General features: G+C 65.2%; 56 protein-coding genes and 8 pseudogenes (2 of these 64 running past the window's edge). 32 read left to right on the forward strand and 32 right to left on the reverse strand.

The window, feature by feature from the left end:
* The 3 genes and pseudogenes from DC31_RS02320 to DC31_RS20440 all read right to left on the reverse strand — a co-directional run.
* Nucleotides 1-2,045 (reverse strand): annotated as a pseudogene (locus DC31_RS02320) (ABC transporter ATP-binding protein); it reaches 62 nt to the left of the window's first position.
* Entirely contained in the window at nt 2,042-3,769 is a 1,728-nt protein-coding gene (locus DC31_RS02325) for an ABC transporter ATP-binding protein (protein WP_036276509.1), read from the reverse strand. Before DC31_RS02325 ends, DC31_RS02320 begins: the two are co-directional and overlap by 4 nt.
* A gap of 161 nt (nt 3,770-3,930) precedes the next feature.
* Nucleotides 3,931-5,084, reverse strand: a pseudogene (locus DC31_RS20440) (enoyl-CoA hydratase/isomerase family protein).
* A 16-nt stretch (nt 5,085-5,100) separates the two neighbouring features.
* Between DC31_RS20440 and DC31_RS02335 the strand changes: the two are divergent.
* On the forward strand, nt 5,101-6,366 hold the full coding sequence (locus DC31_RS02335) for an ABC transporter ATP-binding protein (protein ID WP_051606331.1): 1,266 nt from the start codon (nt 5,101-5,103) through the stop codon (nt 6,364-6,366).
* Between the two features lie 2 nt (nt 6,367-6,368).
* On the opposite strand, the gene DC31_RS02340 is transcribed toward DC31_RS02335, so the two are convergent.
* The 12 genes and pseudogenes from DC31_RS02340 to hemE all read right to left on the reverse strand — a co-directional run bounded on the left by DC31_RS02340 (nt 6,369) and on the right by hemE (nt 15,619).
* On the reverse strand, nt 6,369-6,818 hold the full coding sequence (locus tag DC31_RS02340) for a hypothetical protein (RefSeq protein ID WP_036276512.1): 450 nt from the start codon (nt 6,816-6,818) through the stop codon (nt 6,369-6,371).
* 144 nt (nt 6,819-6,962) lie between these two features.
* A pseudogene (locus DC31_RS02345) lies at nt 6,963-8,287 on the reverse strand (glutamate-1-semialdehyde 2,1-aminomutase).
* Nucleotides 8,288-8,313: 26 nt separating this feature from the next.
* Nucleotides 8,314-9,294, reverse strand: coding sequence for a porphobilinogen synthase (hemB, locus tag DC31_RS02350; protein ID WP_081813686.1), 981 nt, complete (start codon nt 9,292-9,294; stop codon nt 8,314-8,316).
* Nucleotides 9,291-10,088 carry a uroporphyrinogen-III synthase gene (locus DC31_RS02355; protein WP_036276515.1) on the reverse strand — a complete coding sequence of 266 codons (798 nt, stop codon included), beginning with the start codon at nt 10,086-10,088 and terminating at the stop codon, nt 9,291-9,293. Before DC31_RS02355 ends, hemB begins: the two co-directional genes overlap by 4 nt.
* Nucleotides 10,088-10,348: a hypothetical protein gene (locus tag DC31_RS18995; protein ID WP_235201275.1), complete on the reverse strand. Its 261-nt coding sequence runs from the start codon at nt 10,346-10,348 to the stop codon at nt 10,088-10,090. The genes DC31_RS02355 and DC31_RS18995 overlap by 1 nt, the downstream gene beginning before the upstream one ends.
* Nucleotides 10,330-11,079 carry a hydroxymethylbilane synthase gene (gene hemC, locus DC31_RS02360; RefSeq protein WP_235201276.1) on the reverse strand — a complete coding sequence of 250 codons (750 nt, stop codon included), beginning with the start codon at nt 11,077-11,079 and terminating at the stop codon, nt 10,330-10,332. Before hemC ends, DC31_RS18995 begins: the two co-directional genes overlap by 19 nt.
* Nucleotides 11,080-11,085: 6 nt before the next feature.
* Nucleotides 11,086-11,763 (reverse strand): hydrogen peroxide-dependent heme synthase, encoded by a 678-nt coding sequence (hemQ, locus tag DC31_RS02365; RefSeq protein WP_036276517.1) that lies wholly within the window; start codon nt 11,761-11,763, stop codon nt 11,086-11,088.
* 95 nt (nt 11,764-11,858) lie between these two features.
* Complete coding sequence (locus DC31_RS02370; protein WP_036276518.1) at nt 11,859-12,134, reverse strand: hypothetical protein; 276 nt, start codon at nt 12,132-12,134, stop codon at nt 11,859-11,861.
* Complete coding sequence (locus DC31_RS02375; RefSeq protein ID WP_327036795.1) at nt 12,121-12,471, reverse strand: phage holin family protein; 351 nt, start codon at nt 12,469-12,471, stop codon at nt 12,121-12,123. Before DC31_RS02375 ends, DC31_RS02370 begins: the two co-directional genes overlap by 14 nt.
* A gap of 57 nt (nt 12,472-12,528) precedes the next feature.
* Complete coding sequence (locus DC31_RS02380; protein ID WP_036276521.1) at nt 12,529-12,915, reverse strand: hypothetical protein; 387 nt, start codon at nt 12,913-12,915, stop codon at nt 12,529-12,531.
* A 139-nt stretch (nt 12,916-13,054) separates the two neighbouring features.
* Nucleotides 13,055-14,584 (reverse strand): protoporphyrinogen oxidase, encoded by a 1,530-nt coding sequence (gene hemG, locus DC31_RS02385; RefSeq protein ID WP_235201277.1) that lies wholly within the window; start codon nt 14,582-14,584, stop codon nt 13,055-13,057.
* A pseudogene (gene hemE / locus DC31_RS02390) lies at nt 14,581-15,619 on the reverse strand (uroporphyrinogen decarboxylase). The gene hemG and the pseudogene hemE overlap by 4 nt, the downstream one beginning before the upstream one ends.
* A gap of 99 nt (nt 15,620-15,718) precedes the next feature.
* Here hemE and DC31_RS02395 point away from each other — a divergent pair.
* A complete protein-coding gene (locus tag DC31_RS02395; protein WP_036276523.1) occupies nt 15,719-17,026 on the forward strand; it encodes a glutamyl-tRNA reductase in 1,308 nt (435 codons plus the stop codon).
* 93 nt (nt 17,027-17,119) lie between these two features.
* Here the strand turns inward: DC31_RS02395 and DC31_RS02400 are convergent, their stop codons facing one another.
* Nucleotides 17,120-18,343 (reverse strand): MFS transporter, encoded by a 1,224-nt coding sequence (locus tag DC31_RS02400; RefSeq protein WP_036276526.1) that lies wholly within the window; start codon nt 18,341-18,343, stop codon nt 17,120-17,122.
* 200 nt (nt 18,344-18,543) lie between these two features.
* Between DC31_RS02400 and DC31_RS02405 the strand changes: the two genes are divergently transcribed.
* The 4 genes from DC31_RS02405 to DC31_RS02420 are packed head-to-tail and all read left to right on the forward strand — an operon-like array spanning nt 18,544 to nt 20,441.
* Nucleotides 18,544-19,065: a PadR family transcriptional regulator gene (locus DC31_RS02405; RefSeq protein WP_051606332.1), complete on the forward strand. Its 522-nt coding sequence runs from the start codon at nt 18,544-18,546 to the stop codon at nt 19,063-19,065.
* Nucleotides 19,062-19,442: a hypothetical protein gene (locus tag DC31_RS02410; protein WP_036276528.1), complete on the forward strand. Its 381-nt coding sequence runs from the start codon at nt 19,062-19,064 to the stop codon at nt 19,440-19,442. Before DC31_RS02405 ends, DC31_RS02410 begins: the two co-directional genes overlap by 4 nt.
* A 4-nt stretch (nt 19,443-19,446) precedes the next feature.
* Nucleotides 19,447-20,022: an HhH-GPD-type base excision DNA repair protein gene (locus DC31_RS02415; protein WP_036276532.1), complete on the forward strand. Its 576-nt coding sequence runs from the start codon at nt 19,447-19,449 to the stop codon at nt 20,020-20,022.
* The gene (locus DC31_RS02420; RefSeq protein WP_036276535.1) at nt 20,019-20,441 is read left to right on the forward strand and encodes a DUF1801 domain-containing protein; all 423 of its coding nucleotides are present in this window, start codon (nt 20,019-20,021) and stop codon (nt 20,439-20,441) included. Before DC31_RS02415 ends, DC31_RS02420 begins: the two co-directional genes overlap by 4 nt.
* Before the next feature lie 7 nt (nt 20,442-20,448).
* Here the strand turns inward: DC31_RS02420 and DC31_RS02425 are convergent, their stop codons facing one another.
* The 3 genes from DC31_RS02425 to DC31_RS02435 all read right to left on the reverse strand — a co-directional run bounded on the left by DC31_RS02425 (nt 20,449) and on the right by DC31_RS02435 (nt 23,598).
* Nucleotides 20,449-21,267 carry a serine hydrolase domain-containing protein gene (locus DC31_RS02425; protein WP_036276538.1) on the reverse strand — a complete coding sequence of 273 codons (819 nt, stop codon included), beginning with the start codon at nt 21,265-21,267 and terminating at the stop codon, nt 20,449-20,451.
* A 129-nt stretch (nt 21,268-21,396) separates the two neighbouring features.
* A complete protein-coding gene (locus tag DC31_RS02430; protein WP_036276543.1) occupies nt 21,397-22,782 on the reverse strand; it encodes a glycine--tRNA ligase in 1,386 nt (461 codons plus the stop codon).
* A 126-nt stretch (nt 22,783-22,908) separates the two neighbouring features.
* Entirely contained in the window at nt 22,909-23,598 is a 690-nt protein-coding gene (locus tag DC31_RS02435; RefSeq protein ID WP_036276897.1) for a GNAT family N-acetyltransferase, read from the reverse strand.
* Between the two features lie 93 nt (nt 23,599-23,691).
* On the opposite strand from DC31_RS02435, the pseudogene DC31_RS02440 reads away from it, so the two are divergent.
* Nucleotides 23,692-25,133 (forward strand): annotated as a pseudogene (locus DC31_RS02440) (MFS transporter).
* A gap of 147 nt (nt 25,134-25,280) precedes the next feature.
* Here DC31_RS02440 and DC31_RS02445 read toward each other — a convergent pair.
* On the reverse strand, nt 25,281-25,904 hold the full coding sequence (locus DC31_RS02445; RefSeq protein WP_036276546.1) for an NADPH-dependent F420 reductase: 624 nt from the start codon (nt 25,902-25,904) through the stop codon (nt 25,281-25,283).
* Between the two features lie 100 nt (nt 25,905-26,004).
* Here DC31_RS02445 and DC31_RS02450 point away from each other — a divergent pair, with 100 nt between their 5' ends.
* Nucleotides 26,005-26,493, forward strand: coding sequence for a MarR family winged helix-turn-helix transcriptional regulator (locus DC31_RS02450; protein WP_036276549.1), 489 nt, complete (start codon nt 26,005-26,007; stop codon nt 26,491-26,493).
* Here the strand turns inward: DC31_RS02450 and DC31_RS02455 are convergent.
* The gene (locus DC31_RS02455) at nt 26,474-27,289 is read right to left on the reverse strand and encodes a serine hydrolase (RefSeq protein WP_235201278.1); all 816 of its coding nucleotides are present in this window, start codon (nt 27,287-27,289) and stop codon (nt 26,474-26,476) included. The genes DC31_RS02450 and DC31_RS02455 overlap by 20 nt on opposite strands.
* 221 nt (nt 27,290-27,510) lie before the next feature.
* Nucleotides 27,511-29,475: a M13 family metallopeptidase gene (locus tag DC31_RS02460; RefSeq protein ID WP_036276552.1), complete on the reverse strand. Its 1,965-nt coding sequence runs from the start codon at nt 29,473-29,475 to the stop codon at nt 27,511-27,513.
* 82 nt (nt 29,476-29,557) lie between these two features.
* On the opposite strand from DC31_RS02460, the gene DC31_RS02465 reads away from it, so the two are divergent.
* A complete protein-coding gene (locus DC31_RS02465) occupies nt 29,558-30,883 on the forward strand; it encodes an MATE family efflux transporter (protein ID WP_036276556.1) in 1,326 nt (441 codons plus the stop codon).
* 94 nt (nt 30,884-30,977) lie between these two features.
* On the opposite strand, the gene DC31_RS02470 is transcribed toward DC31_RS02465, so the two are convergent.
* Nucleotides 30,978-31,595 carry a TrmH family RNA methyltransferase gene (locus DC31_RS02470; protein ID WP_036276557.1) on the reverse strand — a complete coding sequence of 206 codons (618 nt, stop codon included), beginning with the start codon at nt 31,593-31,595 and terminating at the stop codon, nt 30,978-30,980.
* A gap of 37 nt (nt 31,596-31,632) precedes the next feature.
* Between DC31_RS02470 and DC31_RS02475 the strand changes: the two genes are divergently transcribed.
* From DC31_RS02475 to DC31_RS18615, 4 genes and pseudogenes are all read left to right on the forward strand, one after another.
* Nucleotides 31,633-32,265 carry a metal-dependent transcriptional regulator gene (locus DC31_RS02475; RefSeq protein ID WP_036276560.1) on the forward strand — a complete coding sequence of 211 codons (633 nt, stop codon included), beginning with the start codon at nt 31,633-31,635 and terminating at the stop codon, nt 32,263-32,265.
* 39 nt (nt 32,266-32,304) lie between these two features.
* Nucleotides 32,305-33,098, forward strand: a pseudogene (locus DC31_RS02480) (HAD-IIA family hydrolase).
* A gap of 2 nt (nt 33,099-33,100) precedes the next feature.
* Nucleotides 33,101-33,673: a YdeI/OmpD-associated family protein gene (locus DC31_RS02485; protein ID WP_036276563.1), complete on the forward strand. Its 573-nt coding sequence runs from the start codon at nt 33,101-33,103 to the stop codon at nt 33,671-33,673.
* Nucleotides 33,670-33,834, forward strand: a complete 165-nt coding sequence (locus DC31_RS18615) for a hypothetical protein (protein ID WP_200872854.1) — start codon at nt 33,670-33,672, stop codon at nt 33,832-33,834. Before DC31_RS02485 ends, DC31_RS18615 begins: the two co-directional genes overlap by 4 nt.
* 22 nt (nt 33,835-33,856) lie before the next feature.
* On the opposite strand, the gene DC31_RS02490 is transcribed toward DC31_RS18615, so the two are convergent.
* Nucleotides 33,857-34,759 (reverse strand): ROK family protein, encoded by a 903-nt coding sequence (locus tag DC31_RS02490; RefSeq protein WP_036276565.1) that lies wholly within the window; start codon nt 34,757-34,759, stop codon nt 33,857-33,859.
* Complete coding sequence (pyrE, locus tag DC31_RS02495) at nt 34,756-35,316, reverse strand: orotate phosphoribosyltransferase (protein ID WP_036276568.1); 561 nt, start codon at nt 35,314-35,316, stop codon at nt 34,756-34,758. The genes DC31_RS02490 and pyrE overlap by 4 nt, the downstream gene beginning before the upstream one ends.
* Before the next feature lie 162 nt (nt 35,317-35,478).
* On the opposite strand from pyrE, the gene DC31_RS02500 reads away from it, so the two are divergent.
* The 5 genes and pseudogenes from DC31_RS02500 to DC31_RS02520 all read left to right on the forward strand — a co-directional run bounded on the left by DC31_RS02500 (nt 35,479) and on the right by DC31_RS02520 (nt 39,598).
* Nucleotides 35,479-36,024, forward strand: a complete 546-nt coding sequence (locus DC31_RS02500) for a YbhB/YbcL family Raf kinase inhibitor-like protein (RefSeq protein WP_051606335.1) — start codon at nt 35,479-35,481, stop codon at nt 36,022-36,024.
* Nucleotides 36,025-36,080: 56 nt separating this feature from the next.
* Nucleotides 36,081-36,629 carry a hypothetical protein gene (locus tag DC31_RS02505; RefSeq protein WP_036276571.1) on the forward strand — a complete coding sequence of 183 codons (549 nt, stop codon included), beginning with the start codon at nt 36,081-36,083 and terminating at the stop codon, nt 36,627-36,629.
* 56 nt (nt 36,630-36,685) lie between these two features.
* A pseudogene (locus DC31_RS02510) lies at nt 36,686-37,530 on the forward strand (exodeoxyribonuclease III).
* Nucleotides 37,531-37,664: 134 nt separating this feature from the next.
* A complete protein-coding gene (locus tag DC31_RS02515; RefSeq protein ID WP_036276574.1) occupies nt 37,665-38,927 on the forward strand; it encodes a sensor histidine kinase in 1,263 nt (420 codons plus the stop codon).
* Nucleotides 38,924-39,598 (forward strand): response regulator, encoded by a 675-nt coding sequence (locus tag DC31_RS02520; RefSeq protein ID WP_036276577.1) that lies wholly within the window; start codon nt 38,924-38,926, stop codon nt 39,596-39,598. Before DC31_RS02515 ends, DC31_RS02520 begins: the two co-directional genes overlap by 4 nt.
* A gap of 118 nt (nt 39,599-39,716) precedes the next feature.
* On the opposite strand, the gene DC31_RS02525 is transcribed toward DC31_RS02520, so the two are convergent.
* A complete protein-coding gene (locus tag DC31_RS02525; protein WP_036276580.1) occupies nt 39,717-40,289 on the reverse strand; it encodes an NADPH-dependent FMN reductase in 573 nt (190 codons plus the stop codon).
* Between the two features lie 220 nt (nt 40,290-40,509).
* Between DC31_RS02525 and DC31_RS02530 the strand changes: the two genes are divergently transcribed.
* The 3 genes from DC31_RS02530 to DC31_RS02540 all read left to right on the forward strand — a co-directional run bounded on the left by DC31_RS02530 (nt 40,510) and on the right by DC31_RS02540 (nt 43,217).
* Nucleotides 40,510-41,406 carry an ABC transporter ATP-binding protein gene (locus DC31_RS02530; RefSeq protein ID WP_036276583.1) on the forward strand — a complete coding sequence of 299 codons (897 nt, stop codon included), beginning with the start codon at nt 40,510-40,512 and terminating at the stop codon, nt 41,404-41,406.
* Nucleotides 41,403-42,509 carry an ABC transporter permease gene (locus tag DC31_RS02535; RefSeq protein WP_036276585.1) on the forward strand — a complete coding sequence of 369 codons (1,107 nt, stop codon included), beginning with the start codon at nt 41,403-41,405 and terminating at the stop codon, nt 42,507-42,509. The genes DC31_RS02530 and DC31_RS02535 overlap by 4 nt, the downstream gene beginning before the upstream one ends.
* A gap of 120 nt (nt 42,510-42,629) precedes the next feature.
* Nucleotides 42,630-43,217, forward strand: a complete 588-nt coding sequence (locus DC31_RS02540) for a nitroreductase family protein (protein ID WP_036276587.1) — start codon at nt 42,630-42,632, stop codon at nt 43,215-43,217.
* A gap of 6 nt (nt 43,218-43,223) precedes the next feature.
* On the opposite strand, the gene DC31_RS02545 is transcribed toward DC31_RS02540, so the two are convergent.
* Both DC31_RS02545 and DC31_RS02550 read right to left on the reverse strand, forming a co-directional pair.
* Entirely contained in the window at nt 43,224-43,847 is a 624-nt protein-coding gene (locus DC31_RS02545) for a TetR/AcrR family transcriptional regulator (RefSeq protein ID WP_036276905.1), read from the reverse strand.
* 64 nt (nt 43,848-43,911) lie between these two features.
* Nucleotides 43,912-45,050 (reverse strand): annotated as a pseudogene (locus DC31_RS02550) (glycerate kinase).
* A gap of 137 nt (nt 45,051-45,187) precedes the next feature.
* Between DC31_RS02550 and DC31_RS02555 the strand changes: the two are divergent.
* Genes DC31_RS02555 through moaA form a run of 7 tightly spaced genes read left to right on the forward strand, consistent with a single transcriptional unit; the run spans nt 45,188 to nt 49,455 of the window.
* Nucleotides 45,188-45,595, forward strand: coding sequence for a TOBE domain-containing protein (locus DC31_RS02555; protein ID WP_036276590.1), 408 nt, complete (start codon nt 45,188-45,190; stop codon nt 45,593-45,595).
* Entirely contained in the window at nt 45,592-45,909 is a 318-nt protein-coding gene (locus tag DC31_RS20105) for a molybdate ABC transporter substrate-binding protein (RefSeq protein ID WP_327036789.1), read from the forward strand. The genes DC31_RS02555 and DC31_RS20105 overlap by 4 nt, the downstream gene beginning before the upstream one ends.
* A gap of 7 nt (nt 45,910-45,916) precedes the next feature.
* The gene (modA, locus tag DC31_RS20110) at nt 45,917-46,402 is read left to right on the forward strand and encodes a molybdate ABC transporter substrate-binding protein (RefSeq protein WP_327036790.1); all 486 of its coding nucleotides are present in this window, start codon (nt 45,917-45,919) and stop codon (nt 46,400-46,402) included.
* The gene (locus tag DC31_RS02565) at nt 46,399-47,238 is read left to right on the forward strand and encodes an ABC transporter permease (RefSeq protein WP_081813689.1); all 840 of its coding nucleotides are present in this window, start codon (nt 46,399-46,401) and stop codon (nt 47,236-47,238) included. Before modA ends, DC31_RS02565 begins: the two co-directional genes overlap by 4 nt.
* Entirely contained in the window at nt 47,235-48,026 is a 792-nt protein-coding gene (locus DC31_RS02570; protein WP_051606336.1) for a sulfate/molybdate ABC transporter ATP-binding protein, read from the forward strand. Before DC31_RS02565 ends, DC31_RS02570 begins: the two co-directional genes overlap by 4 nt.
* Nucleotides 48,027-48,049: 23 nt before the next feature.
* A complete protein-coding gene (locus tag DC31_RS18620; protein ID WP_200872855.1) occupies nt 48,050-48,328 on the forward strand; it encodes a hypothetical protein in 279 nt (92 codons plus the stop codon).
* 35 nt (nt 48,329-48,363) lie between these two features.
* Nucleotides 48,364-49,455 carry a GTP 3',8-cyclase MoaA gene (moaA, locus tag DC31_RS02575; RefSeq protein ID WP_036276593.1) on the forward strand — a complete coding sequence of 364 codons (1,092 nt, stop codon included), beginning with the start codon at nt 48,364-48,366 and terminating at the stop codon, nt 49,453-49,455.
* Between the two features lie 7 nt (nt 49,456-49,462).
* Here moaA and DC31_RS02580 read toward each other — a convergent pair whose 3' ends face one another.
* Both DC31_RS02580 and DC31_RS02585 read right to left on the reverse strand, forming a co-directional pair.
* Entirely contained in the window at nt 49,463-49,876 is a 414-nt protein-coding gene (locus tag DC31_RS02580) for a molybdenum cofactor biosynthesis protein MoaE (protein ID WP_036276596.1), read from the reverse strand.
* The gene (locus tag DC31_RS02585; protein ID WP_036276599.1) at nt 49,873-51,030 is read right to left on the reverse strand and encodes a ThiF family adenylyltransferase; all 1,158 of its coding nucleotides are present in this window, start codon (nt 51,028-51,030) and stop codon (nt 49,873-49,875) included. Before DC31_RS02585 ends, DC31_RS02580 begins: the two co-directional genes overlap by 4 nt.
* A 90-nt stretch (nt 51,031-51,120) precedes the next feature.
* Between DC31_RS02585 and DC31_RS02590 the strand changes: the two genes are divergently transcribed.
* The 4 genes from DC31_RS02590 to DC31_RS02605 are packed head-to-tail and all read left to right on the forward strand — an operon-like array spanning nt 51,121 to nt 53,641.
* Nucleotides 51,121-51,369, forward strand: coding sequence for a MoaD/ThiS family protein (locus tag DC31_RS02590; protein WP_036276601.1), 249 nt, complete (start codon nt 51,121-51,123; stop codon nt 51,367-51,369).
* A gap of 49 nt (nt 51,370-51,418) precedes the next feature.
* Nucleotides 51,419-52,702 carry a molybdopterin molybdotransferase MoeA gene (locus tag DC31_RS02595; RefSeq protein ID WP_036276910.1) on the forward strand — a complete coding sequence of 428 codons (1,284 nt, stop codon included), beginning with the start codon at nt 51,419-51,421 and terminating at the stop codon, nt 52,700-52,702.
* Nucleotides 52,695-53,165, forward strand: a complete 471-nt coding sequence (moaC, locus tag DC31_RS02600; RefSeq protein ID WP_036276604.1) for a cyclic pyranopterin monophosphate synthase MoaC — start codon at nt 52,695-52,697, stop codon at nt 53,163-53,165. Before DC31_RS02595 ends, moaC begins: the two co-directional genes overlap by 8 nt.
* The gene (locus DC31_RS02605; protein WP_036276607.1) at nt 53,162-53,641 is read left to right on the forward strand and encodes a MogA/MoaB family molybdenum cofactor biosynthesis protein; all 480 of its coding nucleotides are present in this window, start codon (nt 53,162-53,164) and stop codon (nt 53,639-53,641) included. The genes moaC and DC31_RS02605 overlap by 4 nt, the downstream gene beginning before the upstream one ends.
* A 10-nt stretch (nt 53,642-53,651) precedes the next feature.
* Here DC31_RS02605 and pntB read toward each other — a convergent pair whose 3' ends face one another.
* Both pntB and DC31_RS02615 read right to left on the reverse strand, forming a co-directional pair.
* A complete protein-coding gene (gene pntB, locus DC31_RS02610) occupies nt 53,652-55,064 on the reverse strand; it encodes a Re/Si-specific NAD(P)(+) transhydrogenase subunit beta (protein WP_036276610.1) in 1,413 nt (470 codons plus the stop codon).
* Nucleotides 55,061-55,821 carry the end of a Re/Si-specific NAD(P)(+) transhydrogenase subunit alpha gene (locus DC31_RS02615; protein WP_036276612.1) on the reverse strand. It continues 811 nt past the right edge of the window, so only the last 761 of its 1,572 coding nucleotides appear in the window; its start codon lies beyond the right edge, outside the window; the stop codon is at nt 55,061-55,063. The genes pntB and DC31_RS02615 overlap by 4 nt, the downstream gene beginning before the upstream one ends.

Genomic DNA, 55,821 nt, shown 5'->3' on the forward strand with positions numbered 1-55,821 from the left:
TGGCCGCACCGGTCGGCGTGACGGGGATAGACCCGGTCATCACTTCCTCGGCGTCGATGTCTGTTGCCGCCTGCTCGAACTGCGACTGATACAGGCGCCAGTACGCGCCCTGCGCCTCGATGAGCTCGTTGTGCGAGCCCTTCTCCACGATGTCGCCGTGCTCCATCACGAGGATGAGGTCAGCGTCGCGGATCGTCGACAAACGGTGCGCGATCACGAACGAGGTGCGCCCCTGTCGCAGCGCCGCCATGGCGTGCTGCAGCAGCAGCTCGGTTCGAGTGTCGACGGCGCTCGTCGCTTCATCGAGGATGAGGATCGACGGCTTCGCCACGAATGCTCGCGCGATCGTGATGAGCTGACGCTCGCCGGCAGACACGTTCGCCGCATCCTCTTCGAGGACTGTTTCGTACCCCTCGGGCAGCGCATGCACGAACCGGTCGACGTACGTCGCCTTCGCTGCCTCGAACACTTCCTCATCGGTCGCGTCGGCACGGCCGTAGCGGATGTTCTCCAGGATGGAACCGGCGAACAGCCACGGGTCCTGCAGCACCATGCCCGTGCGCGAGCGCAACTCGGATCGGGTCACCTTCGAGATGTCCTGTCCGTCGAGCAGGATACGACCGCCGCTGAGCTCGTAGAAGCGCATGATGAGGTTCACCAGCGTCGTCTTTCCGGCACCGGTAGGTCCGACGATCGCGACCGTCTGACCGGGCTCCACCCGGAACGAGAGGTCGTTGATCAGCGGACGCTCTGGCGTGTACGAGAACGACACGTGCTCGAACTCGATAACACCCTTGCCGTCGGCGAGGGCCGGTGCATCCGCAGCATCCGGCTCCTGCTCATCGGCGTCGAGGAAGTCGAACACGCGCTCGGCGGAGGCCGTGCCGGACTGCACGACAGCCGCCATGCCACCCAGTTCGCTCAGCGGCTGCGTGAACTGCTGCGAGTACTGGATGAACGCCTGCACGTCACCGAGGCGAAGCTGGCCGCTCGCGACCATAAGGCCGCCGAGCACAGCGATGCCGACATAGGTCAGGCTGCCGACGAAGGTCATGGCTGGCATGATGATTCCCGACAGGAACTGCGCCTTGAAGCTCGCCTGGAACAGCTCTTCGTTCTCGACCTGGAACTTGTCGAGCGCATCTTTCTCGCGGCCGTACACCTTCACGAGCGCGTGGCCGGAGAATGCTTCTTCCACCTGCGCGTGAGACGGCCGACCTTGCGCCACTGCGAGCCGAAGGCCTTCTGCGAGCGCGGACCGATGACCCCGAAGATGACGCCCATGAGCGGCAACGCGACGAGAGCGACGAGAGCGAGCTGCCACGAGATGGAGAACATCATCACCAGCACGCCGACGACGGTGAGCACGGAGGTCAATGCACCGGAGAGGGACTGCTGCATCGCAGTGGTGATGTTGTCGATGTCGTTCGTGACTCGCGAGATCAGCTCACCGCGCTGCACCTTGTCGAAGTACGACAGCGGCAGACGGTTGATCTTCGCCTCGACGGATTCACGCAGACGCCACATCGTGCGCACCATGATGACGTTTATGACGTAGCCCTGGATCCAGGTCAACAATGCGGCGCCGACGTAGATGGCGAGCACCGAAACGATGATCCAACGCAGTCGCTCGAAGTCGATGCCGGCGCGACCTGGAAGTCGGTAAAGGCGGCAACCATGTTGGCGAAGTCGTCTTGACCTTGCGAACGGAGCAGATCGACGACCTGCTTTTGCGAGGCACCGGCGGGAACGCCGCTGTCGCCGAGAGTCTTCGAGATGAAGCCCTCGTAGATGATGTTGGTCGCTTCACCCAGCACCTTCGGTGCGGCAACCGTCAGCACGACGCCGATCGCACCGAGGATCGAGACGAAGACGAACGCGAGAGCGGAGGGCTTGAGCAGGCCGATCATCCGCCGGAAGCTCTTGCCGAAGTTGTCGGCCTTGCCTGCGGCGGGTGCGTCCCATCCGCCTGCGTCCCTGCGCGCCGTATCGGCGAGCTCTGCCTCGTACTGCTCTTCTGCAGTCAGCTGTTCTGGCGTGCTCATGCGTCGACCCCCAGCTGCGATTCGACGATCTCTCGATAGGTCTCGTTCGAGGCCAGCAGTTCATCATGAGTGCCGACGCCGACCATGGTGCCACCGTCGAGTACCACGATGCGGTCGGCATCCATGATGCTCGACACGCGCTGCGCGACGACGATCTTCGTCACCTCCGGCAGTTCTCGCCACAGGGCCTGTCTCAGCCTCGCGTCTGTCGTGAGGTCAAGCGCCGAGAATGAGTCGTCGAAGATGAGGATCTCTGGCTGATGCACGATCGCCCTCGCTATCGCGAGACGCTGGCGCTGACCGCCGGACACGTTCGTGCCGCCCTGCGAGATGCGCGACTCGAGACCATCTGGCATCTCTTCGACGAAGTCGCGGCCCTGTGCGATCTCGAGCGCGTGCCAGAGATCTTCATCGGTGGCTTCCTCTCGCCCGTACCGCAGGTTCGACGCCACGGTTCCAGTGAACAGGAACGGCCGCTGCGGCACCAGGCCGATACTCTTCCACAAGGCTTCGACGTCAGCCTCACGAACATCAGTGCCATTGACGCGCACGGAACCGCCGGTGACGTCGAACAGCCGTGGGATCAAAGTGACGAGCGTGCTCTTGCCTGCGCCGGTGGAGCCGACGATCGCGACCGTCTCGCCCTTGTTTGCGGCGAACGTGATGCCGGAGAGCACCGGAGACTCGGCGCCAGGATAGGTGAACTCGACGTCTTCGAGCACAACTGCGCCCGGGTTGCTGAAGTCGACGACACCGTTCTCGGTCCGGTGCAGGCTCGACTCGGCGTCGAGTACTTCGCCGACGCGCTCGGCCGAGACGGCAGCGCGCGGAATCATCATCGCCATGAAGCTCGACATGATCACGCCCATCATGATCTGGCCGATGTACTGCATGAATGCGAACAGGGTGCCGACCTCGACGTTGCCCGCGTTGATCTCGATGCCGCCGAACCAGATCACTCCGACGACGGTGATGTTGAGGATGAGCATGAACACCGGGAAGAGCAGCACGAAGAGCGAGCCGATCTTGCGCCCGAGAATCATCAGTTCGGTGTTCGTGTCGCGGAAGCGCGCTTCTTCGATCGGTTCGCGGACGAACGCTCGCACCACCCGCACACCCGTGAGCTGCTCGCGCATGACGCGGTTGATCGCATCGAGCTGCTTCTGGTTGCGGCGGAACAGCGGAACCATGCGACCGATGATGAGTACAGCGACGATCAGCAGCGCCGGCACCGAGACAGCGATCAACCAGCTCAACCCGACGTCTTGCTGCACGGCCATGATGATGCCGCCGATGGCCAGCAGCGGGGCTGTGACGAACATCGTCGCGCCCATCATCGCCAGCATCTGCACCTGCTGCACATCGTTGGTGTTGCGGGTGATCAGCGAGCCGGCGCCGAACTGCGACACCTCGCGCTCTGAGAAACCGCTCACGCGGGAGAAGACGTCGGCGCGGATGTCGCGGCCGACGCTCATGGCGGCCTTGGCCGCGAAGTAGGTGGCGATGACCGAGCAGACGATCTGGCCGAGCGAGACGACGAGCATGAAGCCGCCGGTGCGCCAGATGTAGCCGGTGTCAGCCTGGGCGACACCCTTGTTGATGATGTCGGCGTTTAGCCGCGGCAAGTACAGCGTGGCGAGGGCGCTGGCGAACTGGAAGAGCAGTACGCCCAGCAGCAGCCAACGATATTTTGAGAGGTAACGGAAGAGGAGTTTTCCGAGCATGAGGGAGTCCTTGCGGGAGAAGGGCCGAGTGGGCCACAAAAAGAGTGCCACGAACTTCGGACATCCGAAACTGCGCAGCAGGTTTATCCGCTCAGGGCGAACGCATCACCGGTCATGCTGCGGATCCTGCACTCCGTACAGCAACCTCGTGCGCCGGTAGTTCAGTCGAACAGCGCGACCTCTGGTACGAACGTGCGGGCGGCGGCCGTTGCGTCCGGCGCCAGCTCTCGGATCGTTGGAGGCTGCCATTTCGGTGCACGATCCTTGTCGACCAGTTGCGCGCGAATTCCTTCGACGAGGTCGGGGTGATGCGTGCCAAACCAGATCACCCGCCGATATTCGCCCTCTAACGCTGTCTTCAGGTCTCCCTCGCGCGCTTCGCGGACAGCATCCAGCGTGACGGCAAGGCCCGTCGGCGCGAGTTCGGCGAGCGTTGCCGCAGTGGCGGATGCCGCGGGCTCCGCCCGATCGGAGAGCCGCTGCGCGACCTCCCCGACGGTGTCGGCGGAGAATACCTCGTCGATCCAATCGCGCTCGTCTACGAGCGAAGAAGGCTCTGGGGTCTCATCGAACAGCAGCACGAGTTCAGTAGGGCTGGTCGGGTCGGCGCGTCGTGCGAGCGCTTCACGCAGCTCGTCAAGGTGCGCTGAGCGCACGTAGTGATCCGCGAAGCCCGCGTAGATGGCATCCGATCCCGCCATCACGGTGCCGGTGAGCCCGAGGTATTCGCCGAGCCTGCCGGGGGCACGCCCGAGCAGGTAGGTGCCGCCGACGCGGGGGTGAAGCCGATGCGAGTCTCAGGCATGGCGAGGCGGCTGCGTTCGGTGACAACGCGAATCGCGGCATGGCCTGCGAGTCCGATCCCGCCGCCCATAGTGATTCCGTCCGCGAAAGCGACGACGGTCTTCGGATACTCGGCGATCATGAGGTTGAGTGCGTACTCGGCGCGGAAGAAGTCGACCGTGCGCTCTGGATGACCGGCAATGATCTGGTCATACAGCGCCCGCACATCACCACCAGCGCAGAGGCCGCGATCGCCCGCACCGTCGATGAGGATGATGTCGATATCGCTGTCATCACGCCAGGCATCAAGCGCGGCGGTAAGCAGGCCGATCATCTCGATATCGAGCGCGTTGATCGCCTTCGGACGATTCAGCGTCAGGCGCCCCAGCGACCCCTCGGTGCGAACCAGAACCGGGGATGCCGCGTCGATATCAGTCACGTATGCCACGTTACATCGGCCCGTTATACACGTTGCGCACAGCCTCAAGGCGAGATTCTGCGTGATTTCCGGCAAGATAGGAAGAACGCCCATTCATGAAAGGTCGCGGATGCCCGACGGACAGCTGATCGAGTTCGACCATGTGACGAAGCGCTTCGGCGCTGTCGCCGCGGTGTCGGACCTCTCCGCACGCGTCAATCCCGGTGTCGTGACAGGCTTCCTTGGCCCGAACGGTGCAGGTAAGACGACGACCCTGCGGATGCTGCTCGGACTCGAGCGCCCGACTATCGGCACCACCAAGATCGGCGGCAAGCGCTTCTCGGAGTTGCGCAACCCCGCTCGCGTCATCGGCTCCATGCTCGAAGACCCCGGTTTCCGCTCCCGTCGCACCGTCGAGCGTCACCTCATCACTGTGGCCAAGACGAACGGCGTCGAGTTGTCGCGCGTCGGCGAACTTATCTCTTTCGTTGGTCTCGGCGATGACGTCGACACTCGCATCGCTGCTCTCTCGCTCGGAATGCGTCAGCGCCTGAGCGCCGCCACCGCCCTGATGGGCGATCCTGGTGTGCTCGTGCTGGACGAACCAGCGAATGGTCTCGACCCCGAGGGCATCCGCTGGATGCGCACTCTGATCCGTGGCCTCGCCGATGAGGGGCGCACGGTGCTGGTGTCGTCGCATGTGCTGTCAGAGGTCGAGCAGACCGCCGACGAGATTCTCGTCATCGCCCATGGCGAACTGAAGTTTGCCGGCACCATGGAAGACCTTGCCGACCCGAGCAGCGGACCCGTCGTGGTGGATGCGGCAGATCGACCCGCGCTCTCTCAGGCCCTTCGCGGTGCGGGGTTCGAGTTCGAGGTTCTCCGCTCGGGCCTTACCGTGCGCGGTAGCGACGCCGCGACGATCGGCGCAGTCACCGCCCGTGCAGGCGTTGCGCTGACCACTCTGCAGCAGCGCGGGCCGACGCTCGAAGATGTCTTCCTTGATCTCGTGAACGACCGTTACGTGCGCGCGGCTGCGCCGGTCGTGGCGGATGCTGCGGCAGAGGTCGTTGAGCCGTTCGAAGCACCGCAGGAGGCGTCCGGCGAAGCAACCGAGTCTGCCGAGACACCTGAGCCCACCGAGGCCGCCGAGCCTGCGGAGCCCACCGAGGAACCGCAGGAAGAGGAACGTCCCCTCCCCGGGATCGCAGGCCTCGCCGCTGTGGCCAGCTTGTTCAATGCGCACGTGCCCGCTGTCGATGAAGAGATTGAGGCTTCCGACGTTGAGCCTGCATCCTGCTCTGACTCTGACGTTTCAGAGCAGGACGATGTCGATGCAACACGCGTGATCGAGGTCGTCCCTGAGGAACGCTCCTCAGAACACGAACACCACTGAAATCACGCCGGTCGCGGTCGGATGACCGGCCGCTGACGCCCCGTGACCACCGGGATCGGCGCAGTACTGACGATTTCAACGACGTCAGCGGGCTCTGTCGAGACATCCAAACGGAGTGCCTGCGTAAGGGCGAGCCCATGCCTGGTAGTGAGGACGAGTCGCTGAAAATCGTCGTCGCCTTCGAGGTCGATGACAACGCTCGGCCGACGTCGACGGATCAGCACGAAGTCGGTCGTGGCTGCAGCCTTCCACGTACCGCCAGCGAGGATGCCAGGAATGTGGGTGCCGGGCCCCGGGACGCCGCGGATCCATGTCCACGCATCGTCAGTGAGCTGCACCTTGGTGATCGTGTCGCGCGCGATCCGCAGGTTCTCGCGATGGAACGTCGCGGCGCGCTCAAGGGGTGAGAGCACAACTTCAAGCTGCGTCTGATCCAGGAGCAAGGTCACCATTCGTCCAGTCTGCCAGCGTCGCCCTGGAAACTGTCTGCGACTTCCTCACAGGACCGCAACAATCCTGTTCATAACTCCTCCAAAATGGGCGCTTCGGACCCTGTTCCGGCGGGATCTGGCGCGCTACCGCTAGTTCTGGAGGAGTTATGAACGACTAGCGGATGCTGCGGCAGCCGCCGCGGCCGGAAGTGCACGCTCAATGTGCGACAGAGCAGCGTCATCGTGAGCGGCGGTGAGGAACCAGGCCTCGAAGACACTCGGCGGCAGCGCCACGCCCTGCTCACGCATCGCGTGGAAGAACGGCGGGTAGCGGAACGCTTCCTGCGCCTGAGCCTCGGCATAGTTGCGGGGCGCATGAGCGGCGAAGCCGACGCCGAAGAGGTTGCCTGCTCGCGGAATGGCGTGCACAACTCCGGCCTCGGTGAGTGCGCGGTCCAGGGCATCGGCGATACGCGTGGCTGCGGCATCCACCCTGGCGTAGATCTTGGGGGTGGCCCGCAACAGCGTCGCGAGCCCGGCGGCGACCGACAGTGGGTTTCCCGACAGCGTGCCCGCCTGATAGACGGGGCCGGCGGGTGCCAGCAGGTCCATGATGTCTGCGCGACCACCGAGAGCAGCGAGCGGCATCCCACCGCCGATGACCTTGCCAAAGGTGATGATGTCCGGCATGTACACCTCGCCGGTCGACACCTGCAGCGCCCAGAATCCGGCGTGGTGCACACGGAACCCGGTGAGCACCTCATCGAGAATCATCAGCGCGCCGTGTGCGTGCGCAGTATCGGCGATAAAGCGATTGAAGCCGGGTTCGGGGGCGACAACGCCCATGTTCGCAGCCGCTGCTTCGACGATGACGGCGGCGATGCGGTCGCCGTGTTCGGCGAACACCGCTTCGAGCGCAGCGCGATCGTTGTACGGGATGACAAGCGTTTGCGCGGCGATAGCCGCAGGGACACCGGCCGAGCCGGGCAGTCCCATCGTCGCGACGCCGGAGCCGGCTTCGGCAAGGAGCCCGTCCGAGTGACGTGGTAGTGGCCGGCGAACTTCACCAGCAGGTCACGGCCGGTGGCACCGCGCGCGAGACGGATCGCCGTCATCGTCGCCTCGGTGCCGGTCGAAACAAGACGCACACGCTCCACGGGCGCGAGATCGCCGACCCGCACCCGTTGGGCGATCTGGGTGGCCAGCTGCACTTCACCTGCGGTCGGAGCGCCGAACGAGAGGCCGCGGGTCGCTGCATCCTGCACTGCGGCGACGACGTCCGGATGCGCGTGGCCGAGCAGCGCCGGACCCCACGAGGCCACGAGATCGATGTACTCGATACCCGCGGCATCCGTCACAGTGGCGCCCTTAGCGGATGCCAGGAATCGGGGCGTTCCGCCCACTGAACCGTAGGCGCGCACCGGTGAGTTCACGCCGCCGGGCGTCACCGCGCGCGCGGCGGAGAACAGTTCATCGTTGCGATCGGTCATGGTGTTCTCCGTTCAGGAAACCAAGGTCAGTCGCGAAGCCAGCGTGCAGCTTCCGTAGCCCAGTAGGTCAATACGGCGTCAGCGCCGGCGCGACGGATGGAAAGAAGCGACTCCAGCACGGCCGCGCGGCGGTCGATCCAGCCGTTTGCCGCGGCTGCCTCGATCATCGCGTACTCACCAGAGATCTGATATGCCCAAACCGGAATATGGACGGCATCGCGCACCTCGCGGAGGACGTCCAGGAAGCCCATGGCCGGCTTCACCATCACGATGTCCGCGCCCTCGGCCTCATCGATGAGTGCCTCACGAAGGCCTTCGCGCCGATTGCCCGGATCGAGCTGGTAGGCGCGGCGATCGCCCTGCAGCTGCGAGTCGACGGCCTCGCGGAACGGGCCGTAGAAGGCGCTGGCGTACTTCGCCGCGTAACCGAGAATGAGGGTGTCAGTGAAGCCTTCGGCATCCAGCCCGCGGCGAATCGCGGTGACCTGGCCGTCCATCATTCCGGATAGACCCAGCAGGTGAGAGCCTGCGCGCGCCTGCGCGATTGCCATCGAGACGTACCGCTCCAGGGTTGCATCGTTGTCTACTGCGCCGTGGGCGTCGAGCACGCCGCAATGACCGTGATCGGTGAACTCATCGAGGCAGAGGTCTGTCTGCACGACGAGAGCATCGCCGACTTCTTCGATGAGCGCGGCAGTCGCGACGTTCAGGATGCCGTTCGGGTCATCCGCCCCAGAGCCGACGGCGTCGCGCACCGCGGGCACGCCGAACAGCATCACGCCACCCACGCCTGCGTCTGCGGCATCGACGGCAGCGCGTCGCAGCGAGTCGAGCGTGTGTTGGTGGACACCGGGCATAGAGCTGATCGGCACAGCCTCAGCAATGCCTTCACGGACGAACATCGGCAGCACCAGGTGGCGAGGCTCGAGTGAAGTCTCGCGCACGAGGTTGCGCACCGCCGGCGACTGGCGAAGCCGACGCGGGCGGATTTCGGGGAAGCTACTCACGGTGCGAACTCGTCCGCGGCGTGCGGCAGAGTGAAGTGCGCGACGGCATCGATGAGCGCGTCGACCGTCTGCTTGTCCGCGACGACGGTGACCGGCAAGCCGGCCTTGCGGGCATCCTTCGCCGTTCGCGGTCCGATGGCAGCAAGCAACGTCTCGTCCGGAATCTGGGGGAACTGTTCGCGCACCTGCTGGGCGACCGATCCACTCGTGATGAGAATCGCGTTGATCCGGCCACTATCAACATCGCGACGGATGCGGTCGGTCACGGGCACGCCGACCGTGCGGTAGGCGACAACGCTCGACACATTGTGTCCGGCTGCGATGAGCGAGCGCGTCAATACGGGCTTAGCGATCTCACTGCGGAGCGTCAGGATGCGTCGTGGTTCTGGTTCAAGCGCAATAAGCTGCTCGGCCATTCCCTCGGCTGAATTGTCTTCCTCTGGGACGAGCGTGACCTCGTAGCCGACCGACTGGAGGGCAGCGGCGGTGGTCTCGCCGACCGCGGCGATCTTCGTCGACTTGGGGATGCTGGCCCGGTGCGCGAAGAGCACATCGACGGTTGTCGCGCTCGTGACCGTCAGCCAGTCGAATTCTCCGGCGGAGAGCTTGGCGAGTGCGTCGTCGAGGGCGGCCTGGTCATTGGTCGGGCCGAAGTTGATCAATGGTGCGACGACGGGGATAGCGCCCTGCGAGCGAAGGCTCGCAGCAACACCGTCGCCCCAGGGGCCGCCGCGCGGCACGAGGACGCGCCAGCCGGTCAGCGGCTTCTCATGATTCGTTTCGGGTGTAGTCATCAGGATTGCTCTCGGGAGACGAGTTCGGCCGCCCCTTGTTCGAGCAGCCGACGGGCGACAGAAAGTCCGATCTCACGTGCTGCGTGATTCGGGTACGCACCATCGGCAGCATCCGCTCCATTGCCACTGCCGTTCAGACGAATATACCCCCCGTTCAGGGATTCAGTGACGTCGAGCCCAATCCGACGCTCACCTTCCGGCGCGTAGACGATCGTGCGCACTCGAACTTCATCGCCGTCGACTACCGCGTGCGCGGCCATCGGCGCTTGGCATCCGGCATCCAGACCCTCCAGGATTCCGCGCTCAACGGTGATCGCGAGGCGGGTCTGCTCATCCTCGAGTTCGGCGAGCGCCTCGAGAAGTTCAGCCGGGGCATCCGCCGTGGTTTCGATTGCCAAGCGCCCTGTCCTGGCGCCGTCGGCCATTCGTCAAGACCCAGATACTCCTTGGCGAGTGTGGTGTCGGAACCGAGGCGCGATAGTCCGGCCGCCGCCAGAATCACGGCGTCGAGCTCGCCGGACTCGACTCGAGCGAGACGCGAGTCGACATTGCCGCGGATGTCGACGACCTCCGCGCGCGGCGCGCGACGATGTACCTGCGCGATGCGGCGCGGTGAACCAGTACCGATCTTGGCGCCTGCATGAAGTTTGTGCAGTGGCGTGCCGTCGCGTGTAATCGCAACGTCGCGGGCATCTTCCCTGATGGGAGTCGCCGCAATCAGCAGACCATCGGGCACCGCCGTCGGCAGATCTTTGAGCGAGTGCACGAGGAAGTCGCACTCCCCCGCCAGCAGCGCTTCGCGAAGACGCGTGGCGAAGATGCCGAGCCCGCCGATCACCGAGAGTGACGCGCGGTTGGTGTCGCCCTCAGAAACGATGGGGACGAGTTCGACCCTGCGGCCGGTGACTTTTTCGAGTGCAGCAGCAACGTGCCCAGACTGTGCCTGGGCAAGAGCGCTGCGACGGGTACCGAGACGAATAGGGATGCTCATGCCGGCCTACTGCAGAACGTCCGCGATCTCGTCGAACCGCAACCGGCGCCCGGTGAAGAAGGGCACCTCCTCGCGAACGTGGCGACGAGCATCGGTGTAGCGAAGGTCGCGCATGAGATCAACGAGTTCCGTGACGTCATCTGCCTCGAGCGGCAGCAACCACTCGTAGTCGCCCAGCGCGAACGCCGCGACGGTGTTGGCAATGACGCCGGTGTGCGTCGCGCCCTTCCGACCGTGGTCCGCGAGCATCTTGCTGCGCTCTTCTTCGGGAAGCAAGTACCACTCATGGCTGCGCACGAACGGGTAGAGGCAGAGCCACTGCTTCGGCTCGACGCCGCGCAGGAATCCGGGGACGTGGCGCCGGTTGAATTCGGCGTCACGGTGCACGCCGAGCGCGTTCCACACGGGCAACAGAGTGCGCAGCAGTTCGGTCCGACGCAGGCGCCGCAGTGCCTTTTGCAGGTCTTCTGCGGTGTCGCCGTGCAGCCACACCATCAGGTCGGCGTCAGCACGAAGGCCGCTCACGTCGTAGAAGCCACGAATCGTGACGCCGGAGTCGGTGATGTAGCCCGAGATTGTCTCCAACTCAGTCGCATCCGTTTCGACAACGGGGGCATCAGGATTACGTCGCCACACCGCCCAGAGGGTGAAACCGGCCGGGTTCTCTTCGCTTACATCGGACATACATCCAGTGTGCCCCTTTCCGAGGAAAGGAGCGAATGCGCACCCTCGACAGGCTCACGGAGCGGCGCGGTTCAGCACCAGCGACCCAGGGATGCTCAGCGAGCGATGGCGCGCGCGACTGCCCAGACGAGGCCCCCGGCGAGCGCCGCGAGACCGGCGACTGCCGCCATCGCCCCCACCGGATTGCGATCGGCGAAGACGCGGGCCTTCGCGGCGCCTCTTACCGACGCCTTCTCGATGCGACGAGGAAGGTTTCCCTTGACCTCGATCGCGGCGAGTGCCGCCTTGAGCTCGGCCCGAGCGGATGCCACGGGGTCAGTGAGTCCCGCAGGAACAGCGGTGCGGGGCAGGTTCAATTCAGAGCTTGTCATCACCGGCATCCTTCACAATTCGAACATCAGTTGCGATCGCCTGACCCGGGTTTTCCCGACGCAGCACCTTTCGGAACTTCACGATCCCGAACACCGCGCACACGAGCACGCAGAGCAGCAGCAGCCCGATCACAGCCAGGGCAGACAGCCAAACCGGCCACCACGACGAGAGGCCCGCGACGGCAAAAACCAGGATCATCGGGATCAGCCAGAACAGGAAGAACAGCGCGATGAGGAACCAGACGCTACCAATCCCGGCATCCTTCGCGGTGCGCGAGATCCAAGTCTTGGCGGCCTCGATCTCAGCCTTGACGAGTTTGCTGACGAGGTCGGGCAGGTCGCGACGAGGGTCAGAAAACTGTCGTCTGCGCGATCACGGTATCCGCGGACCATTTCACTTACCGTTCGTTGTGGGCTTCTTCGCCGGAGCACGCTTCGTAATCGGCTTCTCGGCCTTCGCTACGACCTCGTCGGCCGCGGCAGCGACATCATCGACCGCTTCTTTGCCAGTGACGATCACCGAGTCGAGCTTCTGGCCAGGGGTCTTGGCGTTTCCGGCCGCCTTAGCGACCTTGACGACACCGTTCCAGATCGCTCCGGGAACAGCGGCCGTCCGGTCACTGACAAAAGCCTTGGCCTTGGTGACCTGGTCTTGCACAGGGTCAAGGTGCCACACCTTCAACCACTGAGTCTTGATCTGCTCGTAACGCTCGCGTCCGGCGCGCGTGCCGAGGACGTAACCGACGCCGACGCCGATGACAAGTCCGATCTTCCCCTTCATGGGGTCTCCTTACGTTGTTCGGGTCGAGCCGCAGCGCAGGTGCCAACGGCCGGGTTCCAGCGTAACGCCATATGCCGAAAACGGCATCTAACCTTCAGGGGGTTGACAGACTGAGGCAGTTCGGGATCAAAATACCGAGTCATTCCCACAACAGGGAACGCCGCAGTCGATCGGATTCTTTCTTTGCGTCGGGAACGACCTGCGCAAGTCCGGTGCCGGCCAGCCATGCGCCCACGACGGCCAGGCCCTCCACTTTCTGCACGGCAGAGCGGATCGCGCGTCGTCGATCGGCCGCTCCGATCAACGACGCCGGCTGCGCTTGCGTGAAGCGTGCGCGATGTGCGGAGACGAGCGTCGACGCGGCCAACGGCACCCCGAGCAACTTCGATGCTTCCGCTAGTGCGAGCTGGGCTGCGGACGCATCATCGAGCTGAGCAGTCGCGGCCGGCTCACCCTGCGCGCCGAACGAGACCCGCACAATGTGGCGAGCGCCCGCCGTCTCACGCAGCCACGCCCACTTCGCCGTCGCGTGGGTGAGCGCCTTTGCCGTGTGGCTGCCGGGGACAGTCAGCACACCGGTGCCGCGCGGGGCAGCATCCAGAGCCGGCGCATCGAGCAATAAACTCACGATTTCGATCTCGGGCGCCGTCCCCGCGACGCCGAGGTCCGCTACGTGGCCAGCGAGCAGCGTGCGTGCAACAGGTTCGGTGGTGGCGATGATGACGGCATCGGCGGTGAGCGTCTCGATGACCGGATCTGCGTCCACGCCCTCACCCTGGGCACCCTCGTCCTTGGCTGCGTCCGGAAGCACCGGAAATGCGACAGCCCACCGTTCACCCTCGCGAACCAGAGCCTGCACATCGGCGCCGGTACGCACGACCGCACCCAACTTCAGGAGGTCGGCCTCAAGCGCGTCAACGAGTGCACTCATGCCGCCGGCGAGCGCTTCAACGGCCGATCCGGGCGCTTTCTTCGCACGGTCGGTGCGTTCGGCAAGCAGTTGAACGACACCGCCCGACAGCGAACCGGCCCGAGTAAGCGCTTCGTTCAGGCCGGGGGCTGCAACTTCGGTATCGATGTCATCGGGGTGCGCGGAGTAGACACCAGCCGTCACCGGCGCGACCAGTCGATCGCGTACTTTGTCGCCCATTCGCCTCGCGACGAGCTTTCCGAGGCTGTGCTCCTGACCGATCGTCAACGGGGGACGCAGGCGGTCGACGTACGCACGCCAGGCACCGGACCACCCGATGATGCGTCGGACATCGTCGGCGAATGGATTGGACGGGATACCGAGGATGCCGCCCTTCGGCAGCGGCGCAGCCTCGACCCCGGGCACGCCGACCAGCCAGGCACCGGCCGGATTGGGCGTGACGATTCGATCGGCAAGGGCGAGCTCGTCGAGCACCTCTCGCACGTGGCCGCCGCGCGTCGCATAGCTTTCGGCACCGGCATCCACCACGACACCGTCGAGTTCAGCGCGACGGATCGCACCGCCGAGCGTCGACGCGGCTTCAACCAGCGTCACGTGCATTCCGACCTTCGCGCACTCGCGGGCGGCGACAAGGCCGCCGATACCGCCGCCGATGACAATGACATGACGGGCGGCAGCGCGGCCGGCCAGATCGGGGGTTCCGTTCGCGCCGGTGCCGTTCATGCCGGCGTCGCTCATGACTGCGCTGCCTCCGAGCGCGAGTGCACCAGCTCGACGATGCGGGTGAGCTGGTCGGGGTCGGTGTCGGGGGGCACGCCGTGGCCGAGGTTCAGGATGTGCGCCCGAGCGGCGCGCCCGCGCTCAAGAACGTCGATGACGTGCGCTTCGAGCACCTCCCACGCGCCGAGAGCAGCGCCGGATCGATGTTGCCCTGGACGGTGACGTCAGGGCCGAGAATTCGAGCAGCCTCATCGAGCGGTTGACGCCAGTCGACACCGACAGCGGATGCCGTACCGTCGAGGCGCATGTCATCCAAGAAGGGTCCGGTGCCGACTCCGAAGTGGATGACGGGGACGCCCATGTTCGTCGCCGCTGCCTTCGAGTGCGGCGCGATGAACGTGCGATAGTCGGCAGGTTTGAGGGAGCCCGCCCACGAGTCGAACAGCTGCACGGTCGCAGCCCCCGCATCGCGCTGCGTCTCGAGGAAGCGGCGCGAGACGCGTGAAAGCCAGCCCGCCAGTCGGTTCCAGGCGGCGGGATCAGTGTGCATCATCGCCCTGGCACGCAGGTGTTCCTTGGAAGGCCCGCCCTCGACCAGGTATGCGGCGAGAGTGAATGGTGCACCGGCAAAACCGATCAGTGGGGTGTCCCCGAGCTCTGCGGTCACAATGCGCACTGCATCGGTGATGGCCGTCATATCGATGGAGCCGGGATCGATCGCGGTGATCCGATCGACGTCGGCGAGAGTGCGCACCGGGTCAGCGAACACCGGCCCACGGCCCGGCTCGATGACGACATCGACACCGGCGAGACGCAGTGGAATGACGATGTCGCTGAAGAAGACCGCAGCGTCGACGCGTGGCGTCGCACGGGCTGCAGGGTGATCTCAGCAGCGAGTTCCGGGGTGAGGCAGGCATCCAGCATCCGGGTACCGACGCGCAATTCGCGGTATTCGGGCAGGGATCGACCTGCCTGACGCATAAACCAAACGGGCGTCTGTTCTGGACGGTCTCCGGCGAGCGCGCGTAGCAGCGGGGCGTGGGATGCAGGCATGCAACCATCCTCCCATCTGAGCCCTATGGATCGGCAGGAGAGCGTCACCGTAGAAGCGGCAGTCAGCAGGCCGCCCAGAGGTCAGCGTAGAATGTACGGGTGCTGCTGTGCGTGACGGCGAGTCACAAGACCGCCTCCTTCGATATGCTCGAACGACTGAGCCGCACCCCTGACGACGTTGCGCCGAATCTACTTCGCCTCGCTCCGTGCGTGCAGGGGGCCGTTGTCCTGTCGACATGCAATCGCTTCGAAGCGTACGTCGAGGTGGATGAACCGCTGACTGCCGCCGGCGCGGTGGGCGTTGAGGCTGTTCTCGAGGCGATCGAACAGACCACCGGCATCCCCACCGAAGAACTCGATGGCGCTTACGCAGTGCATTCGGGTCGTCGCGTTGCTGAACACCTGTTCGCCGTGGCATCCGGTCTGGAATCCGTCGTCCCCGGTGAGGGCGAGATCGCTGGCCAGGTGCGCCGCGCGCTGAAGTCCGCTCGCAAGGAGGGGACGACCTCTCCCGAACTTGAGCGTCTGTTCCAGCGCGCAAGTCAGGCACAGCGCAAGGTGAAGAACGTCACCGCGATCGGCCGCGCCGGCCGCTCGCTCGTGCGTCTCTCGCTCGAGCTCGCCGACAGCCGCATCGCCGACTGGGCCGCTGAGCGCGTGTTGCTGGTCGGAACCGGTGCCTACGCAGCCGTCACTCTCGCCACTTTGCGCGAACGCGGTGCCACAGACATCTCCGTCTACTCCCCGTCTGGCCGCGCCGAGCTCTTTGCGAAGAAGCATGACATCACCGCCGTCTTCGACAAGGACTATGCCCGCACGGCATCCCGCTCGAGCCTGCTGATCACCTGCACGACAGCGACCGAGCCGGTGCTCGGCCCGCAGCATCTACAGGCACCGGTGAGCGGCGCGGCGGGCGGTTGCCCCATGGGCGCGTCGACTGTGTCCTCTCAACTCGTCATCGATCTGGGCATGCCTCGCAACGTCGATCCAGGGGTCGCAAACCTTGAGGGCGTCGCGCTGCTTGACCTTGAAACGATCCGTCTGCACGCACCGCTCGAAGAGTTGCAAGCGACCGATGCCGCACGCAGCGTCGTGCGCGATGCCGCGGATACTTTCAATGTTGTCGGCGATCGGCAGAGCGTGACTCCGGCGGTCGTGGCGTTCCGCTCGCACATCTTCTCGCTCATGGAAGCGGAGATCGACCGTGCCCGCGCCCGCGGCGATGACGGCGGCAAGGTCGAACAGGCTATGCGCCACCTCGCCGGTGTCCTGACGCACACACCGACTACGCGTGCACATGAGCTCGCAGCCCAGGGTCGCGGCGACGATTTCGCCGCCGCCCTGGAGACGCTGTACGGCATCACGGGCGAGGCCGAAGCCGAAGCATCCGAGGCCGAGTCGGCCTGAGCCGGATATCCCGCAGCGTCCAGGTCGCACTTTCTGCCGTTATACCGCGACCAGAGCGGCAGAAAGTGCGACCTGAACCCATCGAAGCGTTCGTCAGCTGGCGACGGGCGCCCGCGCAGAACGCCGCAGTCCAAGGCCCATAAGAAGCGCCACGACTGCCGCCACGATGCCCACGATGCCGACTGCGACGGACAGGCCGCCAACGCCGACGCCGATTGCGCCCATCAGGATGGGCGTCAAGAACTGTCCGAGGAAGAACGCGGCCGTCCACCAGCCCGTGACTCGTCCACGATCTTCGAACTGCGTCGCGGCGACGACCCATGTCACCAACGACGGCAGCAGGAGCCCCGATCCGAAGGAGGCGATGATCGCGCCGATAATGACCCCTGGTAGGCCAGGTACAGCCCAGATCACGAGCATCCCGACCGCCTGGAGCCCGAACGCAACAGGCAGCAGGCGACCCGCTCGGCCCTTCGCAAGACGAGCGAAGAGGAGCCCGCCGATCGCAGTCGCGAGCGAGGCGACCGCTGCAACGAGCCCAATCGTGGCGGTGTCGGTCGCAGCTATCCCTGTGCCGACGACGAGGTAGCTCGCCTCGATAACGATCACGTAGAAGCTGAACCCGCCGAAGACAGTGACGATCAGGGGCATACGGATACGGCGCCAGGGAATCGGTGTCTTGACCGCCGAGGCCGCGCGTGCTTCGCCCACCTCGGCGCGCGAGGGCTCCCAGAGGGAGAAGATCATCGGCACGGCGATCACCAGACTGAGCGCGTAGACCCAGAAGGGCATGTGCCAGCCCCCGACACCGAGTGCACCACCGAGGATGATGAACACCGTCGCGGCGAGAGTAGTGGTGACTGTCTGCAGTCCGAGGTACTTGTCGCGTCGACCCGGCTCGTGGAAGTAGTCGACGATCATGGTCGTACACACGGTCATGATCGCGGCCTCGCACACGCCGACAAGCACGCGGCTGATGAGGATCTCCGGGAGCCCTTCCAACCACGCGGGCGCCGTGCCCGCAATGGCGTATGCGAACATCGCGGCGATCAGGAGCGTCTTGCGGCCGAGCCTGTCGACGATTTGACCCGCGAACGGCGCGAAGATTGCGATCATCAGCGCCGGGATGGCAACGATCATCGGCACGAGCACCTCGGAGCCCGCCACGTCTGCGAAGTGCGCGGAGAGTTGCGGCAGCACGGGCGTGATGAGCACCGACCCGAGCACCGGCATGCAGCTACCGGCGAGCAGCAGTCCTCCTTGAAGCGCCCCCGCCCTTCGTACCGTGTGTGACTGGTTAGGAACTGTATTCGTCATTGAATATCCTTCTTCGTGCAGAGTGAACTTGCTTCCACTATCCGCACCGTCGCAGCATCAGGGAATCCCCCATCGGCTATCCCTCGCATCAGTCACATTTATAGTGCACGCCTACGCTGGCCGACATCTAGTCACTCACTGACCGGAACCAATAGTTGCCAACGAGGTCGCAATCTACCTATGAGGTATATACTCGTGGCGTGCAGTTTCTGATTCTTGGTCTCCTGATTCACGGACCCCTCTCCGCGTACGAAGTACGCAAACGATTCACCGCCGACATCTCCCTCTTCTACTCGGCCAGCCTCGGCAGCATCCAGCGGGCACTCGGGATGCTCGATTCGCAGGGATGGGCGACAAAACAAGTCTTCAGCGGCCCTGGTCGTCCGAAGCATCTCTATGCCATCACCGAGTCCGGCCGTGAAGCGTGGCGCGACTGGATGCTTTCGCCGATCACGGAGTCGGACGCCGAACAAGGCGCGCTTGCGAAGGTGTATCTGCTGGGCAGTATGGCGCCCGAAGATCGCGCAGAAGTCGTCACTCTGCTTCGCCGACGCACCACCGCGGATCTCGAACGACTCACCGCACTGCGAATCGAGATCGATGCAACACCGATACCGGAGCCGTTTCGCGATGTCGCACGGTTCCGCCGGGCGACGCTGGACTACGGTGTTCGCGCGCACGAACTCATGGCTCGCTGGCTCGACGAACTGAGGTTCGCATGATTGTGCTTGCTCTCACAAGTACCTTGGTGCTTCTTGCCGCCCTCACAGCGCTGCAAGTGCTCGTAGCGCTTGGGCTACCGCTCGGCCACTTCGTCTGGGGTGGCCAACACAAGGTGCTGCCTACGCGACTTCGCATCGGCAGTGTGGTCTCTGTGGTTCTCTACGTCGCGATAGCAGCAGTGCTGCTCAGCCGCGCGGGCGTGATCCCGGGCGGTGACAGCGCATTCGTGCTGGTCGCGACCTGGGTCCTCTTCGGCTACTTTGCTCTCGGCATTCTCATGAATGCGATTTCACGCAGCCGACTCGAGCGATTCACGATGACCCCCGTCACGATCGCGCTTGCTGCGGCGACTCTCATCATCGCGCTGACAGACTAGAGACATGCAAGAACTGCACATCACCGGCGATGCTTACGCTGACCGCCTCCTTTCGGACAACCCCCTCGCGCTCCTTGTCGGGATGCTTCTGGACCAGCAGGTTCCGATGGAGACTGCATTCGCAGGTCCACTCAAGATCGAGCAGCGCACCGGGGCGGTGGATGCTACGACCATCGCAAGCATGGACCCGGAGGATCTTCTTGACGCTTTCCGCCAGACGCCGGCGGTGCACCGCTACCCAGGATCTATGGCGACCCGCGTGCAGACGCTCTGCCAAGAACTCGTTGACGAGTGGGACGGAGATGCTGCGGCCCTCTGGACGCGCGACGCTCCAGATGGCGCCGAAGTTCTGCGCAGATTGAAGAAGCTCCCGGGATTCGGTGAACTGAAGGCGAAGATCTTCCTCGCGCTGCTCGGCAAGCAGTACGGCTTCGCCGGAGGCGGATGGCGCGAAGCGTCCGCCCCCTACGGCGACGAAGGTGCGCTCCGGAGCGTCGCCGACATCGTCTCACCCGAGTCGCTCGCTAAGGTGCGCGAACACAAGAAGGCGATGAAAGCAGCGGCAAAGGCCGCAAAGTGAAACCAACCGGCGGCAGCGTCGCCGCCTTCATCTCGGATGTCACGCCAGCAGTCCGGCGGCGGGATGCCGAGACCCTGACGTCTCTTCTTCAGGAGATCGCCGGTCGCGAGCCCGAGCTGTGGGGCACGATCATCGGGTTCGGCAGCTGCCACTACCGTTACCCCACCGGCAACGAGGGCGACATGCCCGTGCTCGCCTTCGCTCCGCGCAAGAGCGCATCGACGATCTACCTGGACGACACCGCCAGGCACAGCGATGAGCTCGCCCGACTCGGCTCGCACACGACGGGCAAGGGATGCCTCTACATCAAGGACCTCGAGAAAGTCGATCTCGAGGTGCTCCGCGGCATCCTGGAGAGCACGCTCGCCTGGACCGAAGCCGGCGACGACGCGTACGCGGTCATCACCGTCACAAAGTGACCAGCGGTCAGCGCTTGCCGTAGCGCGCGACGATCTCGTCGGTGAGCGGCGGCCAGATGCGCTTGTGTTCTCCACCGAAGGCCACCCCGGAGAGGAAGGCCGCGGCGATGTCGCGGGAGCGGTCGATGAAGAGGAAGCTCCCCTGCCCGCCGAAGTGCCCTGCCGTTTCGGGGGCGAACGAGTCGCTCAGCCAGTGCGGGCTCTTCGTCCCCTTCAATTCGAACCCCAGACCCCACTGATTGTCGTCGAACGAGCCGTAGCCGGGGACGACTCCCCGAAGCCCGGGGCGCGAGACCATGAGCGTGAGATCACGGAGAGCCATGGGGACCAGCGTCGGACGCAGCACCTCGCGGCCGAAGATCAGCAGGTCCTCGATCGAGGCGCTGTAGCCGGCGGAGGGACGCCCGGTCACGTCACTGTCGCGCATCCCGAGCGGCTCCGTGACCTCGCGAGCCATCCAGTCGGAGAACTCCATGCCGGCGGCCGCAGCGACGTGCGCACCGAGGACGTCGAAGCCGGCATTCGAGTAGATGCGCCGAGTGCCAGGGGACGCCTGGGTCTGCTCGCCCTCGAAGGGCAGCCCGCTGGTGTGATCGAGCAGATTGAGCAGGGTCGACCCCTCGGGCCCGGCAGGTTCGTCGAGGTCGACGAGCCCACGCTCGACGGCGATCAGCACGCCCCATGCGCTGATCGGTTTACTCACCGAGGCGAGTGCGAGCGCGCTGTGCGGATCGCCCTGGACGGCCAACGTCTGCTCGGGGCCGGTCACTCCGACGAGGGCGGTGTGCGGGAAGCCGTCTGTCGCGGCGAAAGTCGTCGTCTCCACCCCGCCATCGTCCCACGTTGCATCGTCCCACGTTGCATCGCCCGTGTTGCCTCACCTCATGGCACCCCACCGTGAAGGAGTGACGGATCCCCACCCGGCGACGACTGCTCACCGGGCGGGGGATCACACTCAGGCGCCCTTGAGGCGATCTGCGAGGTAGTCGTTCAGTGCGTCGACAGGGATACGTTCCTGCGCCATTGTGTCCCTATCGCGCACGGTAACGGCGTGGTCATCGAGCGAGTCGAAGTCGACCGTGACGCAGAACGGCGTGCCGATCTCGTCCTGGCGACGGTAGCGACGACCGATCGCGCCGGCGTCGTCGAAGTCGATCGCCCAGCGACCACGCAGCGAATCCGCAACCTCACGGGCGAGCGGCGAGAGCCTCTCGTTCCGCGACAGCGGAAGAACAGCGACCTTGACCGGCGCCAGACGCGGGTCGAGCTTGAGCACAGTACGTACGTCGGTGCCGCCCTTCGCGTTCGGCACTTCTTCTTCGACATAGGCGTCGACGAGGAACGCCATCATCGAGCGAGTGAGACCGAAGGACGGCTCGATCACGTAGGGCGTGTAGCGCTCGCCGGATGCCTGGTCGAAGTACGACAGGCTCTGACCGGATGCCTCGGAGTGGCTGTTGAGGTCGTAGTCGGTGCGGTTGGCGACACCCATGAGCTCGCCCCACTCTTTGCCGGGGAAGCCGAACTTGTACTCGAAGTCGATCGTGCCGGCGGAGTAGTGCGCACGCTCATCCTCTGGCACGTCGAACTGGCGCATGTTCTCAGGAGTGATGCCCAAGTCGATGAACCAGGCCCAACACGCCTCGACCCAGTGATCGAACCACTCTTGCGCTTCGGCGGGCGGCACGAAGTACTCGATCTCCATCTGCTCGAACTCGCGCGTGCGGAAGATGAAGTTTCCTGGCGTGATCTCGTTGCGGAACGCCTTGCCGACCTGGCCGATGCCGAACGGCGGCTTCTTGCGGCTCGCGGTGAGAACGTTCGTGAAGTTCACGAAGATGCCCTGCGCAGTTTCGGGGCGCAGGTAGAACAGCCCGGACTCGTCATCGACGACGCCGAGGTAGGTCTTCACCAGTCCGGAGAATTCCTTGGGCTCGGTCCACTGACCCTTGTTGCCGCAGTTCGGGCACCCGATGCCAGCGAGTCCACCCTCGGGGGCACGACCCTTGCGCGCCTCGAAGTCTTCGGTGAGGGTGTCCGCACGGAAGCGCTTGTGACAGCTGAGGCACTCGACGAGCGGGTCGCTGAAGGTGGCGACGTGGCCGGAGGCCTCCCACACGCGCTTGGGGAGGATGATCGACGAGTCAAGGCCGACCATGTCGCCGCGTCCGCGAACGAAGGTCTGCCACCACTGTCGACGGATGTTCTCTTTGAGTTCGGTGCCGAGGGGCCCGTAGTCCCACGCCGAGCGCGAACCGCCGTAGATCTCACCTGCTTGGAAGACGAACCCGCGGTGGCGGGCGAGGCTGATGACCTTATCGAGGCGGGACTGTTCGGCCATGGTGGCTCCAATGGTCGGATGCGGCGGGGGTTCGCCCGAGAATCCGGGCACCCTCCATACTATCCGCGCACTTCACCGGCCGCGGCTCGCCTATTCGGCGCGCGCGTGGATGAGCTACTCGGTGAGCTATTCGGTGAAAAGGTACCCGCGTGTGACGTCGAAGCCCGCGATGTGGAGGCCACGTCCGTGCATCTCTTCCATTTGCGTCCGAAGACGCACGCGCCACTCGTGTGCCCCGTCAGGATCGGAAATGCGCATCTCTTCGACATCTCGAGGAATTTCCAACGTCGCAACAACGGCGTCAGCATCCGGCGCTTTCGCGATGTCGGCGAGGGCCCAACCGACGTCGAGTCGATCACTCTCATCGCCCGCGTCACCACCGCCGAAAATCCCGTAGTTGTTCACGGTATAGCCGGTAACGCGCGCTCCGAGCACGGTCAGGAAGAAGTGGGCGTTGCGCGCGACAAGCGGATCGAACGTCCAGGTGATGCGCCCAACGTCGCGAGAGAACGCCCACTGTCGCTGGTGCTCTTTCAGCTCACGCCCCCAGCCGCGCCCACGGTATTCGGGCAGCAGAGCGGTGATGTGCGAGTGCATCGTGCGCTTGCCCGGCGCACCGAAGAACGCGATTGACGCACCCACCATTCGCTCTTCACTACCTTCACGATCGAAGAGTCCGACGACGTAGTTGCCAGATTGTTCCAGCGCACGCAGCGTGCCGGCATCGATGACGCGTTCGGGCCCGCGGATGGAGTCCAGCAGAGCCTGAGCATCGAGGATGAGTTCTACGGTGTCGAGATCACGGATGGTGCGCACGGTCCCAGTCTGCTCCCCGTCGCCCACATCTACCAATTGCTCGCCGATACTGAGCGTGGCCTTCCCCTGTGTGAGCACCGATAGCCTGAACGAATGGGAGACAGGGACGACAGAGCAAGAAAACGACTCTCACGCACCCCGAATCGCGGACTCACCGTCGCAGTACTCGCCTTCGCGGGGCTCTGCTCGTCGTTCATGTTCACGCTCGTTGTCCCGCTCCAGGCCGAGCTGCCGACGCTCCTGAACGCCTCTCGCGAAGACACCACCTGGGTCGTCACGATCACCCTGCTCGTCGCCGCCATCGCCACCCCCATCTCGGGGCGCGTGGGAGACATGTACGGCAAGCGACGCGTGGTAGTCGTGCTGCTGGCGATGCTCATCGTCGGTTCGGTGATCGCCGCACTGTCCGGCTCGATCGTCGGCGTGATCATCGGGCGCGCCTGCAGGGCGGCGTGACCGGCGTCATCCCGCTCGGCATCGCGATCATGCGCGACATTCTTCCCACCAATCGCCTGGGCACTGCCGTCGCGCTCATGAGCGCGACGATGGGAGTCGGCGGAGCGCTGGGGATGCCGTTGGCCGCGTACCTCGCCTTGAACGCCGACTGGCACGCGCTGTTCTGGCTCGCCGCGGGCCTCGGCGTCATCGGTCTCATCCTGGTCTTCCTCTTCGTTCCGGAGGATGTGCTGCTCTCGCCTGGGCGCCTCGATATTCTCGGCGCCATTGGTCTGGCGATCGGCCTCAGCGGGCTGCTGCTCTACGTCTCGCGCGGCGCCGAATGGGGCTGGACGTCGCCCATCGGCCTCAGCCTGCTAGTCGGTGGCGTGCTGGTGTTGTTGGTGTGGGGCTGGTATCAGCTGCGGGCGAAAGACCCGCTGCTCGACCTGCGCGTCGCCGCGCGTCCTGCCGTGCTGCTGACGAACGTCGCTGCGATCGGCACCGGCTTCGCCTTCTTCGCATCCAACGTCACGTTCCCTCAGATGCTCGAACTCCCGGTCGAGACGGGATCAGGCTTCGGTCTCGATATGTTGACCGCCGCGTTCATCATCATGCCCGCGGGCCTGGTGATGATGGTGCTTTCTCCGCTGTCGGGCTGGCTGGAGCGCACCATCGGACCGCGGCCATTGTTCTCCATCGGTGCCGGTGCGATCGTGGTCGCCTACGGCTATGTGCTCATCTGGTCGTCCGAGTGGTGGCACATCCTGGTTTCCAACGCGATCATCGGCGTGGGCATCGGTTTCACATTCGCCGCGATGCCGATGATCATCATGCGCTCGGTGCCCGCCAACGAAACTGGCGCCTCTAACGGCCTCAACGCCCTGTTCCGCTCGGTAGGAACGTCGAGCGCGTCGGCGGTCATGGGCGGCGTGCTCGCGGCGATGAGCGTCAGCGTCGACGGGGTCGCCGTTCCCACGCGCGAAGCCTTCAACGTCTGCTTCTGGCTCGCGGTCGTGGCCGGCGTTATCGCGCTGGTCCTGTCGCTGTTCATTCCGAAAATCCGTCCGCTCGAACGGCATCCGTCACTTCCGAGCTGACCTCCGTCAGAGGGTGAGGCCGTCCGGGTCGCTCGGTTGTCGAGTCCACCTGTCTGCCCAAAACACGGATGTCGGCCCAAACCCGGAGGTTTCGACCGACATCCGTACCTACGACCGACAAGTCGTGCCGGCGGGTCACTCAGAGCATCAGCTGCGGACAGCGAACCCGCCGGTCCAACCGATCTGCTCCCGCACGGCGAGCACCATCTGCAGGAATCCGAGCGCCTCGAGCTCGCGCGCACGCTTCAGTGCACCAGCATCCGCGACCTTGAGGCCCGCCGCGGTGATCACGTCAGCGAGGAGAGTCTTGGCTGCGTCATCGTCGCCAGCCAGCTGTACGACCGTCGGTTCTCCGCCGAGCTCGCCCGTGGCGAGGGTGGCTGCGAAGGTGGTGTTGAACGCCTTGATGACCTTCGCTCCGGGAACCGCTGCGGCGAATTCGGCGGCGGCAGACGAGTCCGCCGGAACGACGAGTGCATCGAACGTGGCGAAGTCGACCGGGTTGGTGATGTCGACGACGACCTTGTTCGTGAGCTGGTCGCCGTAGGCCTTGGCGATCTCGGCGAGCGCCGGGTAGGGAACCGCAAGCACGACGATCTCGCCGGTGATCGCGTCGCCGACCACGCCAGATGCTGCGCCAATCGCCGCTGCCGCGGTGCCAGCCTTCTCGAGGTCGCGGGCCAAGATCTGCACCTGTGCGCCGCCCTTGTGTGCGATGCCGGCGATCGCCTGGCCCATGTTTCCGGTTCCGATGATGGTGACTGCAGTCATTGTTCTACCTTTCGTCAGAGAGCCGACACAATTTGTTGCTTCGGCAAGTAATTAGGTCAACCCACTTGTCCCGGCAACTATTCCCGGCAGAATGGAGAACATGGCAACTCCCCTTCCCCGCATGACTCCCGCACAGTCACGGGCTTGGCTCGCGCTCATCAGCACGGCCGAACTTCTGCCCGCGGCGCTTGACGCACAGTTGCAGCGGGATGCCGGACTCACCCACTACGAGTTCATCCTGCTCAGCGCTCTCCAGCGCAGCGGCGCGATGCGTCTCAGCGACCTGGCCGCAGCAACGAACGCGGCGCTCCCCCGCGCCTCGAAGGTGGTCAGCCGGCTGCAGCAGCGCGGACTGCTCGAACGAAAAGAGAGCGAGCACGACCGCCGTAGTGTCTTGCTCACGCTGAGCACGCAGGGCCGTCGCCAGCTGATCCTCGCGACGCCCAACCACTTCGACACGGTCCACCGCCTGGTGCTCGACAACCTCAGCCCTGCGCAACTGGATGCTCTCGCCGATGCCCTCGAGCCGGTTGTGCAGCGCTCGACCCGGAACGACGCTTCGGCCCGTTCTAGTGCGCGTACTCCATGAGTTCGAGTCCCAGCACACGGAACGCGTCGTGCGCACGCAGGCGGTGAGTGATCGACAGGTCATCGAAGCACACGATCATTGCGTATGCGATGCCGGCTCGGGGGCCCGCAAGTACGCCGGCCTCAGCGCGGACGCCGCGGTCGCGACCGGTCTTATTGATGAACAGCAGGCCATGCTCGTCGTGATCGTGCGCGAAGGGGTCAAGACCGGTGGATGCCGCGACCAAGCTGAGGTCATGGTTGAGGCTCAGCCACTCTGAGACCTGAGCGCTCACCGCAGCGTCGACAGCCTTCGAATTCACCAGGGCGGAGAAGAGCCGGGCAAGTTCACGCGTCGTGCCGACCGCGACGTGTGGAGCGTCATCCGGTCCTCGGCGGTCGCGGAACCGATCAAGCAGTGCCGTGTGCGTCAGGCCAAGCGCCGCAATGAGATTGCTCACCCGCTCATGCCCCACGCGCTGCAGCAGCGCGTTGACGGCGATCGGATCACCTGCGGTCGCGGCCAGCACAGCGAGATCACCAAGGGGCAGCGTCGGCGCCCACAGATTACGCCAGATCCCCGCGCCGGTGACATCCTCCGTTGATGAACGATCGACGAGCTCCAGCGGGTCCAGGGACCCTGAGTCAAAGCCCGCGGCGACCTCGATCAGCAGCGGCACGATCCCGAGACCGGCAATCGGCATGGTGATGTGGTCGTCTCCGACGAGCACATCACTGCCGTTGTCGAGGTCTGTCACATGCACCGATACCTGAGCGCCGGCATCCGTCAGCTCTTCCAGAGCGCGAAGTGTTGCCACGAACGAACGCCGACCCACTGCTGCGCGGCGCGGCAGACGTCGGGCGCTGCGATGGGATCGGCTTAGCGTGACTGATGGCGAAGGCTCGGGGGGGGAGTGCCCACGCGTGTTCCTTCCCAGGAAGGTGTGTGTTGGGGGGACGCTGCCAGGAGCATGCCCCCCAGCAGCAGTGGCTATCGTAACCCGCTCGTTCGCGCCGCGTTAGGGGTGATCGGAAATGATCACCAGATCGTCACGCGCTGGTCCGCCGGAAGGTGCAAGGCGTCTGCCTCCGCGACACCGAATGCCTCGTAGAACGCGTCGATATTGCGCACAATCTGATTGCAGCGGAACTCGTTCGGTGAGTGCGGATCGATCGTGAGCAGGCGAATCGTCTCGGCCTCTCGACTCTTCTGCTGCCACACCTGCGCCCAGCTCAGCAGCAGCCGCTGCACTCCGGTGAGGCCGTCGATGACCGGAGCATCCGCACCACCCAGCGACAGCTCGTAGGCCTTCAGCGCGATTCCGAGGCCGCCGAGATCACCGATGTTCTCGCCGATCGTGAGTGCACCGTTCACGTGATTTTCTGCCGGCAACCCCTCAGGAACGAGTGCCTCGTACTGGGCGATCAGTGCCTTAGTGCGTTCTTCGAACGCGGCGCGGTCAGCATCGGTCCACCAGTCGTTGAGCTTGCCCGAGCCGTCGTAGCGACTACCCTGGTCGTCGAAGCCGTGGCCGATCTCGTGGCCGATTACCGCGCCGATTCCGCCGTAGTTAGCGGCCGCGTCGCGCGTAGCGTCGAAGAACGGGTATTGAAGGATCGCGGCGGGGAACACGATCTCGTTCATCAGCGGGTTGTAGTACGCATTGACCATCTGCGGCGGCATGAACCACTCGTTGCGGTCGATGGGCTTGCCCACCTTGTCGACGTTGCGGTCGTGGTCGAAGACGGATGCTCGTCGCACATTGCCGAAGACATCCGCGGCGTCGATCTCGAGGTTCGAGTAGTCACGCCAGACCTCTGGGTGACCAATCTTCGGCGTGAAGGCATCGAGCTTGGCCAGCGCCCGCTCGCGGGTGTCAGGACTCATCCAATCGAGCGTGGTGATGCTCTGCCGGTACGCCTCAATGATGTTCGCGACGAGCTCATCCATGGCGGCCTTCGCCGTCGGCGGGTAATGCCGCTCGACGTAAACCTTGCCGATCGCGTCGCCCAGCGCACCCTCAGTGATCGAGACGCCACGCTTCCACCGCTCACGGATCGTGGGAACTCCGGTGAGCTCAGTGCCGTAGAACGAGAAGTTCTCCTGCACGATGTCGTCCGTGAGATACGCGGCCGCGGCGTGCACGACCTGAGCGCGCATCCACGCCTTCCAATCCTCCAGTCGCTCGGCGGTGAGCAGCGATCCCAGCCCCTCGAGCGCGCTGGGCTGATAGACGACCGCCTCGGCGAAGGCATCCGGGTTCGTGGGGGCGACGGCATCCCGCCACGGAGCGAGATCTACCGCGACCAGCGCCTGAGTCTCATCCCAGGACTTCAGGTTGTAGGTGGCGACGGCGTCGCGGCTCGCTACGTTGTCCCAGTGGTGACTCGCAAGCTCGGTCTCGATGCCGAAGGCACGCTCGGCGTTGCCTGTGGCATCCTCAACTCCGGCGAGCGCGAGGAGGCGTCCGAGGTGGGCACGATAGGCGGTGCGGGTGTCTGCGAAGCTGTCGAGGCGGTAGTAGCTCTCGTCCGGAAGCGACAGGCCCGACTGCACCAGGAACGGTACGTAGCGCTCGGGGTTACCGGGATCGGGTTCGATGAACAGGCCGATGAGATGCGCGCGACCGTCGTGCTCGTAGGCGCCTGCGGTAGCGAGGAAGGCCGGGATGCTATCGATCGCGTCGATCTCGGCGAGCGTCTCTCGCAGCGGTTCGATGCCTGCGGCGTCAATGCTCGCGGTGTCCATGAAGCTGGTGAACAGGTCGCCGATCTTGCGCTCCAGAGTGCCTGGCTCGGCATCCTGTGACTCGAGGATGATCGCGCGGACGTCAGATTCAGCCTGCTCAGCCAGAAGGTGGAACGACCCCCAACGGGCCTTATCTCCCGGAATCTCGGTGCGAGCAATCCAGCCGCCGTTGACATACCGGTAGAGATCGTCCTGCGGACGGATCTCGGAGCTGAACTCTTCTGTGGCAAGGCCTGCGGGGAGAACATCAGTCATGTATCTACCCTATGCGCGGGGACCGACAGCGCGCCGCGTGTACCGACTGAGATTCGTGACGAGCACCCCATAGGCTCGAAGGATGACCGCGCGCCCTGCATCCCTCAATCGAGAGATCTTGCGCCTTGCGGTCCCGGCGCTCGGCGCGCTGATCGCAGAACCCGCCTTCCTGATCGTGGATGCTGTGCTCGTCGGCCATCTCGGCACGGTGCCGCTTGCGGGACTCGGCATCGCGAGCGCGGTGCTGCAGACCATCGTCGGGCTGATGATCTTCCTCGCCTATTCGACGACACCGGCGGTCGCGCGCAAGTTCGGCTCCGGTGACCATAAGGATGCCGTCTCGGTGGGTATCGACGGCATGTGGCTGGCGCTGGGGCTCGGTGCTGTCCTTGCCGTCGCGGGTGCTGTCTCCTCACCTTGGGTGGTCTCGCTGTTCGGTGCATCTGCGGAGGTCGCCGAACAGGCCGACACCTACTTGGTGATCAGCATGTGGGGCCTGCCGGCGATGTTGATCGTGTTCGCCGCAACCGGACTGCTGCGCGGCATGCAGAACACCGTGACCCCGCTCTGGATAGCCGGTGCAGGATTCGGCGCGAACGCGTTACTCAACTTCTTGTTCATCTACGGATTCGGCTGGGGAATCGCCGGATCAGCGGTCGGCACCGTCGCTGCCCAGTGGGCCATGGTTGCTGCGTACGTCGTCGTCATCGGTCGGCTGGCACGGAAGCACGACGCATCGGTGCGACCGCAGCGCGACGGTGTTCGTGGGTCTGCCCGCTCCGGCGGATGGCTGTTCCTGCGCACTGTCAGCCTGCGAGCAGCGCTGTTGATCACTGTCGGCGTCGCGACCGGAATCGGCACAGAGGAACTCGCCGGCTGGCAGGTGGTGTTCACGATCTTCTCTGCCGCAGCCTTCGCGCTGGATGCTTTGGCGATCGCCGCGCAGGCACTGATCGGCAAGGGTCTGGGTGCCGGTGACAATGCCGGCGTGCGACAGGTGCTCACGCGCACGGTGGCCTGGGGCGCCTGGTTCGGCGTGATCGTCGGCATCATCATCGGCGCTCTCTCCGGCGTGATCGGACTCGCGTTCACCGGCTCTCCCGTGCTGGCATCCCTCATCCAGCCGGCCCTCATCGTGCTGGCGATCGCGCAGCCCATCGCGGGAATCGTGTTCGTCCTCGACGGCGTGCTGATGGGCGCCGGAGACGTTCGCTATCTCGCAATCGCCGGCGGGCTGAACCTCCTGCCGTTCCTTCCCGCCCTGTGGATCGTCGCCGCGACGGGCGTCGACGGCGTCGCGGGCCTGGTGTGGCTTTCGGCCGCGTTCTTCGGTGTCTACCTGCTCGCCCGCTTCGCGACACTCGGCTGGCGCGTGAAGACCGGCCGGTGGCTGGGCGAGACCGTTTAGCCGTGATCGGCGTCTTCGCCACCGGTCTGTTCGGCGCCGACGTCCACGCGCTCATGCGTCACACCTGCGGCATCCAACGCGACTGAGCACGACCTCAGTCGGCGTAGCGGCGGCACCATTCGTACATGATCACGGCGCCCGCGGCGCTGGCGTTGATCGACCGCGTCGAGCCGTATTGGGTGATCTCGATGTGCCCGGATGCCGCGGCGAGCGCCTCGTCGGTAAGCCCGGGGCCTTCCTGTCCGAACAACAGCACACAGCGTTCGGAGAGATCGGCTTTGTCGACGGGGACGGCGCCATCGACGTTGTCGACCGCGATGATCGGGATGCCTTCTGCTGCGGCCCACGTGGCAAACGCGGCGACATCTTCGTGGTGCACGACGTGCTGGTAGCGGTCAGTGACCATCGCGCCGCGCTTATTCCAGCGGCGGCGTCCGATGATGTGCACGGTGTCGGCGAGGAACGCGTTGGCGCTCCGCACGATCGAGCCGATGTTCATGTCGTGCTGCCAGTTCTCGATGGCGACATGGAACGGGTGCCGGTGCGTGTCAAGGTCGGCGACAATCGCCTCCATCCGCCAGTACCGGTAGCGGTCGATGACGTTGCGGGTGTCGCCGTGCTCGAGCAACTCGGGGTCGTACTGGTCACCCGACGGCCATTCGCCATCCCAGGGCCCTAGTCCGTGGGTACTGCGCTCAGGTGTCTCGGTCACTGTGTCAGCGTAGTCCGGGCCAGCGTAGTCTGGGAGCGTGGCATCCCCGGCAGCAGACGACTACTTGAAGACTGTGTACGCGCACACCGAATGGCAGGATGCGCCGATCACGCCGTCCGTGCTGGCCGCGAAGTTGGGCATCGCCCCCTCCTCAGTGACAGAGATGGTGAAGAAGCTCGCGAAGTCGGGCCTCGTCTCGCACGTGCCATATGGTGCGGTACGTCTGACCCCCGAGGGCGAGAACCGCGCGCTGTCGATGGTGCGCCGGCACCGCCTCATCGAGACCTGGCTGGTGCAGGAGTTCGGCTACGCCTGGCACGAGGTGCATGACGAAGCGGAGGTGCTTGAGCACACCATCAGCGATCGTCTGCTGCAGGGCATCGACGCGCGGCTTGGATCTCCTCGCTTCGACCCGCATGGCGACGCGATTCCGGATGCCGATGGCAACGTCGACCGTGAACCTTTTGTGCTGCTCGCTGAAGCGCGCTCCTGGCACTCCGGTCGCGTGCTACGAGTGAGTGACCGCGACCCCGAGCTGCTGCGTGCGCTGGAGGCGCGGGGGCTGGCTGTTGGATCAGAGGTTCGAGTGACCGATGGTGGCTTCGAGCTCGACGGCACCGCGGTCGATTTTCCGGACGGCGCGGCCGACGTCGTGTGGGTTAGCACGTAGCATCCGCCGCCCGGGTGTTCCGCCCAATAGGCTGAGCCCATGGCACATCGCGACGACATTGAATGCTGGCTCACCGACATGGACGGCGTGCTCGTCCATGAGAATGACGCCATCCCCGGCGCGCCGAGCTGCTCGCCGGCTGGGAGAGCGCAGGCCTCCCCTACCTTGTGCTGACCAACAACTCGATCTTCACCGCCCGCGACCTCTCTGCGCGGCTCCGCTCCAGCGGACTGCACGTGCCAGAGGACCGCATCTGGACCTCTGCCCTCGCCACCGCGGCTTTTCTCGAGCAGCAGCTTCCTGGCGGGTCGGCGTTCGTCATCGGCGAGGCCGGCATCCTCACTGCTCTGCACGACGCCGGATTTGTGATGACAGAGACGAACCCCGATTTCGTGGTTGTCGGCGAGACACGCAACTACTCCTTCGAGGCGATCACCAAAGCGATCCGGCTCATCAACAAGGGTGCTCGCTTCATCGCCACGAACCCGGATGCTACCGGTCCCAGCGCCGACGGCCCGATGCCGGCGACGGGCGCGATCTCCGCACTGATCACGAAGGCGACCGGCAAGGAGCCTTACGTCGTCGGCAAGCCCAACCCGATGATGTTCCGCTCGGCGTTGAACAAGATCGGTGCACATTCGAAGAAGACCGGCATGATCGGCGACCGGATGGACACCGACATCGTCGCCGGCATCGAGGCGGGGCTTCACACCGTGCTCGTCCTCACAGGCATCAGCGACCAGGCCGAGATCGAGAAGTACCCGTTCCGTCCGAACGAGATCGTGGACTCCGTCGCCGACCTGCTGCCAGAGAACTCCTCGTCCGACGACTGATCATGGGCGTTCTCGACGATGGCGAGCGAATTCAGGCGACGGATGCCGCGACCTGGCGCGCCTGGCTCGAGGAGAATCACGCGCAATCGACAGGCGTCTGGGCGATGAACGTGCGAGGCTCGAACGATGGCACCTCGCTCGGCTACGAGGATGCCGTGCGCCAAGCGCTCTGCTTCGGATGGATCGACGGCCCGGTGCGGACGTTCTCGGAGGAGGGCGTCGGCCAGTGGTTTTCTCCGCGACGGCCGGCCAGCGGCTGGGCGGCCACGAACAAGGCCCGGCTGACAGCGCTCGAGGAACAGGGCGAGCTCGCGCCGGCTGGCATCCGGGCCATCGAGGTGGCGAAAGCCAACGGCACCTGGGAAATGCTCGACGGGCCAGAGGCCGGCATCGAACCCGTTGAGTTCACGATGGCGTTGGATGCAGTTCCGGTTGCGCGCGCGACGTGGGATGCTTTTCCCCAGTCGGTGAAGAAGCTCGGGCTCACGTTGATCGCCACGGCGAGACGCCCAGAGACCAAGGCCGCCCGCATCGCAAAGATCGTGGCGGATGCCGCGGAAGGGAAGCGTCCGTGAATCAAAACGACATGTTGTTCCTCGTGCTGATCCTGATTGGGTTGTCGTCGCTCACGATCATCGTCGTGCAGTTCGTGCGCTCCCGTCGCCGCGGGGGCCGTGACGAGCACGGCCATTCTGGCAACTGGTGGGAAGGCCCCTGGGGCGACGACAAGCGCTGACCAGCGCCCACACTTTGGGCGACTACCGCAGCACGAGCGCAGCGGCGCCGATCAACGGCCCCTCATCGCCCAGTCCTGAGCGCACCACCCGTGCCCGACGCGAGTAGTCGTGCGCGGCGCTGGCCGTGAGCGCTTGCTGCACCAGGTCGATGTAGTCAGCGGAGACCCGTGAGAATCCGCCGCCAATGGCGATCATGTCGAGGTCGACGAGGGTCGCTGCATCCGCCAGCGCTGCGCCGACTTCGCGGGCGGAGCGTTCGATCGCGGCGCGCGCGACCGTGTCACCGGATGCTGCGTCACGGGCGAGGTCCTCACCTGTCGCACCGCTCCACCCCTGCGTCTGGGCCCACGCAGCGCTGGCGGGTCCGGACGCAATCTGCTCGAGCGTCAACCCGCCCTCGCGTCGGACCTGGCCGAGGTGTCCCGCATTGCCTGACGCGCCGGCGATGTACTGGCCCTCCAGGACGAACCCCCCGCCGACGCCGGTGGAGACGACGATCGAGAGTGATGACCGCGCGTCTCGCGTCGCACCCAGCCAGGATTCGGCGAGCGCGAGTGCCCCGCCGTCATGGCCGAAGACGGTGTGCACCTCGTGCCCAACGGTGCCGGATGCTGCGTTTCGCACAGCATCCGCCAAGGGGTAGCCGTGCGCCGACGGCATGTTCACCGGGACGATTCGACCGCTCGCACGGTCGATGGGACCGGCGCTGCCGACACCTGCACCAACGAACTCTGCCCCCCGGGGAAGAGATGCCAGTGCATGGGCGACGATCTGCTCGACGGCGGCATCCAGCGACGTCGGCGTGGCCTCCCGACCCGTCGCGCTACGCGAACGACTGCCGGCGACCAGAACGCCCTCGTCAGAGACGAGCGCCGCCTCCATCTTGGTGCCACCAACGTCAACGGCCAGGGCGTAGCGGGTCACTGCGGGTCGAGTCCGAGATCATCGAGACCGAAGGCGGAGAGCCACTGCAGGCCCTCGGCCTCAATCGCAGCCTGTGCGCCGGTCTTGCGGTCAACGATCACGGCGACGGCCACGACTTCCGCGCCCTCGCGGCGCAGCACCTCGACGGCTTTGAGCGCAGACTGCCCCGTGGTGGAGGTGTCTTCCAAGACGACGACGCGCTTGCCTGCGACATCTGCGCCTTCGATTTGACGACCGCGCCCGTGATCCTTCGGCTCCTTGCGGACAACGAAAGCATCGAGCGGACGGTCGGTTGCGACAGAGGCGTGCAGCACGGAGTTCGCGATCGGGTCGGCGCCGAGAGTCAGCCCCCCGACGGCCGCGGCGTCGAGATCGCCGATCAGGTCGAGCATGATTCGGCCGATCGCGGGAGCCGCCCGGTGGTCGAGCGTGAGCCTGCGCATGTCGACGTAGTACGTGGCCTGCTTGCCACTCGAGAGGGTGAACTCGCCGTGGAACACCGCCTCGTCTTTGATGAGGGCAAGCAGGGACTGGCGGTCTGCGTCGAGTGCGGTCACGGCATCCAGTGTAGAGCCGGGGCCACGTTCACAACTCCTCCAGATCGGACGAGAATCGGTCCTGCGGTGTCCGCCGCGCGCCGATCGCGGCGAACTTGGAGGAGTTATGCACAGCGCCCGTGTTCGCCTATCGTGGCCGGTGACATCACTCGAAGGAGACCCATGCTTTCGTACGATCCTTACGCCGAGCTCTCCACGTTGCGCGATTTCGCGCCGCTTGAGCTGACCAGCCCTGATTTCGAACCGGGCGGCGCACTACCTCTGTTCGCGTGGGCGGCCGCCCGTGGCGGCGAGGACCGCTCGCCTGCCCTGCAATGGTCGACGCCGCCTGCTGGCACGAAGAGCTTCGCAGTCTCTTGCTTCGATCCGGATGCACCGACTGGATCGGGCTTCTGGCACTGGGCGGCCTACAACCTGCCGGCCGCGACGACCTCCCTGACAAGCGGCGACGGGATGCTCGAGTCGCTCCCCTACGGCGCCACCGTGCTCCCGAACGAGGCGCGCTCCGAGCGTTTTATCGGCGCAGAACCACCCGAGGGCACCGGTGTACACCGCTACTTCTTCGTTGTGGATGCCCTCGACATCGACACCCTCGACATCGCGCCGGGCTCGACGCCCGCGGTACTCGGATTCAACCGTCACTTCCATACGCTGGCCCGCGGCATCCTCGTCGGCACGGCAGACCCTTCGACAGGCCCAGGGGCCTAGCCATCGCACACTCGCGACGTTGACCCGATCCACGCCGCCGAAAGCCGAGGAGCACGATGATTCCCAATGACCTCCAGATCTGGCTCGAACTCCAGAACTCCAAACAAGACACCCCGTTCTCTGATGACGGTGTCGTGTTCGTACCCGCGGGGGAGGTCCCCGCATCAGTGCACGAGGGTTACATAGAGCCGACTTACCTCTCGGCCGAGGAACTCAAGGAACCGTCAATCGCGGCGAACATCCATGCACACAAGGACACGATCGCGCTCATCACGTGGGCAGCAGTAGACGAGAACGAATCGGCGTGGGGGTATTGGCGTGGACCGGAGGACACTCCTATTACCGAGGCGCCGATCGTGCAGCTCGACTCCGAGGGAACCTACCGGCTGCTCCCCGGCGCTTCCCTCAGCGACGCGCTCGCGTGGTCACTCGATGACTACTCCCACACCTTCGACGAGTTCGTCGAGTTGTGCGCGGAGGCTGGAGTCCGCCTCAGCGCGAACGATCCCGGTGCGCTCCTCGCCCCCGCTGACCGAGCCGGACAGAGCAATCCTGCCGCCGTGCACGCAGCAGCGAACAAAATGTATCTCGCCGCGAACGAATGAACGCAGCACGAGGCCCGCGGAGCGCTGACGTGCGATCCCACCCGTAGGCTGAACGCATGCGCTTGGCCACCTGGAACGTCAACTCGATCCGCACCCGCGTCGCCCGCACGGTCGAATTCGCGGTGCGTGAAGACATCGACGTGCTCGCAATGCAAGAGATCAAGTGCAAGCCGGAGCAGTTTCCGTACGCGCCCTTCGAAGAGGCCGGCTACCACGTCGAGGTGCACGGGCTGAATCAGTGGAACGGTGTCGCGATCGCGAGCCGTTTGCCGATCACCGACGTCGAGACCGCGTTTACCGGGATGCCGGGCTTCGCGAAGGGCCACGACGGCCCGGATGCTCCGCTCGAAGCGCGTGCGCTCGGCGTGACCGTCGACGGCGTGCGGGTGTGGAGCCTGTATGTGCCCAACGGCCGCTCGCTCGAGACCCGCATCTCGCGTACAAGCTGCACTGGCTCGAGGCGCTGCGCCAGCACACTTCATCCGAATTGCAGTCGAATCCCGATCTGCCGCTGGCCCTGGTCGGGGACTTCAACATCATCCCGTTCGACAACGACAATGGTGACCCCGACATCGTCGAGGGCGTCTCGACGCATGTGTCACCCGAAGAGCGTGCGGCATTCTTCGCTTTCCAGGATGCCGGTCTCACCGACGTCGTTCGCCCGCTCATCCCCGAGGGCTTCACCTACTGGGATTACCAGCGGTTGAAGTTCCCCCGCAACGAAGGCGTACGCATCGACTTCGTGCTCGGTTCACGAACCCTGGCCGAAGCCGTGACCGGAGCATCCATCCACCGCGAAGAACGCAAGGGCACCCAGCCCAGCGATCACGTACCTGTGGTGGTCGAACTCGACTTCGGCGGCACCGACGACGATGACGACATGCCGATGATCTTCGCCTGAGCTGCGTTCAGGTCGCAAATTCTGCCGCTCCGCCGCGCGCAGAGCGGCACCCATCGCGACCTGGACCGCGGGACCGAGCGCAAATCCGTCGCGCGGCGGATGCCGCAGCATCCGCTCCCCCGTACCGTGGAAGTATGTCCGCACCCTCTCGCGCGTTGACCGCGCAACAACGTCGAGCCGACGTGCTGCTGGCCGTCATCGTCTTTGTCTCCGGCGTCATCAGCGCCGCACTCTCGGCGATCTCTGAGATCTACGGCGATGAGCAGGCTCCGCTGTGGCAGGCACTCGTCTATCTGGCGGTCGTGGCACTGCCGCTTGCCGGGCGGCGCATCTGGCCTGCACAGGTCGCCGTCATCGTCTCGGTCGCGTACTTTGTAGCCGTCACGCTGCACATCCCCGAGCTTTACGCGGGCAATATCGCGATGTTTATCGCGCTGTACACGGTAGGCGCGTGGATGCAGAACCGTCGCGCAGCGATGATCGTGCGCGTGTCGATCATCATCGGCATGTTCGTCTGGCTGCTTATTACGATGTACCGCGATGCGATCGACACCGCCAAGGATGCCGAGATCATCGCGGGCGCCATGTCGCCCTATCTCGCGTTCATGATGCTGCAGTTGCTGCTGAACGCCCTCTATTTCGGAGGCGCCTACTACTTCGGCGAACGCACCTGGAAAGCGACCCTGCAGCGCGAAGCGCTCGAGCAGCGAACCGCAGACCTCGAGCGCGAGCGCGAGGTGACCGCAGCCCAGGCTGTCGCCCTCGACCGGGTGCGCATCGCCCGCGAACTGCACGACGTCGTCGCACACCACGTCTCGGTCATGGGCGTACAGGCGGGCGCCGCGCGCATGGTGCTCGATCAGGATCCCGACAAGACGAAACAGATTCTCTCCGGCGTCGAGAACTCCGCTCGTGAAGCGATCACCGAGCTGCGCCACCTGCTCGAGACCTTGCGCTCGTCGGATGCTGATGCCGACGATCCTGCATCCACCGTTGATCTCGAAGACATCACTCAACTCGTCGCTGCGTCGAACGACGCCGGCGTGCCCACGAGATTCACGGTCGTCGGCGATCCGGTGCCGGTGCCGTCCGTCGTGCAGGTGAACCTCTATCGCATTGCTCAGGAGTCGCTGACGAACGCCCGCCGCCATGCGGGAGTAGGCGCCACCGCAGATGTGCGCTTGCGTTACACCGACCAAGAGGTCGAACTTGAAGTCGTGAACACCGGCCGCTCGGTTCTCACGCCTCGCAGCGGCCTGGGACAGCTCGGCATGCGTGAACGCGCACTCGCCTCGGGTGGCACGATTGAATCCGAACCCCGCGAACGCGGCGGTTGGCGCGTACGCGTGCAGGTTCCACTCACGCAGGCCGCCGAACTGACAGGAGCCCCTGCATGACCGATCCGATCCGCGTCCTCCTCGTCGATGACCACGCCATGCTGCGCGCCGGGTTCCGAACGATCCTCGAGATCCAACCCGACATCACCGTGGTCGGCGAGGCCTCGACGGGCGCGGAGGCAGTGGCGCAGGCATCCGTTCTCAAACCCGACGTGATCTGCATGGACGTCCAGATGCCGGACATGGACGGCATCGAAGCGACTAGGCAGATCGTCGCCGCCCCCGAGGTGCATGCCGCGATCGCGATCGTGACGACCTTCGACCGCGACGACTATTTGTTTAGCGCTCTGGATGCCGGGGCGAGCGGATTCCTGCTCAAGAACAGCGGCCCGGAGGATCTGGTCGCAGCCGTTCGTGTTCTCGCCGCCGGCGACGGGATGCTGGCACCGGAAGTGACTCGGCGGGTGGTGCAACGGTTCGCGACTCCCGCTGCGACCGAATCAGCACCGACGGCATCCCGCCCCGCGCTCACCCTCGCAGAGCCGCTTACCGACCGCGAGGCGGAAGTGCTGGAACTCTTGACTGAGGCGATGAGCAATGCGGAGATCGCCGCGAGACTGTTCATCGGCGAGGCGACAGTGAAGACGCATATCTCGCGCATCCTGCAGAAGCTCGGGGCCGGCGACCGCGTACAGGCGGTTGTTCTGGCGCTGCGGCACGGGCTCGCGTAGCCTGCGGCATCCGCCGCGCCAGTCCCGGAAACGACAGGTGCCCCGCGGCACATGGCCACGGGGCACCTGTCGTCCGGCCCCTGAGCCCGGCGGAAGGGTCAGGGTTCTCGAAAGCTGCTTACGCGCTAACGAGGTCCGCAGAGTGCTGCACGCGCGAGATGAGGCCGTTGAATGCCTCAAGGTATCCGACGAGGAAGCCGGCGGTGCTGTCGTCGGTCACCTGGCCGTCTTCGGTGAACAGGCCCGGGCGGTCCTGGATGAAGCCCTCAGGCTGACCCATCGTGACTGCGCTGAAGTGACCGAGGATCGCGCGCAGGTGCTGCTGGGCAGCGGCGGTGGCGATACCAGAACCCGAGGTGCCGATCACAGCGACCGGCTTGCCGTAGAACGACATGTCGCCGTACGGGCGGGTCGACCAGTCGAGGGCGTTCTTCAGCACGCCGGGGATGGAGCGGCTGTACTCGGGGGTAATGATGATGACGCCGTCTACGTCGGCGATCGCCTTCTTGTACTCCGTTGCAACCTCGGGGAAGTTGCCGTCGTAGTCGGGCGAGTAGAAGGGCAGATCCTTGATCGCGATCTCGACGAGCTCGGTGCCCTCGGGAGCGAGGTTTGCCAGCACTCGCGCCAGACGGCGGTTAATGGACGTGCTGGAGATGCTGCCGACGATGTATCCGATAGTGCGGGTCACAGGGTTTTCCTTCTGTTCGGGCTCAATACGAGTCTTTGCGGTCTAGAGGTATCAACGACCACCTCTAGAAGTCTATTCCCGTGCATGCAATCAGTTTCCTGGGAAGCCTCAGGTCCAGGCGGTGCCGAGAGCGGCATCCACGACTCAACCGCGCGGGGGACGCTGAAGATCCGCCGCTGGGGGGATACGGCGACGCATGCTGCATCCCTAGCCTGGAAGCATGACCTCAGGAACACTGCAGCTAACCGGCGTCACCAAGAGTTACGGCTCGCGCCGCGTACTCGATGACGTCACCTTCTCTGTCGCCAGCGGCCACCTCACCGGCTTCGTCGGAGGCAACGGTGCGGGCAAGACCACGACGATGCGGATCATCCTCGGACTCCTCGCATCTGACGGCGGCTCGGTCACTCTCGGCGGTACGGAACTCACCGCCGACGCCCGCCGCCAGTTCGGCTACATGCCGGAGGAACGCGGGCTCTACCCGAAAATGAAGGTGCTCGAGCAGGTCGTCTACCTTGCTCGCCTGCATGGCTTCAACAAATCGGATGCCACCGACAAAGCCACCGCGCTCCTCACCGAACTCGGACTCGGTGAGCGACTGAACGACAACCTCGAGGCGCTCTCGCTCGGCAATCAGCAGCGTGCTCAGATCGCGGCATCCCTCGTGCACGACCCAGGCGTGCTCATCCTTGATGAGCCGTTCTCTGGCCTTGACCCGCTCGCCGTCGACACGGTTGCCGGCGTACTCCAGGAGCGCGCCGCCCGCGGCGTCTCGGTGCTGTTCTCCTCGCACCAACTCGACGTCGTTGAGCGTCTCTGCGATGACCTCGTCATCATCGCTGGCGGCACGATCCGCGCTGCTGGCCCCCGCGAGGTCCTTCGCGAACAGCACTCGGCCCCCCGTTGGGAGCTGGAGAGCAACGGTGACGTCGGCTGGTTGCGCGACGAACCGGGCGTGAGCGTCGTGGACTTCGAAGGTGGTAACGCCGTCTTCGATGCCGAAGACCCGGCCATCGCGCAGCGGGTGCTCCGCCGCGCCCTCGACGGCGGCGAGGTCACTCGCTTCACTCCGCAGCATCCTTCGCTTTCGCAGATCTTCAAGGAGGTCATCCAGTGACCACGTCAGCCCGATCCAAAACAACTTCCCTCTCCCCCGCACAGGGCGTCTGGCTCGTCGCAGAGCGCGAGCTCAGCACGAAGTTGCGCAGCAAGGCGTACCTCATTTCGACCGGCATCCTGCTGGTAATGGCGCTCGCCGGCGTCATCTGGGCTGGTATCGCCAGCGCGACTCCCAGCATCACCCCGATCGCGGCGACGAGTTCCGCTTCCGCAATGCTTGACGGCGTCGAGGGCTTCGATGTCACCGAGGTCGCGGATCGCGCCGCGGCCGAGGATCTCGTCACGGAGGGCAAAGTCGATGCTGCGCTCATCGATGACAGCTCCTCCCCGACGGGGATCGTCGTCGTCGCGGAAAAGGAAGCACCCCAGTCACTGGTCATGATGCTGTCGCAGTCCCCGACCGTGGAACTGCTGAACCCAGACCCGGCCAGCGGAGGCATGCGGTACATCCTCGGCATCGCGTTCGGCCTGGTGTTCATGATGGCCGCGATCACTTTCGGCTCGCCGATCGCGACGAGTGTGGTCGAAGAGAAGCAGACTCGTGTGATCGAGATTCTGCTCTCGGCAATCCCCGCCCGCCTGCTGCTGGCGGGCAAGGTGATCGGCAACACGATCCTCGCCATCTCGCAGATTCTGCTGCTGGTGGTGGTCGGCGCCATCGGCCTCATGGTCACGGGGCAGACCACAATCCTGCAGGGAATCGGCGGGCCGATCGCCTGGTTCGCGCTGTTCTTCTTCTTCGGATTCATCCTGCTCGCGGCGATGTTCGCGGCGGCTGGTTCGCTGGTCTCTCGCCAGGAGGATGTCGGTGCGACGATGACCCCGGTGATGTATCTGACGATGATCCCGTACTTCCTGGTGATCTTCTTCGGCGACAATCCCGTGGTGATGACCACGCTCTCGTACATTCCGTTCTCGGCGCCGGTGGCAATGCCGATCCGCCTCTTCTTCAACGAGGCCGCGTGGTGGGAGCCGCTGGCAGCCCTCGTCATCATGCTGGCGGCGTGCGTCGTCGTGGTTCTTATCGGCGCCAAGATCTATGAGAACTCGCTGCTGAAGATGGGCGCGCGGGTCAAGCTGCGCGAGGCGCTGCGCGGCTGAGGTCACGTGAGTGAGTATTCCCGCGTCTTCTTTCGACGCGGGAATACTCACGTGCGTGCACCGCTTTACTCTGGAGTAACGCGGACAACGGAGTCGGCACGTTCCGACCCGAAAGGCACCATGAGCACTCCGCTTCTTGACCGCACCGCCGAGACTTCCGTTCCCGTTCTCGATGTCCTCGCCCAGCGCTGGAGTCCTCGCGCATTCGACGCCAAGACACCGATCGATGAGAACAAGCTCGCCGCGGCACTCGAAGCTGCACGCTGGTCACCATCGGCAAGCAACACACAGCCGTGGCGATTCTTGGTTGCCCGCCGCGGCACCGACTTGCACACGCAGATCGATGAGGCGTTGATGGGCTTCAACCGCGAGTGGGCTGGCACCGCCCAGGTGCTGATCGTCGCGCTCTCCGAAGACGTGGACGCTGAGGGCAACCCCCGTCCGTGGGCACAGTACGACCTGGGTCAGGCCGTCGCCCACCTGTCAGTGCAGGCACATGCCGACGGACTCTACGTGCACCAGATGGGCGGCGTCGTGCGCGACCAACTGCGCACCATTCCCGGCGTCGAAGACCGCTTCACCCCGACCTCGGTGATTGCGCTGGGCGAGCTCGGCGATCCGTCGGACCTGTCCGAGAAGCTGCAGCAGCGCGAGCTCGCTCCCCGCACCCGCCGCCCGCTCTCAGAGACGATCATCGCGATCGCCTGAGCAGTCTCAACGCGTCCGCAGGCCATCGAAGGCCAGCGCGAGAACGTCGGCAGCCAGCTCTGCGCCGCCTTCAGTGCCAGCAGGCCGATACCACTCGACGATCGAGTTGACCATGCCGAAGAGCAGTCTCGTGGCGACCGAAGCGTCGATGTCGGCGCGCACGGTGCCTTCCGCCTGAGCCTGCCGCAGTAGGTCGGTCACCGCACGGTCGAAGGCGCGGCGTCGGTCAAGGGCTGCGCGTTCGATATCGCTGTTGCCGCGCACTCGCAGCAGAAGCGTCACGTACGGGAGCTTGTCGACAAGCACACGCACTGCACCGCGCAGCACGTGCTCGAGCCTTTCGCCCGCCCCCCCGCTGGTCGCGCCGGGCTCACCTAGCACGCTCTCTAGAGAGCCGATCGCCTCATCGAGCGCGACTTCGAGCAGCGCTTCCTTCGACGGGTAGTGGTGGTACAGCGCCGACTTCGACAGTCCAAGTCGCGTAGCCAGCGAGGCGACCGAGGTCGCGTCGTAGCCGTGTTCGATGAACACCTGCACAGCAATATCGAGAATCTCCCGCTGGCCATAGCCGGGCCGGCCTCGGCGTGCGGCCGACTGCTCGGCGGGCGGCTGCTTCTCTGACGATGACACGAGATCCAGTTTGTCACTCACTAAGCTTTCTCGCCGAGGTGAGCTGTGCCGCGCAGCACGAGATCTACTTCAGCGCTCGGATGCCGCGCACCAGCGTCTCGGCGAGATCTTCCAGCAGCGCACCGGCGTTCGCCATACTCTTCTCCGGACTGGGCTCCAGTTCTGACAGGGTGCGAGCGCCAGCGAAGCCAGCAGCCGCAATGTCAGCAGCCGAAAGCGTCGTACGCCCCGCAACCGCATACACCGGGATGCCGGCGGCAGCTGCCGCCCTCGCCACACCGATCGGCGTCTTGCCCATCAGGCTCTGCTCATCTAGGCTGCCTTCTCCGGTGATGACCGCGTCGGCACCCCCCAAGCGCGAGGCGAAGTTGGTGAATTCCAGCACCACGTCGACACCTGCACGACGCGACGCACCGAGCGCGATCGCCGCGAAGCCAATGCCGCCTGCAGCCCCCGCGCCAGCACGGGATGCGGCATCCAGCGCCGGCACTGCCAGCACGCGACCAGCGTCAGACAGCACCTCGACGAAATGTGCGAGCGCGTCATCCAGTGCGATGACATCTTCAGCGGACGCCCCCTTCTGCGGACCGAACACGGGCGCAGCACCTTGCGCGCCCAACAGCGGATTGTCGACGTCGCTGGCCAGCACGAGCTCGACATCGGCCAGTCGTGCATCGAGGCCGACAAGGTCAGCAATTGCCAGTTGCGACAGAGCCGCACCGCCCAGAGGCAATTCTTCGCCATCCGCAGAGAGGAATCGCGCACCGAGACCTTGCAAGAACCCCGCACCACCATCGGTGGATGCGCTGCCGCCGACACCGAGCACGATGCGTCGACACCCGGCATCCAGAGCCGCGCGCACGAGTTGGCCCGTGCCGAGGCTTGTCGCGCCGGTGGCATCTTTGTGCCCGCCGGGAAGCTGCTCCAGCCCGGAGCGCGCGCCATCTCGACGACGGCCTCGGTGCCGCGAACCGCGAAGTCAGCGTCGAGCACCTCACCGGTGGGTCCCGCCACAGAAACCGTCCGCCGCTCGTAGCCTGCGGCGAGCGCAGCATCCAGAGTCCCCTCGCCGCCATCGGCGACGGGAATGGCGACGATTTCGATCGTGGGATCGACACGATGCGCCCCCGACGCAAACCTTTCGGCTACCTCGGAGGCCGTCAGCGACCCTTTGAACTTGTCCGGGGCGATGACCAGCTTCATGTCAGACCTCTGCGAGGTAAATGTTCGTCACACGCTCGAGAATAGCCTCGACGACAGCACGGTTTTTTGGCGAGTCGACTGTCCTAAAAAGAGAATTCTGTTTGTACTTCCGCAAATGCGGGATTAAGTTCTGTTTTATGACGCATTTTCGGATAAGTGAGGCCGCCTCCCTCCTCGGGGTCAGCGACGACACCATGCGCCGATGGGTTGCCGACGGCATCCTCCCGGTCGAACACGATGAGGCAGGACGCCAGGTCATCCCCGGCGTCGAGCTTGCTGAGCGTGCGAAAGAAATGGGCGCGGAGGCGGCGGATGTCGGGAGCGTGCGACGCAGCGCGCGCAACCGATTCACAGGTCTCGTGACCAGCGTGCAGATCGACGGGCTGATGGCACAGGTCGAGTTGCAATGCGGTCCGCACCGGGTCGTTTCGCTGATGTCGTCCGAAGCCGCGCGCGAGATGAAACTCGAAGTCGGGTCAAAATCTGTGGCGGTCGTCAAAGCGACCATGATCATCCTCGAAACCGAGAAGGACCCTCGTTCGTGAACCGCATTCTGATCCGCCGCGCCGCTGTTGCCGCTGGCGTCATCGCTGCGCTTGCGTTGAGCGGCTGTGCCGCCCCCGCCGATGTTGCTCCCGAGGGCGAGACCACCGCCCCCACCGCCATCGCCGACGACATCAGTGGCGAGCTGACGGTCTACGCCGCGGCATCACTCACCGGTGCATTCGATGAGCTCGCCACGCAGTTCGAGCAGCAGCATCCCGACATCGATGTCTTGCCGATCTCGTACGACGGTTCATCGGTACTCGCGACGCAGCTGATCGAGGCGCGCCCGCCGACGCTTCGCCTCGGCCGATGAGAAGAACATGGCGAAGGTGACGGATGCTGCGCTCGCGAGCGATCCTGCCACGTTCGCGACGAACATCCTGCAGATCGCGGTCGCACCGGACAACCCTTTGGGCGTCGAAGACCTCGAGGGCCTAACCGATCCCGAGCTGACGGTCGTCGTGTGCGCTCCCGAGGTACCGTGTGGCAATGCCTCCAAGACCCTCCTCGACGCCGCGGGTGTGGCGCTGACGCCTGCCAGCGAAGAGCAGAACGTCACGGCCGTGCTCGCGAAGGTGAAGTCGGGCGAAGCGGATGCCGGGCTCGTCTACCAGACCGATGTCGCAGCCGCCGATGGCGCCGTCACAGGGATCGACATCGATGGCGCCGAGAAGGCCACAAACGTGTACCCGCTCGTGGCACTGAACGATGCGGCAAACCCCGAGGCTGCAAACGCGTTCGTCGCCTTTGTTCTCTCGGATGCTGGCCAGAAGGTGCTCGCCAAGTTCGGATTCGGGACGCCGTGACCGCAGCTGCCCCGACAGTCCTGAAGGCAGGCGTTGCGCGTTCGATCGCGCGGCGCCTGCCCCTGTGGTTGGCGATCCCCGCGGCCGTCGGAGTGCTACTGCTGGTGCTGCCATTCGTGGCGTTGCTCGTGCGGCTGGACTGGCCAGGGGTGCCAGCGGCGATCACTTCGCCCGAGGCGCTGCAGGCGCTCGGGCTTTCTTTGTCGACGGCGACCGTGTCCATCGCATTGTGCCTGCTTCTCGGTGTTCCGCTTGCCCTCGTCATCGCACGCAGTCACGGCTGGTTGCCGGCGGTGCTCCGAACATTGACGACCCTGCCGCTGGTGTTGCCACCTCTCGTGGGTGGCATCGCGCTCCTGTCGCTGCTGGGCCGCAACGGGATGCTGGGCGGCGTGCTCGCATTTGCTGACATCCGCATCCCATTCACTACCGCGGCTGTGGTCATCGCGCAGACCTTCGTCGCATTGCCGTTCCTGGTGATCTCGGTCGAGGGTGCGTTGCGCGCGGTCGGCACGGGACACGAGCTAGTGGCGTCGAGCCTCGGCGCGAGCAGGTTCACCGTTTTCCGTCGCGTGACGCTGCCGCTCGCCGCCCCAGGACTTCTGGCCGGCACCGTGCTGTGCTTCGCCAGAGCACTCGGAGAGTTCGGCGCGACCGCGCTGTTCGCCGGGAATGCTCCAGGAGTCACCCGCACGATGCCGCTCGCGATCTACACCGCGTTCAACGGCGCCGGAGTCCGCGAAGACACCGCGATCGCCCTGTCGCTGATGCTGATCGTGGTTGCAATGGCTGTGCTTCTGGGTATGCGCAGCTGGCGGACGGATGCTGTCCGATGACGCTCGACATCGACATCCGCACCCGGGTGGGAAACTTCACCCTCGAGGCCGCACTCACGGCGCACAGTGGCGAAGTGCTCGCGGTGCTCGGGCCGAACGGCTCGGGTAAATCCACCCTGCTGGGCACGATTGCGGGACACCTGCCCGCAAGCGGCGGGAGAATCGAACTGGCCGGGCGGCTACTGGAGAGCGTGCCCTCCTCAGGCTCTGGTGGGCACGTCTGGGTGCCTCCGGAGAGGCGTCGCGTCGCTCTGCTCGGACAGCGCGCGATGCTGCTCCCGCACCTGACAGCGCTCGAGAATGTCGCGTTCGGTCCACGGGCCCAGGGCGTGCCGCGAACCACCGCGCGCTCCACTGCCGCTGCATGGCTGGGCGAAGTCGGAATGGGCGAGTACGCGCAACGTCGCCCGGCCCAGCTTTCCGGTGGGCAGCAGCAGCGCGTCGCTCTCGCCCGTGCTCTGGCGGCAGAGCCGGAGGCACTTCTGCTCGACGAACCGTTCACCTCATTGGATGCTCAGACAGCTGCGCAAGCGCGGCGACTGATCACCGAACAGCGCGACCGTACAGGCGTGCCGATGGTCCTCGTCACCCATGACCCGATGGATGCTGTGGTGCTCGCCGCCCGCACCGTCGTGCTCCGGGATGGGCGCATCGTGCAGCAGGGCACCACCGCCGAGGTGCTCGGACACCCAGGCTCGCAGTTCGTCGCGGCGATGGCCGGCGTGAACCTGATCGCCGGAATCACTGACGCGAGGGGATGTTGTGGTCCACCGATGGGGCCAGCATGAAGTGGTCTGGCCGAGGAGACACTTTGACGGCCGGCGAGCCCGCGACCTGCGTCTTCGCCCCCGGTTCTGTGCGGCTGCACCTCAATCTGCAGACGACCCCGACTTCGGCGGTCAACCGGTGGACCGGCACCGTGTCGATGATGGATCCGGTTCCTGGCGGCGTGCGATTGTTCGCCGCGGAGCATCCCGAAATCGCGGTCGACTGCCCGTCCACGACAGCACTGACGCTCGGCATCCGACCCGGGGTGCAACTGGCTTTCTCGATCGATGCGGACGACGTCTCAGTGCGTCGCTCTCGGTAAGCGGTGCTACCGTTGCGAGTCGAAAGGGGTGAGCGATGTCGATCACGCCAGCTGCCGAGCACCGCGCTCCCGGTGCGTCTCGTCTGCCCTCTACGGGGAGCTTGATCGACCGTCTCGACCGTCCCCTGCGCGACCTGCGCATCTCTGTGACTGACCGCTGCAACTTCCGCTGCGTGTACTGTATGCCGCGCGCGGTATTCGGTCGTGATTATGCATTCCTCAGTCGTGATGAACTGCTGAGCTTCGAAGAAATCGAGCGAATCTCACGCATCGCCGTGGCTCATGGCGTGCGGAAACTGCGCCTCACCGGCGGTGAACCTCTGCTGCGACGGGGCATTGAAGAGCTCATCGCTCGGCTCGCTGCATTGCGCACCCCGGAAGGCAACCGGGTCGAACTGGCGCTGACGACGAATGGCTCGGCACTGACCGTGAAGGCGCAGGCGCTGAAAGACGCCGGCCTTGACCGCCTCACCGTTTCGGTCGACTCGCTCGATGATGAACTGTTCCAGCGGATGAACGACGTGCGCTTTCCGGTGTCGCGCGTCCTCGACGGCATCGACGCCGCGCACGCAGTGGGCATCGGCCCGATCAAACTCAACATGGTCGTCAAGCGCGGGCTCAACGATGGCGAGATCGAGGCGATGGCGACCCGGTTCAAGGGCACCCCATACACGCTGCGCTTCATCGAATACATGGATGTCGGTACTTCGAATGGCTGGTCGCTGGACGAAGTCGTTCCCTCGTCCGAGATCGTTGAGCGGATCAGCGCGCTCTACCCCCTCGAGCCTGTAGGCCCCGCGTCCCCCGGCGAAACTGCGAAGCGCTGGCGCTACAGCGACGGCACCGGCGAGATCGGCCTGATCTCATCGGTGACCAACACCTTCTGCGGCACCTGCAATCGCGCCCGGATCTCAACTGAGGGCAAACTCTTCACGTGCCTATTCGCGACCGAGGGCCACGACCTACGTGCGCTGCTCCGCGGCGGCGCCGACGATGAAGAGCTGTCTGCGGCAATGGCCTCGATCTGGGGCGCGCGCGATGACCGCTACTCGGAGATTCGCTCAGAACTCACGCCTGAGCTGCGCGCATCCAGGAAACGCATCGAGATGAGCTACATCGGGGGCTGACTCCCGGCTATAGCCCGACCCACTCCGAGACACCGTCGTTGTAGTGCTGACGCTTCCAAATCGGCACTTCGCGTTTGATCTCTTCGACGAGCTGCTCGCACGCCGCGAAAGCTTCAGCACGATGCCCTCCGGAAGCTGCGGCAAAGAGCGCGACGTCACCAATCCGCAGGTCGCCGACGCGGTGCGCGGCAGCGACGAGAAGGCCGGTCTCTGCGCGCACGCGCTCGACGACTGCGGCGAGGAATCGCTGCGCGTCGGGGTGCGCACGGTAGTCGAGAGAGCGCACGGTCCGGCCGCCATCATGGTCGCGCACTACCCCGCAGAACATGACGATCGCGCCGTGTGCATCAGAGCCGACGGCCGAACGCACCGCAGCCTCGTCAAGAGGTTCCTCCGAAATGACGGCCATCGATACGGTCATGCATGCACCTCTTCTGGATGACGGATGCTGGTTCCTTCCACCTCGCCGCCAACGGCGACGAACGAGCGAATGCCGCCGGCAAGGTAGCTCACGGCGTAACCCCGCGCCTCGAGCACCCCTGCGGCTCGACGTGAGCGCGGGTCTTGCTCGCAGTAGATGACCAGCGGTCCGTCAAGAGCGGGGTTCTCACCCGACTCGATCAGCCCGATCGGCAGAAGCTCAGCACCCGGAATCCGTCTCGCCGCGGTCTCGTGTGGTTCGCGCACGTCGAGCAAAGCAACTTGTTCGCCCGCGCGAATGCGCTGCAGAAGTTCGGCCGCGGCGAGCGACTTCGAATCATTCGCGTCGCTGCGCGTGCTGCAGAACAGCTCGTAGTCGATGAGCGCGGTCACCTGGTCGCGGTCAGCATCCGCCGCGTAGGAAATCTCGCGGGTGCGCGCGGTCAGCGCGTCATAGAACAGCACGCGCCCGAGGAGCGGTTCACCGATGCCGATGATGAGTTTGATGACCTCGGTGGCGAGGAGCGAGCCGATCGCTGTGCAAAGGCTCGGCAGCACACCGCCCAGCTCGCAGGACAGCGTCTCATCGGCGGGCGGGGGCGTCGGGAAAAGGTCACGGAAGGTCGGCCCTTGGCCGCGCCAGGCGACACCGACCTGGCCGTGCCAGCGCAGAATCGATCCCCAGACCAATGGCTTCCCCGCGAGTTCGGCGGAATCGTTGGCCAAGTAGCGGGTCGGGAAGTTGTCGCTGCCGTCGACGAGCAGGTCGTACTGGTCGAGAATCTCGGGCAGGTTCTGTGCGGTCATCCGCTCGCCGTGCCTCACCACCGTGCATTCCGGGTCGATCGCGTGGACGGTATCGGCGAGCGAATCGACCTTCGCGCGCCCGATGTCGGCAACGCCGTGGCTGAGCTGACGGTGCAGGTTCGAGAGTTCAACGACGTCGTCGTCGGCGATGCCGATGGTGCCAATGCCAGCGCCAGCGAGCACGGGCACGAGCGCGCTGCCGAGTCCGCCCGCTCCGATCACAAGCACGCGGGCGGCGCGGAGGCGGCGCTGCGCAACCTCACCGACACCAGGCAGCATGAGCTGACGGCTGTATCGGGTGATGCGCTCGGGCTCCAGTGCCGGGCCCGGCTCTACGAGCGGGAGCATGCCCGCAACTCTACCCGGCGTAATCCACAGTGCTGCAGTTGCCTTCCACCATTCGAACGTCGGTTTCCGACGACCGGCTACGATGACGATATGGCCATCGTGACGGTGCGATACTTCGCCGCAGCTTCCGAAGCGGCAGGTCGCGAACAAGAACAACTCATACTCGGGTCCGACCCTACTCTCGGGGTGCTGCGCGATGAGTTGCTGCGCCGCTACGGCGATGCCATGGCCCGTGTGATGCGCTCGGGATCTTTCCTCGTCGACGGCACTGTGCGCCGCAACTTGGATGCACCGGTCGGCGGCTCCGTCGACATCCTGCCGCCCTTCGCCGGCGGCTGAGCACTGACCGCTGAGCACTAAAGGTGTTCACGCAGAACGGATGCAGACCATGACTGGCACCACCCCGAGCCCGTCAGAACACGCGCACGCTATCGCCGAGCTCCTCGCCCCAGCACTGAGTCGACTTGCCGATCCCGCGAACGCTGAGCGGGTGAGCGTAAGCGACGCGTACGGTCGCGTGCTCGCAACGGACGTGGTGAGCACACTCGCCGTGCCACCGTTCACGAACTCGCAGATGGACGGCTATGCCGTGCGCGCGGCCGACCTCTCCGGTGCGACGGGTGATGCGCCCGTGAGTCTCGCGGTCGGCCCGACGAGCGCCGCGGGTGATCCGGTCAGGGAGCACAAGGCCGGCACAGCAACGCCGGTGATGACGGGAGCGCCGATCCCCGAGGGTGCGGATGCTGTCGTGCAGATCGAGGTCGTCGATCCGCCGCACTTCATCGGCATCGGAGAGGGCAGCCACGACGCACCGGAGGGTACTTCTGTCGCATTCGCGTCGCCGGTCGATGCCGGTGCGTTCGTCCGCCCTGTGGGTGTCGACCTTTCTCCCGGCGCGACGATACTCACCGCGGGCACACGGCTCGGGCCCGCGCAGCTCGGTTCGCTCGCGGCAGGCGGCGTCACGACGGTCGACGTTCGATCGCGACCCGTGGTGCTGCTGATTTCGACCGGACATGAACTGCGTGCCCCTGGCGAGCCACTCGAGCCTGGCCAGATCTATGACGCGAACACGACGTCGCTCACCGCCGCCCTGCACGAGGCGGGTGCTCTGCCCATCGGCATCTCCACGCCGGATGACGCGGCAGCGGTGCGTGCAGCGATCGACGCGCATGCGAGCGCTGACATCATCGTCACCACCGGCGGAGTCAGCGCCGGCGCCTTCGAAGTCGTCCGCGACGCGCTGGAGCCTGCCGGAGTGCACTTCGGACACGTCGCGATGCAGCCGGGAGGACCACAGGGGTACGGTCTCGCCCTGCTCGACACAGCATCCGGCCCGCGAGAAGTGCCGGTCGTCGCGTTCCCCGGCAACCCGGTCTCGGCGCTGCTGTCTTTTGAGATGTTCCTGCGCCCGCTACTTCGTTCGGTCGCCGGGCTCGCGCCCGGGCGCGTCGTCGCCACGGCGCCGCTCGCCCACGCGATCGTGTCGCCAATCGGAAAGCATCAGGTGCGTCGCGGGATGCTGCGCGACGACGGTAGCGTCGAGGTGGGAGCCCCGGGCTCGCACCTGCTGCACGACTACGCGCGCGCGACGGTGCTGGCGCATGTGCCGATCGGCGTCGATGCGCTCCCCGCTGGCGCTGAGGTTGAGATCTGGAGGATCGATGAGTGAACTGACGCACCTGCGCAGTGATGGTTCGGCGCACATGGTGGATGTCACCGAGAAGGCGGTCACCCGGCGCGAAGCACGCGCACAGGCTGTGCTCGTGACCACCGAAGAGGTCGTTGCCATGATCGCCGACGGCTCGCTGCCCAAGGGTGAAGCTCTGGGCACCGCGCGGCTGGCGGGCATCATGGGCGCCAAGCAGACGTCGAGTCTGATTCCGCTCTGCCATCCGCTGCCGCTGACGAAGCTTGCTGTCGACCTCGAGCCGGAGGGCGACCGGGTCAGGATCGTCGCGACGGCCGTGACGAACGGCGTGACCGGTGTCGAGATGGAAGCGTTGACGGCGGCGAGCGTCGCCGCCCTCACCCTTTACGACATGATCAAGGCCGTCGATAACCGCGCCGTCATCACCGACGTTCTTGTCCTGGCAAAGTCCGGCGGCAAGAACGGCGACTGGTCCCGCGAATGACCAGGACCGCGGCGGTGCTTGTCGTCTCGACGCGCGCGGCCGCCGAGGTGTACACCGACCGCACCGGTCCGGTGATTGTCGGCTGGTTGCGCGAGCGAGGATTCACCACGCCAGATCCGGTCGTCGTCGCTGATGCTGACGTCGCCGATGCGCTCGCATGGCTTCTCGCGCAGCATCCCGATGTGCTGCTCACCACCGGCGGCACCGGGGTCTCGCCCGATGACCGCACGCCAGAAGCAACCGTTGCACTGCTCGACGCAGAGCTGCCCGGAATCGTCGAGGAGGTTCGCCGCCGTGGCGCGGCAGTCGTGCCCTCCGCCATCCTCAGTCGCGGCGTGGCCGGGGTCGCCGGCCGCACCTTCGTCATGAATCTGCCTGGTTCGTCCGGGGGCGTACGCGACGGGCTCGGCGTTCTCGACGGCGTGCTTGAACATCTGCTCGACCAGCTCAGCGGTGGCGGTCACGTCGAGGCGTGACCACGACCACTTACAGCGCCCGCAGGATGTCGTCGACGCGGTCCTTCGCATCGCCGAACAGCATCTGGGCGTTGTCGCGGAAGAACAGCGGATTCTGCACGCCGGCGTAGCCTGCTGCCATCGACCGCTTGAAGACGATGACATTCTCGGCTTCCCACACCCGCAGCACCGGCATGCCGGCGATCGGGCTCGACGGATCCTCGGCAGCAGCCGGGTTCACGGTGTCGTTCGCGCCGATCACGAGGACAACGGCCGTGGATGCCAGGTCGTCGTTGATCTCGTCCATCTCGAGGACGATGTCATACGGCACTTTGGCTTCGGCGAGCAGCACGTTCATGTGCCCTGGCAGACGGCCGGCGACCGGATGAATGCCGAAGCGCACATCCACACCGCGATCGCGCAGCTTCTGTGTCAGCTCGGCGACCGGATACTGCGCCTGCGCGACGGCCATGCCGTAGCCGGGGGTGATGACGACGGTCGAGGCCTCGCGAAGCATGTCGGCGACCGATTCCGCATCGATCTCGCGGTGCTCACCGTGATCGACCTCATCGCCGGTGGGCGCGGCGATGCCGAAGCCACCGGCAATCACAGAAATGAACGAGCGGTTCATCGCCTTGCACATGATGAACGACAGGTACGCACCGGAGGATCCGACCAGCGCACCCGTCACGATCAGCAGGTCGTTGTTCAGCAGGAATCCGGCCGCAGCCGCAGCCCAACCTGAGTAGCTGTTGAGCATCGAGACCACGACGGGCATGTCCCCGCCGCCGATCGACGCGACTAGATGCCAGCCGAGCGCCAGCGCGAGCACAGTGACCAGAATCAGCAGCCACAGCGTCGGAGTCATCACGTACCAGACGGTCAACGCGATGAAGACGATGATCGCGCCGAGGTTCAGCACGTTCTTTCCCGGCAGCATCAGGGGCTTCGACGAGACCCGTCCGGACAGTTTGAGGAATGCCACGATCGAGCCGGTGAAGGTCACACCACCGATGAAGATGCCGATGAATACTTCACCGTGGTGGATGTCTGCGAGGGCGCCGGTGTAGTCCGGAGCGGCGAGGTGCCCGTTCCAGCCGACCAGCACAGCGGCGAGACCCACAAAGCTGTGCAGGAGAGCGATGAGTTCCGGCATCCCGGTCATCTCGACCTTGCGTGCTCGCCAGAGCCCCACGGCCGCGCCGAGAACCATTGCGACGATGAGCAGCACCAGGCCGACGACCGCGTGCGGCTGGCCCCAGGCACCCTGGAACGTCACCCAGATCGTCGCGACGAGCGCGATGACCATACCGGCGATGCCGTAGCCGATACCGGCGCGAGCGGTGTCGTGCTTGCTGAGGCCAGCCAGGCTCATGATGAACAGCAGCGCCGCAACAATGTATGCGGCTCCGGCGACAGACGCCGCGATCTCGATGGCGCTCATCGTCCGGCTCCCTTCTCAGCGGTGGACGAGGGGCCCTTGGCGAACATTTTCAGCATGCGCCGCGTAACCGCGAAGCCTCCGAAGATGTTGATGGATGCCACGAGCACAGCAATCGCCGAGAGAATCTGCACCACGATGTTCGGGTTAGCGATCTGCACGATCGCGCCGACCACGATGATGCCGGAGATGGCGTTGGTGACGCTCATCAGCGGGGTATGCAGTGCGTGCGCGACCTTGCCGATGACGTAGAAACCGATCACGACCGACAGCACCAGCACGGTGAAGTGTTGCGGCAGCGGAGCGGGTGCCACCGCATTCACCAGGAACAGGGCGGCGATGCCGACGACGGTCAGCACGAGCTTGCCGCGCGCAGTGATCTTGGTCTTCGCTGGCGCAACGGCGGACGTCGCGACGGCGGCGGCAGCTGGAGCCGCAGACACCGGCACGGCCGGTGGCGGCCAGGTCTCTTCGCCGTCACGCACCACCGTCACCGCCCGCTGCACGACATCGTCGAAGTCAAGAGTGAGCTGGCCGTCCTTGCCCGGGGTCAACAGCTTCAGCAGGTTGACCAGGTTCGTGCCATACAGCTGCGAGGCCTGCGTGGGCAGGCGTCCGGCGAGGTCGGTGTAGCCGAGGATGATGACGCCGTTTTCGGTGATGACCTTCTCACCGGCGACAGAGCCTTCGACGTTGCCACCCTGGCCGGCGGCCATGTCGACGATGACACTGCCCGGGTTCATGCTCGCGACGTCAGCCG

This window comes from Microbacterium sp. CH12i (genome assembly GCF_000685355.1).
Taxonomy (GTDB): Bacteria; Actinomycetota; Actinomycetes; order Actinomycetales; family Microbacteriaceae; genus Microbacterium.

Bases quoted from the DNA above. Each gene is read 5' to 3' on its own strand.
- DC31_RS02325 (WP_036276509.1), bottom strand. From the start codon at position 3,769: ATGCTCGGAAAACTCCTCTTCCGTTACCTCTCAAAATATCGTTGGCTG.
- DC31_RS02335 (WP_051606331.1), top strand. From the start codon at position 5,101: ATGCCCGACGGACAGCTGATCGAGTTCGACCATGTGACGAAGCGCTTC.
- DC31_RS02340 (WP_036276512.1), bottom strand. From the start codon at position 6,818: ATGGTGACCTTGCTCCTGGATCAGACGCAGCTTGAAGTTGTGCTCTCA.
- DC31_RS02355 (WP_036276515.1), bottom strand. From the start codon at position 10,088: ATGACTACACCCGAAACGAATCATGAGAAGCCGCTGACCGGCTGGCGC.
- DC31_RS18995 (WP_235201275.1), bottom strand. From the start codon at position 10,348: ATGGCCGCGCACGCGGTAGTCGACGGCGATGAAGTTCGAGTGCGCACG.
- hemC (WP_235201276.1), bottom strand. From the start codon at position 11,079: ATGAGCATCCCTATTCGTCTCGGTACCCGTCGCAGCGCTCTTGCCCAG.
- hemQ (WP_036276517.1), bottom strand. From the start codon at position 11,763: ATGTCCGATGTAAGCGAAGAGAACCCGGCCGGTTTCACCCTCTGGGCG.
- DC31_RS02370 (WP_036276518.1), bottom strand. From the start codon at position 12,134: ATGACAAGCTCTGAATTGAACCTGCCCCGCACCGCTGTTCCTGCGGGA.
- DC31_RS02380 (WP_036276521.1), bottom strand. From the start codon at position 12,915: ATGAAGGGGAAGATCGGACTTGTCATCGGCGTCGGCGTCGGTTACGTC.
- hemG (WP_235201277.1), bottom strand. From the start codon at position 14,584: ATGAGCGACGCCGGCATGAACGGCACCGGCGCGAACGGAACCCCCGAT.
- DC31_RS02400 (WP_036276526.1), bottom strand. From the start codon at position 18,343: ATGACGAATACAGTTCCTAACCAGTCACACACGGTACGAAGGGCGGGG.
- DC31_RS02410 (WP_036276528.1), top strand. From the start codon at position 19,062: ATGATTGTGCTTGCTCTCACAAGTACCTTGGTGCTTCTTGCCGCCCTC.
- DC31_RS02415 (WP_036276532.1), top strand. From the start codon at position 19,447: ATGCAAGAACTGCACATCACCGGCGATGCTTACGCTGACCGCCTCCTT.
- DC31_RS02430 (WP_036276543.1), bottom strand. From the start codon at position 22,782: ATGGCCGAACAGTCCCGCCTCGATAAGGTCATCAGCCTCGCCCGCCAC.
- DC31_RS02445 (WP_036276546.1), bottom strand. From the start codon at position 25,904: ATGACTGCAGTCACCATCATCGGAACCGGAAACATGGGCCAGGCGATC.
- DC31_RS02450 (WP_036276549.1), top strand. From the start codon at position 26,005: ATGGCAACTCCCCTTCCCCGCATGACTCCCGCACAGTCACGGGCTTGG.
- DC31_RS02460 (WP_036276552.1), bottom strand. From the start codon at position 29,475: ATGACTGATGTTCTCCCCGCAGGCCTTGCCACAGAAGAGTTCAGCTCC.
- DC31_RS02465 (WP_036276556.1), top strand. From the start codon at position 29,558: ATGACCGCGCGCCCTGCATCCCTCAATCGAGAGATCTTGCGCCTTGCG.
- DC31_RS02485 (WP_036276563.1), top strand. From the start codon at position 33,101: ATGGGCGTTCTCGACGATGGCGAGCGAATTCAGGCGACGGATGCCGCG.
- DC31_RS02500 (WP_051606335.1), top strand. From the start codon at position 35,479: ATGCTTTCGTACGATCCTTACGCCGAGCTCTCCACGTTGCGCGATTTC.
- DC31_RS02505 (WP_036276571.1), top strand. From the start codon at position 36,081: ATGATTCCCAATGACCTCCAGATCTGGCTCGAACTCCAGAACTCCAAA.
- DC31_RS02515 (WP_036276574.1), top strand. From the start codon at position 37,665: ATGTCCGCACCCTCTCGCGCGTTGACCGCGCAACAACGTCGAGCCGAC.
- DC31_RS02520 (WP_036276577.1), top strand. From the start codon at position 38,924: ATGACCGATCCGATCCGCGTCCTCCTCGTCGATGACCACGCCATGCTG.
- DC31_RS02530 (WP_036276583.1), top strand. From the start codon at position 40,510: ATGACCTCAGGAACACTGCAGCTAACCGGCGTCACCAAGAGTTACGGC.
- DC31_RS02540 (WP_036276587.1), top strand. From the start codon at position 42,630: ATGAGCACTCCGCTTCTTGACCGCACCGCCGAGACTTCCGTTCCCGTT.
- DC31_RS02555 (WP_036276590.1), top strand. From the start codon at position 45,188: ATGACGCATTTTCGGATAAGTGAGGCCGCCTCCCTCCTCGGGGTCAGC.
- modA (WP_327036790.1), top strand. From the start codon at position 45,917: ATGGCGAAGGTGACGGATGCTGCGCTCGCGAGCGATCCTGCCACGTTC.
- DC31_RS02570 (WP_051606336.1), top strand. From the start codon at position 47,235: ATGACGCTCGACATCGACATCCGCACCCGGGTGGGAAACTTCACCCTC.
- moaA (WP_036276593.1), top strand. From the start codon at position 48,364: ATGTCGATCACGCCAGCTGCCGAGCACCGCGCTCCCGGTGCGTCTCGT.
- DC31_RS02580 (WP_036276596.1), bottom strand. From the start codon at position 49,876: ATGACCGTATCGATGGCCGTCATTTCGGAGGAACCTCTTGACGAGGCT.
- DC31_RS02585 (WP_036276599.1), bottom strand. From the start codon at position 51,030: ATGCTCCCGCTCGTAGAGCCGGGCCCGGCACTGGAGCCCGAGCGCATC.
- DC31_RS02590 (WP_036276601.1), top strand. From the start codon at position 51,121: ATGGCCATCGTGACGGTGCGATACTTCGCCGCAGCTTCCGAAGCGGCA.
- DC31_RS02595 (WP_036276910.1), top strand. From the start codon at position 51,419: ATGACTGGCACCACCCCGAGCCCGTCAGAACACGCGCACGCTATCGCC.
- moaC (WP_036276604.1), top strand. From the start codon at position 52,695: ATGAGTGAACTGACGCACCTGCGCAGTGATGGTTCGGCGCACATGGTG.
- DC31_RS02605 (WP_036276607.1), top strand. From the start codon at position 53,162: ATGACCAGGACCGCGGCGGTGCTTGTCGTCTCGACGCGCGCGGCCGCC.
- pntB (WP_036276610.1), bottom strand. From the start codon at position 55,064: ATGAGCGCCATCGAGATCGCGGCGTCTGTCGCCGGAGCCGCATACATT.